We start from the raw sequence: 52,607 nt of genomic DNA, 5'->3' as shown, positions 1-52,607 counted from the left end.
AACACAAAACCCAGGTAAAGAAAAACCCGGCCGAGGCCGGGTTTTTCATGAAACATCAGGCCAATTACTTGGACTGAGCTTCTACCTGAGCTTCAACACGACGGTTGATAGCACGGCCTTCTTCGGTGGCGTTGTCAGCAACCGGACGGGTTTCGCCGTAGCCTACCGAGTCAACACGGCTGGATTCTACGCCGTACTGCTGGGTCAGCACTTGCTTGACAGCGTTGGCACGACGCTCGGACAGCTTCTGGTTGTAAGCGTCTGGACCCACGGAGTCAGTGTGACCTTCAACCACGGTGGTGGTTTGTGGGTACTGCTTCATGAAGTCAGCCAGGTTTTTGATGTCGCCGTAGCTGTTTGGCTTGACGACCGACTTGTCGAAGTCGAACTTCACGTCCAGCTCAACACGAACGACTTCGGCAACAGCCGGGCAGCCGTCGGCGTCAACGGTAACGTTGGCCGGGGTGTCTGGGCACTTGTCGACGTTGTCGCAAACGCCGTCGTTGTCGGAGTCGGAGCAGACTTCAGCAACTGGAGCCGGAGCGGCTGCGGCTTGCTTCGGGCTACCGCCGAAGTTCAGGCCAACACCAACGCTTGGAGCCCACTCGGTGTCGCCCTGGTCGATGTTGTACTGAGCTTCTACGCCGGCACGGGCGTAGAACATGTCGGTGATGTACCACTTGGCGCCAGCGCCAACGTTGGCGAAGGTGGAGTGGTCACGACCGCCACGGCCGGTCTGGCCCAGCGACTGGTGCGAGAAACCAGCGGAAACGTACGGACGGATAGCGTCGTACGGGTTGTTGAAGTGGTAAACGGCGTCCAGGGCGGTGTTCGAGCCCTTGATGTTCTTGCCGTCTTCGCCACGAGCGTTGTGTACTTCGTCGTAGCCCAGACGCAGTTCAACGTCGTCGGTCAGGAAGTAACCGATCGAGCCGCCGAACAGGTTGCCGTCGTTCTTGAAGTCGCGCTGGCTGTCGAAGAATTCTTTCTTGTAGAAAACTTCGGTCTCGACGGCGCCTTGACCTTGTGCCATAGCGCCAATCGAAGTGGCGGCTACGAGCGAACCAATGGCCAAGCCCAAGGTGTTTTTCAATTTCATCCGTTAAATCCCCATCTGGTGATAGTTAAGCAGTCCCACCACAAACACGGGGGACAACTCGACGGCAAGTCTAGCAGAACTCGCCGATTCGTTAGAGATATTTGCACGCCACTAAGTTTCATCGAGGCCGGCAAATTTCTCCCGAAGCTTGTCTAGCGCGCGCTTGTAGCGCATTTTCGTCGCGCTCAGGCCCATGTGCATGATGTCGGCAATTTCCTGAAATTCCAGCTCTGCGACAAAACGAAGCACCAGAATTTCCCGGTCAATCGGGTTCACATGCACCAGCCATTTGTCCAACCCGCCTTTTTCTTCCGGCTTCGGGGCCTTGTCTTCGGACGCCTCTTCGACAGGGTCCAGACTCAAGGCATCCATCAACCGGCGTTTACGGCGCTCCTTGCGGTACTGGGTAATGCACTCGTTGTAGGTGATGCTGTAGAGCCAGGTCTTGAACTTGGATTTACCTTCGAAGTTCTTCAGGCCGTACAGCACTTTCAGCATCACTTCCTGACAGACATCGTCCGCGTCCCGGTCGTTCCCCAGATAACGCGCACAGACGTTGAACAGGGTCCGTTGGTAGCGCCGCATGAGCTCTTCATAGGCGCGGGTAACGTGGTACAGCTCCTCATGCGAACGCGCCACCAACTCTTCGTCGGTGAGCTCGCGGGGGTCATAACGCATGGGCGGCGAATGAACTTTATTCAAAACGGATCTGGCCGACAGTCAGGTCAATGTCGCCGCGCGACCCCGTGGGTCGAATTTCGCGGCGGCATACATTAACAGCTTTTGTGCGGTTAGCGGCTATTGACACGCTGCTCGAGCAACTCGCGGTTGGACAGCGACACCAGGTCGCCATCATCGGTCAGCAGCGTTGTCTTGACCGTGCCGATTTCCTCGATGTGCCCTTCAACCTCTCCAATCCGCACCTGCTGGCCGACCTGATACAGCTCGCGCACGTAAATGCCGGCCAGGATCTGCCCGGCGATTTCGCGGCTGCCAAGGCCCATGGCCAAGGCAACGGCCAGACCAACGGTAATCAGCCCGATGACGATAACGTGGTTCAGCAGGTCGGTTTTCACCTCCAGCTGGCTGATGGCCACCGAGATGCTGATGATGATCACCAGGCCCTGGGTAATGCGCCCAAGCCCTGCCGAGTATTCCAGGCCGATGCCTTCGGCAGCGCCGCGCACCAGGCCATTGGCAACCTGTGCCAGCAGCACGCCGGCCAGCAGCACCAAGGCCGCGCCGAACACCTTGGGCAGGTACAGGGCAAGCATGTCGAGGGTGGCCGACACCCGCTCCAGGCCCAGCGACTCGGCGGCCGAGACCAGGAAGATGAGCAGCACGAACCAGTAGACGATCTTGCCGATCAGGGTCGAGATCGGCACCTGAATGCCGACCCGGCCAAGCATCTTGGTGAGGCCGGTGCCGGCCATCAGGCGGTCCAGGCCAAACTTGGCCAGCAGCTTGGACAGCAGTGTGTCGAGCAGCTTGGCCACCACGAAACCGAGCAGCACCACGACCAGCGCGCCGAACAGGTTGGGGATGAAGTTCGCTACCTTGGTCCAAAGGGCAGTCATTGCGGTGACCAGGCTCTGGGTCCAGAGATCGAGTTCCATATTCAATCGGCCTTATCTGCTTTGCTGCCGGTGGCAGCGTTGCGGGAAGAGTGTCGACGCACCGGCGCGACATGCGCCGAGCCATTATTGACGGCGATGAGCAGCGCCTGGCTCCAGCGGCCAAGCAGGCTGAACAGATCACCCGCGCCAACCTGGCGGTTGGCGGTTTTCAGTACGCGACCCAGGCAAGCGGCGTCGTCCCGGTCGTCCCGGTCATTGCCGGAGGGTGACGCCTTGAGCAGGTCGCGCAGGGATTCTTCAAACGGATCGTGCATGGGCACCTCGCGCAGTGTCAGCAAGAGACGAGATGGCCGGGCAATGGGTCACACATCCCATTGGTACGAATGTTTCAAAATGCACACCTAAACCCATCGCAACCGCCGGAACAGCCACCACTGCCCCACCGCCAGCCCCAGCACGACGATGCAGGCGAACAGAAAGCCCAACGGGTTATCCGCCCCCGGAATACCGCCGACATTGATGCCCAGCAGCCCGGTGATGAAGCTCATGGGCAAAAAGATGCAGGTGATGATGCCAAAACGGTACATGGTGCGGTTCATCCGCTCGCTGCGCCGCCGGTCTTCGCTTTCCAGCACCAGCGCAGCGCGCTCGCGGGTCAGCTCCAGCTCTTCGAGGTAGCGGATCAGGCTGTTATTGAGCTCGTTCCAGTAATCGGCGTCGACATTGGCGAACCAGCTCCATTTGCTGCGCGACAGCTGGGCGTAGATTTCCCGTTGCGGAGCAAGAAAACGGCGCAGGCCGGCGGCACGACGGCGGATCTGCTGCAGGCTGCCATGCTCAGGGGTATACCGCTCGTCGGTTTCGACCTTTTCTTCTTCCAAGTCGACCAGTTCGGCCAGGTCACTCACCAGGCCCTGAACCTTTTCAGTCAGCAGTTCGCCCATCAACAGCAACAGTTCGGAGGCCGATTTCGGCCCCCTGCCCTGTTCCAGTTGCTGGAGAATTTCGTCACTGGCACGCAACGGCCTGAGGCGCAACGAGATAACCCGCTGTGCCTCGGCGAAAATACGTACCGAAACCATGTCTTCAGGTTCGGCACCCGGGTTGAGGTTGACCCCGCGCAGGAACAGCAGCAGCTGTTCGTCTGCCATGGGCAGCAGGCGCGGCCGGGTGTTTTCCTCCAGCAGCAGCTCGCAGGCGAACTCGCTCAGGCCACTGTCGTGCAGCAGCCAGGTACGGGTTTGAGGATGGCTGCGGTCCCAGTGCAGCCACAGGCTCTGCTCCGGTTGCAGTTGCAAGCTGTCCAGTTCGGTACGGGCAATCGAGCGCGCGCCACCTTTACCATCGAGCACCAGGGCATGCACCAGCCCCCACTGCGCGTTGTCTTCCTCGAACATCAAAGCTCCATCAGCGCGTGGGGCGCATCACTCCGGCATTTTCAGCGGGCTTGGCGAAACCAGTACGCCATTGTTGTCGGCATACACGTACTCGCCCGGGCGGAAGGTAACGCCGGCGAAGGTCACCACCACATTGAGGTCACCGATACCACGCTTGTCGGTTTTCATCGGGTGGCTGGCCAGGGCCTGCACGCCGACGTCGGTCTGGATCAGCACATCGACGTCACGCACGCAGCCATAGATCACCAGGCCTTCCCAACCGTTTTTGGCGGCTTTTTCCGCAAGCATGTCGCCCAGCAGCGCACGGCGCAGCGAACCACCACCATCGACCACCAGGACCTTGCCCTTGCCGTCGAGTTCGACTTGCTCCTTGACCAGCGAGTTGTCCTCGAAGCACTTGATGGTGACGATCTGGCCGCCGAACGAATCGCGGCCACCAAAATTGCTGAACATGGGTTCCAGCACGTGTACCAAGTCGGGGTAGGCGTCACACAGGTCGGGCGTTACGTAATGCTGCATGGGAAGCTCCTGTCAGTCACAACGAAAGCGGGTATCGGCCAAGGCTACACCTTGGAGACGGTCGCAGTCACCAAGGACCAAGCGGTCATCTTTAGCCTGTACTGGCCTCTTCGCGGGCAAGCCCGCTCTCACAGCGGTATCACAAGGCTTAAGTGCTGTGAAATCCCTGTGGGAGCGGGCTTGCCCGCGAAGAGGCCGGCCCAGGCAATGCAAGATCAACTGACTGGCAAAGGTTCCTGAGACACTGTGGATTCATGCACCGGCAGCAATGGATCACGCAACCAGCGCTCCACCAACGGCCATACCTGCGCCTGCGCAGCCTTGCTCACCAGCATGTCGACATGCCCAAACGCATCAAAACCTTCCTCACGCCCCAGCCGCAGGAACTGCTTGCGCTCGCCCCCCAACTGCTCGAACAGCTTGCGGCAGGCCCACACCGGGTCCTGGAAGTCCCCCGCACCGGCCACCGCCAGCAGCGGCACATCCACCTCTGCCAGCCCCGCCCACCAGTCGTGCTGCTTGTCGCCAAAGCGCCCGAACAGGCCATGCCAGCGCATGCTTTCCAGCGCCAGGCCAATCGGCTCGTCTTCCGGCCCACGTTTGAAGCGTGGCCCGGAAATCTGCCCCCAGCGCTTGAGCACCAGCTTCGCCCCCCACACCAGCGGTGGCACCTTCAAAGGCCAGTAGACACGGCTGATCTGGGTGCCGAACAGCGCCACGCTGGCCACCTGTTCGGCAGCCAGGAAACCACCCCCAAGCGCCGCCACCAGCGTGGTGCCGCCCAAGGAATGGCCAACCCAGTGCGGCGCCTGGCCCGACTGCTCGCGTACGAACGCGGCAATCAGTGGCAGGTCATCACGGGCATAGGCTGCAACGGTGTTGTGCCGCCAGGCATGGTTGCGTGGCGACAGCCCGTGACCGCGCATTTCCGGGATCCACACATCGAAACCGGCACGGGCGAGGTAGGCGCCCAAGCCAATACCTTTGGGCGAATACCAGAAACGCCGGTTGGAAAAACTGCCGTGCAGGAGAATGACCGGCACGCCCTGGGCACGGCCATGGTCGGCCAGCCCCAGGCGGGTGATGGCCAGCTCGACGCTAGGGTCCGGGCCGTTGCCGGCCTTGATCCGGTACACGTCTTCGCTGAGGTCGCCGCGGCGCTCGGCACTGAGCAGGGCCACGGGGAATAGAGTGCTGCTGCTTTGCATAGGTTGCTTGGTGCACAAAAAAGGGCGGGATCCATTGCTGGAACTCGCCCTGGAAAAAACCAGGCGGGGGTACGCCAGACGTCCCCCCGCGTTTTACTGCATCAGGCCGCGCCTTGGCCTTCGGCCAGGAAGAACCAGGTTTCGAGTACCGAGTCCGGGTTCAGCGACACGCTTTCGATGCCCTGCTCCATCAGCCACTTGGCCAGGTCCGGGTGGTCCGATGGGCCCTGGCCGCAGATGCCGATGTACTTGCCGGCCTTGTTGCACGCGGCGATGGCATTGGCCAGCAGCTTCTTGACGGCAGGGTTACGCTCGTCGAACAGGTGGGCGATGATGCCCGAGTCGCGGTCCAGGCCCAGGGTCAGCTGGGTCAGGTCGTTGGAGCCGATCGAGAAGCCATCGAAGTACTCCAGGAACTCTTCGGCCAGAATGGCGTTGGACGGCAGCTCGCACATCATGATCACGCGCAGGCCGTTGTCGCCACGGGCCAGGCCGTTTTCGGCAAGCAGGTCGACCACTTGGCTGGCTTCGCCCAGGGTACGCACGAACGGCACCATGATCTCGACGTTGGTCAGGCCCATTTCGTTGCGCACGCGCTTGAGCGCACGGCACTCGAGCTCGAAGCAGTCACGGAACGATTCGCTGATGTAACGCGAAGCGCCACGGAAGCCCAGCATCGGGTTTTCTTCTTCCGGCTCGTACAGCTTGCCGCCGATCAGGTTGGCGTACTCGTTGGACTTGAAGTCCGACAGGCGCACGATGACCTTTTTCGGGTAGAAGGCTGCCGCCAGGGTGCTGATGCCTTCGACCAGTTTCTCGACGTAGAAGCCGACCGGGTCGTTGTAACCGGCAATGCGCTTGTCGACGCTCTCTTTCAGGTCGGCAGGCAGGCCGGCATAGTTCAGCAGCGCCTTGGGGTGCACACCGATCATGCGATTGATGATGAACTCCAGGCGCGCCAGGCCGACACCGGCGTTGGGCAGCTGGGCGAAGTCGAAGGCGCGGTCCGGGTTGCCGACGTTCATCATGATCTTGAACGGCAGCTCCGGCATGGCATCGACGGAGTTCTGCTTGACGTCAAAGCCCAGCTCGCCTTCGAAGATGAAGCCGGTATCGCCTTCGGCGCAGGACACAGTCACGCCCTGGCCGTCTTTGAGCACCTGGGTGGCATTGCCGCAACCGACCACGGCCGGGATACCCAGCTCGCGGGCGATGATCGCCGCGTGGCAGGTACGGCCGCCGCGGTTGGTCACGATGGCGCTCGCGCGCTTCATCACCGGTTCCCAGTCCGGGTCGGTCATGTCGGAAACCAGCACGTCACCCGGCTGGACCTTGTCCATTTCCGAAACGTCGTTGATCACGCGCACTTTGCCGGCGCCGATGCGCTGGCCTATGGCACGGCCTTCGACCAGTACGGTGCCTTTTTCTTTCAGCAGGTAGCGTTCCATGACGTTGGCGCTGGAACGGCTTTTCACGGTCTCAGGGCGGGCCTGGACAATGTACAGCTTGCCGTCGTCACCGTCCTTGGCCCACTCGATGTCCATCGGGCGCTGGTAGTGCTGCTCGATGATCATGGCCTGTTTGGCCAGCTCGCTGACCTCGGCATCACTCAGGCAGAAGCGTGCGCGCTCGGCGCGGTCCACTTCCACGGTCTTGACCGAACGGCCAGCCTTGGCTTCTTCGCCGTAGACCATCTTGATGGCCTTGCTGCCCAGGTTGCGGCGCAGGATGGCCGGGCGGCCGGCCTGCAGGGTGTTCTTGTGCACGTAGAATTCGTCAGGGTTGACCGCACCCTGCACCACGGTTTCGCCCAGGCCGTAGGCGCCCGTGATGAACACCACGTCGCGGAAGCCCGACTCGGTGTCGAGGGTGAACATGACGCCGGCGGTGCCGGTTTCGGAGCGGACCATGCGCTGCACGCCAGCCGACAGGGCCACCAGCTTGTGGTCAAAGCCCTGGTGCACGCGGTAGGCGATGGCGCGGTCGTTGAACAGCGAGGCGAACACTTCCTTGGCCGCGCGGATCACGTTGTCAACGCCGCGGATGTTGAGGAAGGTTTCCTGCTGGCCTGCGAACGAGGCGTCTGGCAGGTCTTCGGCAGTGGCTGAGGAGCGCACGGCAACCGCCATGTTGTCGTTGCCGGCAGCCATCGCGGCGAATGCGGTTCGGATTTCCGAATCCAGACGCGGCGGGAACTCGGCTTCCATGACCCACTGGCGAATCTGCGCGCCCGTCTTGGTCAGGGCATTGATGTCATCCACGTCCAGCGCGTCGAGCGCGGCATGGATCCGGTCGTTGAGACCACTCTGTTCGAGAAAATCGCGGTACGCCTGCGCCGTAGTGGCAAAGCCGCCCGGCACCGATACACCAGCACCGGCAAGGTTGCTGATCATCTCGCCCAGGGATGCGTTCTTGCCCCCCACATGCTCCACATCATGGACGCCGAGCTTATCGAGGGAAACTACGTACTCTACCAAGGTGATCTCTCCACTAACTGTGTTGGAAAAGCTCAAAAAGGCGCCCGCCTGTCTTCTGTGACTTGGCCGGGCGTTTGTGGCCTGTACCTGGAAAATAAGTGAGAATGCCGACAGCCGCATTCGGCAAACCGAACTTATCATATCCAAGAAACGTCATCAGCTTAAGGCCCAGATCGCAAATGAAACGAACCGCGTTCTTCATCTCCGACGGCACCGGTATCACTGCCGAAACCCTGGGCCAGAGTTTGCTCGCGCAATTCGAGAGCATTCCGTTCAACAAATTTACCCGCCCGTACATCGATTCGCCGGACAAAGCGCGGACCATGGTCCAGCAAATCAACGCTGCCGCCGAGCGTGACGGGGTGCGCCCGATCATCTTCGACACCATCGTCAATCAGGACATCCGTGAGATCCTGGCGACGTCGAATGGCTTCATGATCGACATCTTTTCCTCTTTTTTATCCCCGCTCGAGCAGGAATTGACCGCCCATTCGTCGTATTCCGTGGGTAAATCGCACTCGATTGGCGGTAATTCCAACTACATGGAACGCATCGAGGCTGTGAACTTCGCCCTGGACAACGACGACGGCGCGCGTACCCACTACTACGACAAGGCCGACCTGATTCTGGTTGGCGTGTCGCGTTGCGGCAAGACCCCGACCTGCCTGTACATGGCCATGCAGTTCGGCATCCGCGCCGCCAACTACCCGCTGACCGAGGACGACATGGAGCGCCTGCAGCTGCCGGCAGTGCTGAAAAAGCACCACAACAAGCTGTTCGGCCTGACCATCGACCCCGATCGCCTCACCGCCATCCGCCACGAGCGCAAGCCCAACAGCCGCTATTCCAGCTTTGCCCAGTGCGAGTTCGAAGTGCGTGAGGTGGAGAGCCTGTTCCGCAGGGAGAACATTCCCAACATCAATTCCACGCATTTTTCGGTGGAAGAGATTTCGGCGAAGATTCTGGTGGAGAAAGGCGTGGAGCGCAGGTTCAAGTAAGCCAGAACAGGTAATACAAAAAAGCCCCAGCATCACTGCCGGGGCTTTTTCATTTCAGCCTGATGATCAGGACGGCACCACCGCCGCCTGCCCGCTCATGGCCAGGTCGACCAGCTCGCGGTTGGCCACCGCGTACATCGCATAGTCGGTGCCCGTGGCATTGCGCAGGTCGTCCAGCATGGCGCGCCAGCGCTCCACCATCACCCGGTGCTGCTCGGCCCACAGCGCCACGCGGGCGTCCATGTCTTCCGGTGCATCGGCCATCTGCAATACCGAGATGGTGATTGCCCGTTGCTGCAGGTCAATGTCATCGCGGAACGCTTCGCGGGCCAAGGCCTGCCAGTTGTTTTCCACCGGCAGGTTGCTGATTTCCTGCAGGTACCAGGTCAGGTCCAGCGCGCTGCCCACGGCGAAGAACGCCTTGGCCACCTGCGCCGGTTCATGGCCGGTAACGTCGGCGGCTTCGATGATCGGCAACAGGGTGTACAAGTGGCTGGTACCGGCCACCATGCGCGCCAGCAACTCCGGGACACCGGCGTCGACAAAGCCCTGGTAACGCACCATCCAGCGTTCTCGGGTCGGGCCTTCCAGCAGCTCGTCCAGCTTGAGCCCCAACTGCGCAATCTTCGGCCCGAAGTGCGCGGTGTCGCGCCCGGCGTCCTGCTCGTTACGGCGGCTACGCAGGAACCAGCGGGTGGCACGGCGGCCCAGGCGCATCAGCTCGTCCATCAGGGTGAGCTGGATTTCCGCCGGCACCTGGTAGTCCAGAGCCTCGATCTGGCGGAACCAGTGCGGCAGGTGGAAGATGTCGCGCACGATCACATAGGCCCCGGCCACGTTGGCCGGGCTCATGCCGGTCGACTCCTTCAGGCGCTGGACGAAGGTGATGCCCATGTTGTTGACCAGGTCGTTGGCGATCTGGGTGCTGACGATTTCGCGCTTCAGGCGGTGGCGGCGCATGGCCTCGGCGAACTTGCTGACCAGCGACGGCGGGAAGGCGGTTTCCATGTCGCGGGTCAGGTAGTCGTCGTCCGGCACCAGCGACTTGAGCAGTTGCTCCTTGAGGTCGATCTTGCTGTACGAGATCAGCACCGACAGCTCGGCGCGGGTCAGGCCCTGGCCGGCAGCCAGGCGTTCAGCCAACTGCTCTTCGGACGGCAGGAACTCGATGGCGCGGTCCAGCTTGCCACGGCCTTCCAGGTCGGCCATCAGGCGCTTGTACTCGGCAATCCGCTCGCGGGCGCGGCGGGCGGCCAGCGACAGCGCCTGGGTCTGCTTGTAGTTGTTGCCCAGCACCAGGTTGCCGACTTCGTCGGTCATGCTGCCCAGCAGCTGGTTACGCTGCTTCTCGGTCATGTCGCCACCCTGCACCACTTCGTTGAGCAGGATCTTGATGTTGACCTCGTGGTCGGAGCAGTCCACGCCGCCGGCGTTGTCGATGAAGTCGGTGTTGGTGGCGCCGCCGTTCAGGCCGAACTCCACTCGGCCGAGCTGGGTCATGCCCAGGTTGCCGCCCTCGCCCACCACCTTGCAGCGCAGTTCGTTGCCGTTTACCCGCAGCGCGTCGTTGGCCTTGTCGCCGACATCGGCGTGGCTTTCGCTGCTGGCCTTCACGTAGGTGCCGATACCGCCGTTCCACAGCAGGTCGACCGGTGCCTTGAGCAACGCGTTCAGCAGCTCGGTCGGGGTCAGGCGGTCGGCCTCGATGGCAAAGCGCTCTTTCATCTGCGGGCTGATGGCGATGCTTTTGGCACTGCGCGGGAAGATACCGCCGCCTTCAGACATGATGCTGGTGTCGTAATCGCTCCAGGCCGAACGCGGCAGGTCGAACAGGCGCTTGCGCTCGGCAAAGCTGGACGCAGGCTCGGGGTTGGGATCGATGAAGATGTGCAGGTGGTTGAACGCCGCCACCAGTTGCAGCTTGTCGGACATCAGCAGGCCGTTGCCGAACACGTCGCCGGCCATGTCGCCCACGCCGATGACGGTGATCGGGTCTTCCTGCACGTTGATGCCGCGCTCGCGGAAGTGGCGCTGCACGCCCACCCAGGCTCCACGCGCGGTAATGCCCATCTTCTTGTGGTCGTAACCGGCCGAACCGCCCGAGGCAAAGGCATCGCCCAGCCAGAAGCCGTAGTCGATGGCAATGCCGTTGGCGATGTCGGAGAAGGTGGCGGTGCCTTTGTCGGCCGCCACCACTAGGTACGGGTCATCATCGTCGTGACGCACCACGTTGGCCGGCGGCACCACGCCACCGTCCTTGAGGTTGTCGGTGATGTCGAGCAGGCCGGAAATGAAGATGCGGTAGCACGCCACGCCTTCGGCGGCAATCTCGTCCCGGCTACCGCCCAGTGGCAGGCGGCGCGGCAGGAAACCGCCCTTGGCGCCGACCGGCACGATGACCGAGTTCTTCACCTGCTGGGCCTTGACCAGGCCCAGCACTTCGGTGCGGAAGTCTTCTTCACGGTCAGACCAGCGCAGGCCGCCACGGGCGACGTTACCAAAGCGCAGGTGCACGCCCTCGACCCGAGGCGAATAAACGAAGATTTCAAACTTGGGCACCGGCTTGGGCAGCTCGGGGATCAGCTTGGGGTTGAACTTGAAGCTAAAGTACGACTTGTTCTGGCCGTTGGCATCCGGCTGATAGAAGTTGGTGCGCAGGGTGGCCTTGATCAGGTCCAGGTAGCGCCGCAGGATGCGGTCTTCGTTGAGTACCTGCACGTCGTCGAGCGCGGTCAGGATGGCCTGCTCCAGGCGCTGCTGCTTGTCGTCGAGGTCATCCTGGGTGAGCTTGCGCGCCAGGTAGAAACGGGTCTTGAACAACCGGGTCAGCTCGCGGGCGATGTCGGTGTGGTTGTTCAGGGTGCTGGCGATGTAACCCAAGTCGAAGCCCAGGCGGATCTGCTTCAGGTAACGGGCGTAAGCGCGCAGCAGCGCCACGTCACGCCAAGGCAGGCCAGCGGTGAGTACCAGACGGTTGAAGGCATCGTTCTCGGCATCACCGCCCACGATGTGGATGAAGGCGTCCTGCAAGGTGTCGTTGAGCTGCTGGATATCCAAGCTCAGGCCTTCGCTGTAGGTGAAGGCGAAGTCGTGAATCCAGTACTCGCGGCCATTGGCGTGACGCAGGCGGTACGGGAACTCGCCCAGCACACGCAGGCCAAGGTTTTCCAGGATCGGCAACACGTCGGACAGCGCCAACGGGGTGTCGGCGTGGTAGAGCTTGCAGTGCAGGATGCGCTCACCCACCTGGGTCAGCGGCTGGTAGAAACTCATGGCCAGCGGCTTGCTTTCCGACAGGCTCAGCACATGCTGCAGGTCGACAACGGCCGAGTGCGCGGCAAAGCGTTCACGGTAGCCGGCCGGGAAGCCCTTGGGGAAATCAGCGAGGATGTTGGTGCCTTGGGCTTCGCCGAAGTTCTCCACGACCAGCGTCGAATAATCGTCATGCCACGAGCGGCAGGCCTGGATGACTTCGCGTTCCAGCTGCTGCGGGTCGATGTCGATGCGGTTTTTCGGGTCTACCCGCAGAATCAGTTGCACACGGGCCAGCACTGATTCGGAGAAGAAGGTCCAGAACTCGCAGTCGCTGGCCTTCAGGCGCTCCATCAGTACTTGCTGGATTTTCTGTCGTACTTCGGTGGAGTAGATCTCCCGCGGCACGTACGCCAGGCAGTAGCAGAAGCGGCCGTACGGGTCCTTGCGCAGGAACACGCGGATCTTGTTGCGCTCCTGGATCTGCACGATCGCCATGACGGTGGTGAACAGCTCGTCGATCGGCGTCTGGAACAGGTCGTCGCGCGGCAGCACCTCCAGCACCTGGGCCAGTTCCTTGCCCAGGTGGGCCTTGGGGTCGAAGCCCGAGCGGCGCTCGACTTCGGCTACCTTGACGCGGATGTAAGGAATGGCATGCACGCTTTCGCCATACACCGACGAGGTGTACAGGCCCATGAAGCGGTGTTCCTTGATGACCTTGCCGTCGGCGTCCAGCTGGCGGATCGACACGTAGTCCGGGTAGGCCGGGCGGTGCACGCGGCTAGGCAGCGCGGCCTTGGCGAACGACAGCAGCAGCGGTTCGTTGAGGTAGGCCACGGCGTAGTCTTCGATGCGCAGCTCTTCGGCCGTCAGGCCCACGCGCAGGCGGCGCGGCAGGCCGAGGAACGACTGCTCGTCGTAAACCATCTGGCCGCCATCGGCATCGCCCTTGACGGTGAACTCTTCATAGCCCAGGAAGGTGAAGTGGTTGTCCAGCAGCCACTCGAGGAAGGCCTTGACCTCGCCCTTTTCGTGTTGCGCCGGGCCGAAGGCGGTCTGTTCCACCTCGGCCACCACGTCACGCAGCTTGGCCTTCATCGGCTCGAAATCGGCGACTGCCACCCGCACCTCGGCCAGCACCTGCTCGATCTCGCGGGCCAGCACGGTCAGCTCTGCGGCATTGGCGCAGCGGTCGATCTCCAGGTACATCAGCGACTCGTGGCGCACGCCCTCGCCCTGGGTACCCTTGGGCAGCAGTTCCAGCAGCTCGCCCTTGGCGCCACGGCGCACGCTGAGCACGGTGGTTTGCAGGGTGTGGATGCTGTAGCCACGACGGTTGAGCTCGGTGCGCACCGAGTCGACCAAAAACGGCAGGTCGTGGTGCAGCACCTCGACCACGGTGTGGGTCGATTGCCAGCCGTTGCGCTCGTAATCAGGATTGTATACCCGCACTTGCGGGTATTCGGGGTCGAAACGTTCGATGATGCGCCAGGCTGACAGGGTGCAGCCGGCCAGGTCGGAAAGCCTGCGTTGGGTGAGTTCGTCCAGAGAGATGATGCCGAAGAACTGCTCGGCGAACAGCGCCACTTGTGGCAGGGACTGTTCGCTGATGTGCTGCGCCAGGGCCGCTTGCAGTTGATGCTGGAAGTCGGCTTTACTGGCTGCGGTGAAGAACGCCATCTGTGGTACTCCGCTTGGGCTTTGTAATAGTTGAAGCGTCGCTGCGTGCGCCGTGTACGGATCAACGATAGCCAACCCGTGGCAAGGCGGACGGTAAAACCAGGCGTTGAACGTGCGCGGGCACGCCCAGGGCTCGCCGAAGCTTAACGACTGATCGGTCATCAAGGCTTGCAGCGCTGCGACAATTTCGGTCAAGGGGCGGTAACTTTACGTTTATGCCTGTACGCAAGACTGTCAGAATTCCCTTCCATTCACTTTGATCCGAGCCCGCTCATGCAAATCAACACCGCCCTGCTCTTCGCCACCCCTTGCGATGACGAGGAAGACAACATGGCGACCCTGTGCTGCCACAGCGACAAGGGCCAGATGTTTCTGCTTACCCGCTACCCGGACGAAGACACCGTCGACCTGACCCTGGATGACGAACCATCGACGCTGGACGGGCTGAAAGTGACCCTCAGCGCCAAGCGCCTGCTGATTGAAGTGGCCGCCGGCGACCGCGATGCGCTGAAGGGGGATGAGGTGCTGGAAATCAACCTGACCAGCGACCTGAGCGACCTGGATGAAGTGAAAGAAACCCTGGAGAACATCCTGGCCGGGACCGGGACCTTCGTCTGCGAGCTGTGATTAACTGAACACCAGCGCGGTCTCTGTGGGAGCGGGCGTGCCCGCGAACACCGGCACAGCCGGTGCCATCCATCGCGTCGCCTGCTTCGCGGGCATGCCCGCTCCCACAAGGATCACGCCAACGCTTGCTGCATCTCTTTGGCCTGCACCCGCAGCGCCTCGCAAAACGGCTCCACCGCCGCCGAAGCCGGCCTGTGGTCTGGCCGTATCAGCATCACCTGGTACGGCACCGACACCCGCAACCTGCGGATCGGCAACCCGCCCTGCGCCGCCTCCAGCCCGCTCAACGGGTTGATGATCGCCACCCCCAACCCTTGCCTGACCATGGCACACACCGAGGCGGCACTGGTGGTCTCGATCACCGTGCGGCGGTTTACCCCCGCCGCGCGAAAGTACTGGTCCAGGCGCTGCCGGTAAGTGTCCAGGCTGGCCAGGTTGATGAAGTCCACCTCATGAAAGTCGGCAAGTTCCAGCTCGGCTTTTGCCTGTAGCGGGTGATGCGCGGGCAGCACGCACACCATGTTGGCGCTGAACAGCAGCTCGCCATAGGCACCGCGCGGTATCTGCTCGACCTCGGTCAGGCCAAGGTCATGCTGTTGGGCGATCAGAGACTCTTCCAGCAATGGCGATTCCTGCGCCAGGATACTCACGCTCACGCCCCGATGCTGCTGGTGGAAACGCTGGCAAGCCTTGGGCAGCAACGTCTGGGAGAACAGCGGCAGGCACGTGATGGCCAGCCTCCCCTGCTCGAAATTGCGAATGGCCTGGGCAAAACGGTCGATCCGCTCCAGCCCGACGTAGGCGCGCTCGACCTCTTCGATCAACAGCAACGCCTGGGCAGTCGCCACCAGGCGCCCACCCTCGCGCTCGAACAGGCTCAGCCCGGTCACCTGCTCCAGCCGCGCCAGCTCGCGGCTGACAGTGGGCTGCGAGGTAAACAGCAGGCGCGCAGCACCGGTCACACTGCCAGCGGCCATGATGGCACGGAACACTTCGATATGGCGGACGGAGAGTTTCACAGCAGTACCCGGCAAAGTCAGCAATGGGTATATCAGATATGAATGACTAGCAGAAAAATAGCTATTTTTCTGAATTCCTTGTTTGGCTCATCCTCGCGGTCATCCTTCTATGAGTAGCGCCACCATGACCGCACCTTTCTCCCTCCTGGCCGAAGCTGTCCGCCAGCACGGCTCGCCGCTGTGGGCGTACGACGCCAGCACCATCGCCGAACGTGTCGAGCAGTTGAAGGTGTTCGACACCGTACGCTTCGCCCAGAAAGCCAACCCTAACCTTCACGTGCTGCGCCTGATGCGCGCCCATGGTCTGGTGCTGGACGCCGTATCGCTGGGTGAGATGGAGCGGGCCTTCGCAGCGGGTGCCCGCGTGGACGGCGACCCTGCCGGCGTGGTGCTGACCTGCGACGCGCTGGACCGGCCGACCCTGGAGCGCGTGGTGGCCTCGAAGATCGAAGTGAACGCGGGTTCCATCGACATGCTGAGCCAACTGGGTGAACGCTCGCCCGGCCACCGCGTGTGGATCCGCATCAATCCGGGCTTTGGCCATGGCCACAGCCGCAAGACCAACACCGGCGGCGAGAACAGCAAGCACGGTATCTGGCACGAAGAGCTGGAGGAGGCACTGGCCTGCATCAAGGCCCATGGCTTGCACCTGGTGGGCGTGCACATGCACATTGGTTCCGGTGTGGACTACCAGCACCTGGAGCAGGTGGCTCGCTCGATGATCGAGCTGATTGGCCGCCTGGGCGTGGACATCGAGGCGTTTTCCATCGGCGGCGGGCTCTCCACCCCGTACCGCAGCACTGACAAACCGGTCGACCTGCAGCGCTACGCCCAGACCTGGGCGGTGGCGCGCAAGGAAATCGAAGCGATGCTCGGCCACCCGGTGCGCATGGAGATCGAGCCTGGGCGCTTCCTGGTGGCGGAATCCGGCTATCTGGTGGCCGAAGTGCGCGCCGTGAAGCAGGTGGGGCGCAATACCTTCGTGATGATCGACGCCGGCTTCAACGACCTAATGCGCCCGGCGATGTACGGTGCATACCACGGCATGACCCTGCTCGATGCCAACGGCCAGCCAGTGGACCGACCACGCCAGCCGACCGTGGTGGCCGGGCCGCTGTGCGAGTCGGGGGATGTGTTCACCCAGGACGACCAGGAGCTGACCCCACAGGACCTGCCCCAGGCGCAGGTGGGCGATTTGCTGGTGATTCACGATGCCGGGGCCTATGGGGCGTCGATGTCGTCGAACTACAACAGCCGGCCGCTGCTGCCGGAGTTCCTGATCGAGGAAGGGGCGCTGCGCATGATTCGCCGGCGGCAGACCGTGCAGGACCTGCTGGGCCTGGAGGCGGGGTTCTAATCTCAGTGCTTGGGGCTGCATCGCAGCCCCAATGGACAAACCTCCTTGCAATCACCTTGGCTCATCGCGACAATGCGATCAATTCCTATTCATATTCATATTGCGAATTTGACGCCATGTCGACGCTCGATCACCAGGCCCTCCACCAGCTCTACAGCGAAAACAACAGCTGGCTGAAAGGCTGGCTGCGCGCCCGCCTGGGAAACGCAGCCGATGCCTCCGACCTGGCGCACGATACGTTCCTGCGGGTGATGACGGCCCGCAGCCAGCTCCCCATTCGCGAACCGCGCAGCTACCTCAGCGCCATCGCCCGCTCCCTCCTGATCGACAAAGTGCGCCGCCGCGCTATCGAAAAAGCCTACCTGCAAGCCCTGGCCCTGCGACCGGAGCCGGTGGAGGTATCACCAGAGGTTCGCCTGTCGATCATCGAAATGCTGATGGCCGTGGACAGCCTGCTCGACGAACTCGGCCCCAAGACCCGTGCCATCTTTCTCGCCGTGCAACTGGAAGGCCTGACCTATGGGGCTGCGGCCGAGCGCTTTGGTGTGTCGGTCACCACGGTGAAGAATCACCTGATCAAGGCCATGACCCGCTGCCTGCTGGCAGTCGAAGGCTGAACGGCATGGACGTCAAAACCCTGGAAGCCGCTGCCACCTGGTACGTGCAGCTCAACGATGGCGACAGCAATGAAGCCCGCACCCACGCCTGGCGCCAGTGGCTAAAGGCCAGCCCTCAGCATGCCGCTGCCTGGGCGCGCGTTGAAAAACTTCAGCAACAATGGGCCATGGTGCCGCCACACGCGGCGCTGTCCAGCCTGGGCGCGGCGCAGACGCAGCGGCGCGATGTGCTGAAAGTGCTGAGCCTGCTGCTGGCCATGGGCGGCGGTGGCTGGCTGGCAACAGGGCAGGTGCCCTATCGCGCCTTGATGGCGCAACAACGTACCGGTACCGGCGAGCGGCGCGCTGTAGAGCTGGCGGATGGCTCGCAGCTGGAACTGAACGTGGGTACCGCGCTGGATGTGCGCTTTGACAGGAAAGTGCGGGCAATCCAGCTGTACCAGGGGGAGATCCTCGTGCGCCCGGCCAGCGACATTCAGCAGCGCCCGTTCATCGTGCACACCGACGACGGCAGCGTGCTGGCCCGCAGTACCGAGTTCAGCGTTCGCAAACTGGCACAGCAGACACGCGTGGGCGTGTTGCAGGCCAGCGTCGATGTACGCCCGCAGCGCCATCCTGATCGGGTGCTGCACGTGCAGGCCGGGCAGCAAACGCGCTTTGACCAGCAAGACTTCACCCTTGCCCATGCCCTGCCCGCCGACTCCACGGCCTGGCTACAGGGCATGCTGAGCGTGAACGACTGGCGCCTGGGCGACTTCATCGAAGAGCTGGGCCGCTATCGGCCGGGCGTGCTGCGCTGCGCCTCATCAATCCGGGCCATGAGCATTTCCGGCGCATTCCGTGTCGACAATACCGATATTGCGCTGGCCAACCTGCCGAAAACCCTGCCTGTAAGGGTGCGCTACCTCAGCCGCTACTGGGTGAATGTGGAGCCTGCCTGAACGGCTGGTGAAAAAACTTTCGCTCAAATCTTGCTGATTTTTATTCTCGTCCGTCCCTGACAAAAGCCGCGACGACAGCGACTTTCTGCCATGACACGGAAGGATCACCCAATGCCTCACCTGCACCCCACCCCTACCACGCTGAGCCAGGCCGTGCGCCTGGTGCTGTTCGGCATGTCCCTGGCCAGCGCGCCAGGCCTGCTGCTGATGCCTGCCCAGGCAATGGCCCAGAGTCAGACCGCCTACCATGTTGCCGCAGGCCCTCTGGGCAACGCCATCACCCAGTTTGGCGTGCAGGCGGGCGTCACCATTTCGTTCGACACCGAACAAACGCGCAACCTGAACAGCGCAGGCCTGGAAGGCAGCTACAGCATCGAGGAAGCGCTGGTGCGGCTGCTGAACAACAGTGGCTTGCAGGCACAACGCCAGGGTAATGGCGGCTATGTGCTGGTGCCTTCAGACAACGGTTCGGTGATGGAACTGGGGCCACTGAACATCGATGCCAACCGGCTGGATGCGACCAGCGAAGGCACTGAGTCTTACACCGCCCGCGCCGTGACCATCGGCAAGGGTGTGCACACGCTGAAGGAAACCCCGCAGTCGGTCACCGTGATGACCCGCAAGATGCTCGACGACCAGAACCTCAACACCCTGGAACAGGTGCTGGACAAGACCCCGGGCATCACCGTGTACGACTCGCCCATGGGCGGCAAGTATTTCTATTCCCGCGGCTTCAACCTGGACGGCCAGTACCAGTACGACGGCGTGCCGCTGGACGTGGGTGGCAACTACGTGCAGGCCAACAGCTTTTCCAGCGACATGGCGTTCTACGACCGTGTCGAAATCCTGAAGGGCGCAGCCGGCATGATGAAGGGCTCCGGCTCCTCCGCCGGCGGCGTCAACTTCGTGCGCAAGCGTGGCCAGGAAAAGGCCGCCACCACCGTCACCCTGTCTGCCGGCAGCTGGGACAACTACCGCGGCCAGGTGGATGTGGGCGGCCCGCTCAACGAGTCCGGCACGGTGCGTGGTCGGGCCGTGGCAGCGCTGCAGGACCGTCAGTACTTCTATGACATTGCCAAGCGCCAGGACCAGATTCTGTACGGCGCCATCGACTGGGATGTCAGCCCCGACACTACCCTGGGCTTCGGCCTGGCCTACGAGGATGTGGATGCCACCCCGTGCTACCACGGCCTGCCACGCTATGCCGATGGCAGCGACCTGAAGCTGTCTCGCTCCACCTGCCTGGGCGCTAGCTGGAACGACCTGCAAAGCCAGCGCATTACCGGCTTTGCCGACCTCAAGCACCGTTTCAACGATGACTGGACGCTGAACTTCGCCTCGGTCTACACCCACAACAACCAGAACATCGAATACGGCTATTCCGAAGGTTCGGTACCGGTCGGCGCCACCAGCGCCAGCATCGGCCGCTATGCCGGCCGTTTCGACTACGACCAGGACGACTATGGCTTCGATAGCTACGTCGATGGCAAGTTCGAAGCCTTCGGCCTGCAGCACGAGCTGATCATCGGTGCCAACGCCAGCCGGCAGAAAACCCATGACTACTTCGCGCTGATGGGGTTGAGCGGTAGCCAGAACCCGTTCGCCCCGTCGGCGGACTTCCCGCACCCGTCCAAGGACGACTATCTGGTCCTCCCCCTGCGAGGCGGTAGCATTCCCACCGACTCCACCACGACCCAATATGGCACCTACGCCAACCTGCGCCTGAAGCTGGCAGAACCACTGACCCTGGTACTGGGCACCCGCGTCAGCTGGTACCGCAACAAGAGCGATGCTTACACCCAGCGCTATGAGTACTGGGTAAACAATCGCAGCCAGGAAAACGGCCAGGTCACGCCGTTCGCCGCCGTGCTGTATGACCTGAACGACCAGTGGACCGCCTACGCCAGCTACGCCGACATCTTCCAGCCGCAAAGCGACAAGGTGAATGCCGAGCGGCAGTCGCTTCAGCCCAAGACCGGTGCCAACTACGAGGTTGGCATCAAAGGCGAGCTGCTCAATGGCGCGCTGAACACCTCGTTCAACCTGTTCCGCACTGTCGAGAAGCACCGCGCAGAAAGCGACTACAACGAAGCCTGCCCTTCAGGCGACGGCTACTGCTACACCGACAGCGGAAAGGTGCGTGCCCAGGGTTTCGAAGCAGAGATCAGCGGCTCGCCACTCGAGCGCTTGCAATTGCTGGCGGGCTACACCTACACCCAGACCAAGTACCTGAATACCATCGAAGACACCGACCCGACCGAGCTGACCTTCACCTCCAGCTTCATCCCGCGGCACATGCTCAAGGTGTGGGGTGACTACCAACTGGGCGGTGCACTGGAGCGTTTCACCGTCGGCGCCGGCCTGAACAGCCAGAGCGAAAACTTCCGCACTACAGGCACTACCCGTGTCGAGCAGGCCGGCTACACCGTGTGGAACGGCCGCGTGCAGTACCGCGTCGACCTGAACTGGACTGTTGCGCTCAACGGCAACAACCTGTTCGACAAGAAGTACTACGCCACCATCGGTGCGCCGGCCTGGGGCAACTTCTATGGCGAACCGCGCAACTTCATGGTGACCTTGCAAGGGGCGTTCTGAAGTACTTCACAACGTGCGGTCGGGCCGCTCTGCGGCCCGACCGCAGGGCGGTGAAACACCAGCCAAAATCAACATCACCGCATTTTCAGAAAGGCGTGAAATGCAGGCGAAGTTGGACATCCCCTCCCGCTTCATCATCCACGAAACCGTGCACTGGGTGCTGAACCACCGCATGAACAGCGCACTGCCCGGCTACCTGATACTCAGCGCACGGGCGCCGTTCAACTCACTGGCCGCCTTGCCCGTAGAGGCCCAAGCCGAGCTGGGCATTCTCATGGCGCGCACGCAGCAGGTGATGGAAGCGCAGCTGCAACCGGCGCGGTTGTACATGCACACCTCGACGAACTGCCTTACAAAGATTGCCACCCGGTCTTTCAGCGAGCCTTGGCTCACTTGTGCGAAACGCTCGAAAGCAACTTGCGCACCCACTGAACTGCTGCGCAACACCTCCAGCAGCATCAGAAAGCTCGGCACCGACAGGCATACCCGCCGCGCCCTGCCGATACGCGCCAGCGCTTCATCGCTGACACCGTGAAAGGCACCGCTGCCCAGCGAGACGATTGCGTGCGCCAGCGTACAGAAGGTGTCGAGGTCCAGGTACCCGGTGGCTGGGCGCCCAACGCGCATGGCGCAGACGTACTGCTCATCGTGCCCGGCACCACCGAGAACTTTGCCTCGAACAAAATCATCATCGCCGGCCTCACTGCCGAAGCCGTCTGGCAACAACTGGATGACACGCGGGCGTTGCCAACGTACTACCGCAATGCAGCGGACATCCGTTTTCATGATGGCTCCGGCCCGTACCTGAGCAACGGCGCACGCTTTCGCTTCACCACGTTCGGTTTCCCGGTCGAGGCGCAGGTTACCGAGCATATGCCACCTGTTCCAGGCCAACCCGCACGCGTGGCTTGGCATGGCTGGGGGCTGACTTGTCGGCCCGCACTACCCTGCCCTGCAGGGTGCGCAGCACCTTGCGCTTGGCGTTGGCTGGCAGCCCTCTGGTCTGGCTGATGCCAACCGTCACATCGCCTGCTGCCAGCAAATCCGGTATGCGCCAGTAATCCACATGCTGCACAACCACCACCACGTTCGGCGCCTCCACCCGCAGGGCCCGCAGCAGTGGCGGCAGCAAGCCCGACTCCACGTCATCGGACAAACCGATGCGGAACGTCATGTTGCTGGTTGCCGGGTCGAAGTCATGGGACAGACTGAGGGCGATGGACATCGCATCCAGCGCCGGGGTGAGGTACTTGATCACCTCTTCGGCCCTGGCCGACGGTTCCATGCGGTTACCCACACGGAGCAGCAACGGGTCGTTGAACATCGCCCGCAACCTGGCCAGCGCGGCGCTGACCGTGGGTTGGGCGATGAACAGTTTTTCTGCCGCACGGGTGAGGTTGCGCTCTTGCATCAGGGCTTCGAACACCACCATCAGGTTGATATCGGCTTTGCGCAGTTCGTTTCGGTTCATTGGCGCTCCCGGGGCCATGCTTGTTTTGCGGGTCAATTGCAGCATTGACAGTAATCCTGACCGAGTCAAAGGTGCAGACTTGTATCCCCGGTGCTGGCTCAGACAACCCAATCCGGGTACCCTCCTCACTTCCCTTCCGGCCTCCCCTGCCGTGCACCGCCCAGGCGTTGATTCGCGAAGCGGTCATTCATGATGCCGACCCTTGCATGGCCGCCAATCACCGGTGCGCCCACCCGCCATCAATCCACTCAGGATGACCTCATGATCATTCGCCAAGGAAATGCTGCCGACTACCCGCAGCTGCTCGACATCTGGCTGCGCGCCGTGCGCGCTACACACCGTTTTCTGCAACCCGCCGACATCGACGCGTTGCTGCCACAGCTGCGCGATATCTACTTCCCGGCCGTCGAGCTGTGGGTAGCAGTCGACACGGATGACCAGCCGCTGGGCTTCATCGGCTTCAACGAGCAGCATGTGGAAATGCTGTTCGTCGACCCCGACCTTCATGGGCAAGGCATTGGCCGCGCGCTGCTGGACTTCGGCCGCCAATCGCGCCATTCAATGAGTGTCGACGTCAACGAGCAAAACCCGCAGGCTGTGGGCTTCTACCGGCATTACGGTTTCATCCAGACAGGCCGTTCGCCGCTGGATGGCGAGGGCCGGCCATTTCCCTTGCTGCATATGAGCTTGCCCCTAGGGAGTGATTGAGAGGCATACATTGCAAGGGGCGGCCCCTTGTGTCGCAAAAGGGCCGCCATGCGGCCCCGGCAAGGTTGCGGCCATGAGAGAAGCCGTTTAGCGGGTCAGTTCTATTTCGTTCATCAATGCCCTGGCCAACGCTGTGAAGTATTCGGCGGCGCGTGCGCGATGCCGCCGCATCACATACGTCGGACTCGCTGATACGAAAACTCGCATCTCCCTACGCTTCAGCAATTTTATGTCTTATTTAACGCAAAAATAGCAACATAAGAACAATCTAATTCCAATGTGCGGCAACCCTTAGCAATCGAGCATCGCTCAACCACCGTATACTCGGATCCACTATCGAGGATGCCCACATGCAAGCACTGGGAATGGATTACCGGCACGGCGATGAAGTCGCCAGCCACTGCCACGCCGAAGACCAGCTGATCTACGCCGCCAGCGGTGTGATGCGGGTCAGCAGCGAGGGCGGTAGTTGGGTGATCCCCGGCGGGCACGCGTTATGGATGCCCGCCGGAGTCAGCCATGCCATTCGCATGGAGGGCGCGGTCAGCATGCGCACCTTGTTGCTTGAGGCACGCGTCGCGCATTGCCAGGTGATCGTTGTGTCCGGCCTGCTGCACGAGCTGATCCTGGCTGCAGCGCGCCTGCTCGACCTGCGAGACGGCGAACACGTGCGGGCGTTGATTCAGTGTGAGTTGGCCACTGCCAGGCGCATCGATGCCTTTGTGCCACTGCCGCACCAGGCGCGTTTGCGTGCCTGGTGCGAGCGCTTCTTGCAGGACCCGGCTCAGGACCTGACCCTGGAACAATGCGGCGCACAGCTGAACATGAGTGCCCGCAGCGTGGCGCGGCTGTTCCAGCGCGAGGTGGGCATGTCGTATGGCGAATGGCGCGCCCGGGCCCGGGTGATGCTCAGCCAGCAGTGCCTGGCCAACGGCCAGCCCATCCTGAATGTGGCACTGGAACATGGCTACCAGAGCGCCAGCGCCTTTGCCGCCATGTTCAAGCGCATCCTCGGCTACGCCCCCAGCGACTGGCAGAACGGCTGCGCGCGCGGGTACTGACTGACAGGTTGTCCCACTTACGCGCAGGGTTGTCCTGCTTGCGGCAGCGAGGCCTGGCTCGCCATCGTTAACCTCGCATCACCACCCCTGAAGCGACGTGTGTGATGCCTCTACTGCAATCATTCCCTTTTCCTGCCCGGCTTGGCGCCGCCATCGGCATGCTGAGCGTGCTGGCGGCTTGCGCCCGGCACCCCACACCGGCCGAGCCACCCACCGCACTGCAAGCGGACCCGCTGGCCAGCCTGCCGGCTGGCACCCGCAAGCAACCTCTGCCGGAGCGCTGGTGGGCACTGTTCCGGGACCCACAGCTCAACCACTGGGTGCAGCAAGCCCTGGCGCACAATCAGGACCTGAAGCAGGCCGAAGCGAATGTGCAGGCCATGCTGGCGGGCATAGGGGAATTCGATGCCAGGCGCTGGCCGTCCACCTCCGTGGGCCTTGCCGCGACGTACGGCAAGAGCGCCGATGACCAGACCCTGGCCGAAGCGACTGACAGCCACGCGCCATCACAATGGCAATTCAACCCGGGCATCGAGTTGGCGTACCAGGTGGACGTCTGGGGCCAGGTACGCGCCGCCATTGCGCGTGCACAGGTGCAGGCTGAAGCCACCCAGGCCGCGCTGGACCTGGTGCGCCTGCAGGTGGTGGCCCAGACCAGCCGGGCCTATATCGACCAGTGCATCTACACGGCTCGCCTGGACGAAGCCCGCCAGTCGCTGCAAACCCTCGACCACAGCGTGCACCTCAGCGAGCGCCAGCACCAGGCCGGCGTTGCCACGGCCCTGGACAGCGAACGCCTGCTGGGCCTGCGCGAACAGATGCGGGCGCGGTTGCCGATGCTGGAGGCCCGACGGCAGATGGCGCTGTACGAGCTGGGCATGCTCAGCGGCCAGGCCTCTTTGGCCGAGGCCAGCACCTGCACGTCCATCCCTTCGCTGTCGGCGCCCTTGCCGGTTGGCGACGGCTGGCAGTTACTCGCACGCCGCCCGGATGTACGCCAGGCCGAACGGGAACTGCAAGCTGCCACGCTCGAGACCGAAATCGTCCGGGCCGACCTGTACCCGAAGGTCAGCTTCGGCGCATCGCTGACGTCCTCGGACCACCACCTTGCCAACCTGGGCGACAGCCGTGCGGTGATGTTCGGCATCGGCCCGCTGATCCGCTGGGAGTTCCCCAACGTCAAAGCCAACCGCGCTCGGGTCGGCAAAGCCGAAGCATTGCAGCAAGCGCAGGTGGCCCATTACCAAGGTGTGGCGTTGCGGGCACTGAAAGACGTGCGCCAGACGCTGGCTCGTTACGACGGCGAGCGACAGCGGTTGCAGGCACTGGACGCGGCCCTGGCGCACAGCCAGCGCGGCTTTGCCCTGGCCCAAAGCAACTACCGGGCCGGCACCGTGGACGGGTTGGCGTTGCTCGACAGCGAGCGTGAACTGATCCGCTTGCGGGGTAGCCATGTCCAGGCCCAAGGGCGCCTGGCACAAGCACAGGTCAACCTGTTTCGCGCTTTGGGCGGGCGGTGGTAGTTCCAAACATCAAGAATGGATAGAGATCATGAATGTTGCTGTAGAACAAACCGCGTCAACCGCCGTTGAGCAAAAGGGCATGGCCGTATCTCGCCGTCTGGCATACATCGCAGGTGGCAGCCTGGCAGCCATCGCCCTGTTGGCCTTCACCAGCTACTGGCTCACCACCGGCCGCTACCTGGAAACCACCGACGACGCCTACATCCGTGCCGACTGGGTGGCCATGAGCCCTCGTGTGGCCGGCTACGTGGCCAAGGTCGAGGTCGATGACGACCAACCGGTAAAAGCCGGCGATGTACTGGTACGCCTGCAAGCCCGCGACTATCAGGCCCGCCTCGACCAGGCCCAGGCCGGCGTGGCCGAAGCCCAGGCGGCGCTGACCGCCACCCAGGCCAGCCAGCAGGTGGCGGCCGAGCGCATCAACCAACAGCAGCAAGCCATCCTGCAGGCAGAAGCCGCCGTGCAGGGCGCTGCAGCCGAACATCGGCGCAGCGAGCTGGACATGCAACGCTACCGTGGCCTGGTGCGTGACGATGCCGCAACGGTACAGCGCCTGGAAAGCGCCAGTGCCGCTGCCTCGCAGGCCCAGGCCGCACTGCAGGGCGCGCAGGCCGCATTGCGCGAACAGCGCGCGCAGTTGGCCATGGCCAAGGCACGATCCGCCCAGGCCGACGCCACGTTGAAACAGAAAGAAGCAGCGCTGGCCCACGCGCTGGCCCGCCAGCGACTGGCCGAACAGGATGAGCAGGACACCATGCTCCGCGCGCCCATCGACGGTGTGGTTGGCCAGCGCCGCGTGCGCGCCGGCCAGTATGTGGTGCCGGGCCAGCCACTGCTGGCCGTGGTGCCCCTGCAGCAGGCCTATGTGGTGGCCAACTACAAGGAAACCCAACTGGCCCACATGCGCGCTGGGCAACCGGTAGAAATACGCGTAGACACCTTCGCCAGCCAGCCACTGCACGGTCATGTGGCCAGTTTCTCGCCAGCCTCCGGCAATGTCTTCGCCCTCCTGCCGTCCGACAATGCCACCGGCAACTTCACCAAGATCGTCCAGCGCTTCCCGGTGCGCATCCTGCTCGACAAACCGCTGGATGGCCCACAAGTGCTGCCCGGCATGTCGGTGGTCACCACCGTCGACACCCGCCCCGCAGAGGTTATCGATGCGCACTGAGCAACCTGTATCGCTGCGTGCCTGGGTGGCAGTGCTGGGTGGCCTGTTCGGCTGCTTCATGGCCGGCATGAACGTGCACGTCACCAGCGCTGCCCTGCCGGAAATCCGCGGCTCGCTGGGCGCCAGCTTCGAGGAAGGCTCGTGGATTTCCACCGCCTACCTGGTGGCAGAAATCGTGATGATTCCGCTGACCGCCTGGCTGGTGGAGGTGTTCTCGCTGCGCCGGGTCATGTGGACCGGCTCGTTCATCTTCCTGGTGGCTTCGGTGGCCTGTTCCTGGGCTCCAAGCCTGGAGGCGATGATCGTGATCCGGGTAGTCCAGGGGGCTGCCGGTGCAGTGCTGATCCCGCTGTCGTTCCAGTTGATCATCACCGAACTGCCGGCCAGCAAGATGGCCATGGGCATGGCGCTGTTCAGCCTGGCCAACAGCGTGGCGCAAGCGGCCGGGCCGTCGATTGGTGGCTGGCTGACCGATGCGTATTCATGGCGCTGGATCTTTTACCTGCAACTGTTCCCCGGCATTGCGCTGCTGTGCGCCATCGCCTGGTCGATCGAGGCCAAGCCGATGAGGCTCGAACTGTTGCGCAAGGGTGACTGGCTGGGTATCGCGGCCATGGTGGTCGGCCTGGGCGGCCTGCAGATCGTGCTGGAAGAAGGCGGCCGGCTGGACTGGTTTGGCTCGCCATTCATTGTCGGCATGAGCGTGCTCGCCGGTATCGCACTGGTGGTGTTCGTGGTGACCCAACTGTTCGGCCAGCGTACGTTCATCAACCTGCGGCTGCTTGGCCGTTACAACTTCGGTGTCGCCAGCGTGGCGATGTTCATCTTTGGCGCCGCCACATTCGGCCTGGTGTTCCTGGTGCCCAACTACCTGTCGCAGTTGCAAGGTTTCAGTGCGCACGACGTAGGCGTGGCGCTGATTGCCTATGGTGTGGTGCAGCTGCTGCTGGCACCGTTGATACCACGCCTGATGGGCTGGACCAGCGCCAAGTTCATGGTCGCCAGTGGCTTTCTGATCATGGCGCTGGGTTGCTGGCTGGGGGCGAGCCTGAGCGCCGACAGTGCCGACAACGTGATCATCCCGTCCACGGTGGTGCGAGGCATTGGCCAGCCGTTCATCATGGTGGCGTTGTCGGTGCTGGCGGTGGCCGGGCTGGACAAGCGCGAGGCCGGCTCGGCCTCGGCGGTGTTCTCCATGCTGCGCAACCTGGGGGGCGCCATTGGCACGGCCGGGTTGACGCAACTGGTGGCGACCCGGGAGCGCTTTCACAGTGAGCGAATTCACGAACAGGTGACGGTGTTCGAGCCCGCGGTGCAGGAGCGTGTCAACCAGACAGTGCAAAGCTGGCTACCGCACCAGCAGCAGGTGCTGGAAGGGTTGGCAGCCACTGTTCGGCGAGAGGCGTACCTGATGGCCTACAGCGATGCGTTCTACCTTGCGTGCCTGGCATTGCTGGGCTGTGCGGTGGCGGCGTTGCTGCTGCGCGCCCAGCGGGCCGCGTGAGGGGGCTGGTACACTGTGCCTCCACACACTGTGCCCGACAGACCAACCGTATGAACCCGACGCGCTACACCACCGTGGCAAAGGACTTGATGGAAGGCATCGCCAGCGGCCGTTACCCGGTGGGCAGCCTGCTGCCGACCGAGTTCGAGCTGTGCGACCTTTACGATGTGAGCCGGCACACGGTGCGCGCGGCCATCAACCAGTTGCTCAACCAGGGGCTGGTATCGCGGCGCAAGCGCGTGGGTACCCGGGTGGAGGCCAGCAGCCCGCGCGGTGGCTACTCGCAATCGCTGGCCAGCGTGGCCGACCTTGCGCACCTGGCCGAAACCCAGCAGCGGGAAATTCAGGACGTGCGGCACTTCGTTGCCGATTTGAGCGAAGCGGCGCGGCTGGGGCTGGTACCGGGTGAGCACTACTTCTGCGTGTCCAGTATCCGCGTCGACCGCCTGCACAATGCGGCGCCCCTTTGCTGGACCGACGTGTATGCGCAGCGCGACTATGCCGAGGTCATCGAACTGGCCCGCGAACACCCCGACCAGCTGATTGCCGGGTTGATCGAACAGCACTATGGCCGGGCGATCGCGGTGGTCGACCAGCAAGTGCGGGCGGTGTTGCTGACAGCGGAAATGGCCCGGGCGCTGAAGGCCGAGGCGGGTTCACCGGGGTTGAAGATCATTCGCCATTACCGCGAGGAAAACGGCGATTTGATGGCGGTTTCCGAGACGGTGCATCCGGATGACCGCTTTACACTGGTCACCCAGATGCGCCGGGATCGCTCGCCTGTCTGATCTCAGGCACACAAGGCCGCTCCTAGAGGGGCCGCAATTGCTGTTCGGCCTCGATCAATTGCTTGCTGCGCACCGACACCACCCGATGATCCCGCGCCAGCCACCCATACACCGTCGGCAGCACGAACAACGTGAACAAGGTGCCCACCAGCATCCCGCACACAATCACCACCCCCAGCCCGAAGCGGCTGTTGGCCCCGGCACCACTGGCGAACAGCAGCGGAAGCACGCCAAATGTCATCGCCGCCGTGGTCATCAGCACAGGCCGCAAACGTATCTGCGCAGCACGGACGATAGCCGCCGCACGATCAAGGTTGTCGCGCACCTGGATCTCGTTGGCGAACTCCACCATCAGGATGCCGTGCTTGCTGATGAGGCCAATCAACGTCACCAGTCCGATCTGCGTGTAGATGTTCAACGTGGCCCAGCCCAGCGCCAGCGGCAGCAGTGCACCGCAGATCGACAGCGGCACGGTCACCAGGATGATCAGCGGATCCACCAGGCTTTCGTACTGCGCCGCCAGCACCAGATAGATCACCACCAACGCGGCAAGAAACGCCCACATCAGGGCAAAGCCCTCCTGCACGTACTGACGTGATTCCGATTGCCAGTCGTGGTTGAAGCCAGGCGGCAACTCACTGGCCAGTTGCTCAAGCAATGCCACGGCATTGCCCATCGACACACCCGGCGCCGGTATCGCCTGCAAGGTGCTGGCATTCTGCTGATCGAATTGTAGCAGGCGATTAGGCGCAACCTCGATATTCAGGTGCACCACCGTGGCCAGCGGCACCAGGCTGTTGTCCTCGGCGCGCACATACTGGCGGTTGAGCGCCGCAGGCGTCAGGCGCTGGTCCTGAATGCTCTGCGGAATCACGTCGTAGGAGCGCCCGAACAGGGCGAAGCGATTGAGGTACTGCTCGCCCACCAGCACACCCAGCGACTCGCCGATGGCCTGCATGCTGATGCCCAGGCTGGCTGCCTTGGCCCGGTCGATGCGCACCTTCACCACCGGGTTGTTGTAGTCCAGGTCACTGTCCACCACGGCGAACAAACCACTGTCGCGGGCACGCTGCTTGAGGGCTTCCATGGTCTGATAGAGCTCGGGGTAGTCATGGGCACTGCGCAGCACCATCTGCACCGGCAAGCCTCCGCTGGAACCCGGTAGCGAGGCCACCTGGAAGGCGAAAATGCTGCTGCCTTCGATGTCCGCAACTGCCTGTTGAAGCTGCGCCTGCACCTGTCCAGCAGAGCGCTCGCGAGCCTGCCAGGCACTGAGGTTGATGCCGCCGAAACTGGCGGCCGGGCCGTCGGTGCCGTTGATGATCCAGGTGTCGGTGGTTTCGGCAATGGACTTCATCACCTGGTCGAGCTTCAGCGCAAAGCGTTCCGCATACTCCAGGCTGGCATGCTGCGGCGACTTGATGGCCGTAAGCACCGCCGCCTGGTCCTCGGGGGGTGCCAGTTCGCGCTGTGGCAGCAGGTACAGCCAGGGCAGGCTCAGGCACACCAGCAGTGCCACGCCGCCACTGATCCAGCGATGAGACAGGGTGTAAGCCAGCACCCGCCCGTAAGCCCCGGTCAGCGCCCCGAACAACCGGTCCGCCAGGTTGGCCATTGCGCCGTGCTGCTGACCGGGTTGCAGCAGCAGCGAGCTCATCACCGGCGACAAGGTAAGCGCTACCACGCCAGACACGATCACCGCCCCCGCCAGGGTCAGGGCGAACTCGCGGAACAGCGTGCCGGTCAGCCCGCCCATCAGCCCGATGGGTGCATAAACCGCCGCCAGTGTGAGGGTCATGGCAATCACCGGCCCGGCAATTTCCCGTGCCCCGGCCAATGCCGCAGCAACCGGCGACTTGCCCTCCTCGATATGGCGGTGCACGTTCTCCACCACCACGATGGCATCATCCACCACCAGGCCGATGGCCAATACCATCGCCAGCAAGGTCAGCAGGTTGAGGCTGAAGCCGAACAGCAGCATCAGGCCCGCAGCGCCGAGCATCGACAACGGGATGGCCACCACCGCAATCAACACACTGCGCAGCGAACCCAGGCACAGCCAGATCACCAGCACCACGATCAGCATCGCTTCTACCAGGGTGCGCAGCACCTCGTGGATGGAGGCGTCGATGAAGCGTGCGGTCTCGTAGGCCAACGCCACATGCACACCCGGTGGCAGGGTCTGCTGAATCTGCGGCAGCAGCTGGCGAATGCCCTCGACAATCACCAGCGGGTTGCCGGTTGGCGTGGGGAACAAGCCCAGGTGCACGGCCGGTTTGCCATCCATGGTGGCACTGGTCTGGGTGGCCGCCGCACTCAGCTCGACGGTGCCGACATCGCGCAGGCGTACCAGGTCGGTGCCCGCGTTACGGATGATCAGCTCGCGAAAGTCCTCGACCCGGGTGAGGTCGGTGTCCACCTGGATGTCGGCCAGCACGTACTGGCCGCGCACCTGGCCGGGCGTTGCCTGGTAGTTGTTGGCACGCACTGCCTGCGCCACATCGGCTGCCGTCACCCCGCGCCCGGCCATGCGCTCGCTGTCCAGCCACAGGCGCATCGCCAGGCGCTGCCCGCCGAACGACTGCACCTTCGCCACGCCGTCGATGCCGGAGAACTGCGGTTCCACCACCCGCGACAGGTAATCGCTCAGCTCGGGTATCGACAAGGTATCGCTGGCAAAGCCTACGTAGGCGACGGCAGTGGAGTCACCTGCCGACAGCTCCACCACCGGGTCGTAGGCTTTTTCCGGCAGGCGATAGCGCACCTGGTTGACCTTGGCCATGGTCTCGGCCAGTGCCTGGGTCGAGTCGCGGTTCAGCACCATGCGCAGGGTAATCAGGCTGCGTCCCTGCTGCGAGGACGAGGACAGGTAGTCGATGCCCTCCACCGATGACACCGCCTGGGTAATCGGTTGGGTCACGAAGCCTTGCATCAGCTCGGCAGAGGCCCCGGGGTACTCGGTGCTGATGGTGATAGTCGAGCTTTCCAGCAACGGGTACTGGCGGATCGGCAGTTTGCCCATGGCAAACAGCCCCAGCAGGATGATCAGGCTGCTGACCACCAGCGCCAGCACCGGGCGGCGCACGAAGACGTCAGTGAACTTCACGATTGCCGCCCTCCCTGGCTGGCCTGCAGGCTGTCCTGGGCCACCGGCTCGACAGACATGCCATCGTTCAGTTTCAGCTGGCCAGAGACCACCACCTGATCACCCGGCGCAAGACCAGAGGTCACCTCCACCCGCCCCTGCCAGCGCTCACCGGTGGTGACCTGCACCCGTTTCACACGGGTGCCGTGTTCCGCGTCCCGGGTGGCGACGAACACCGTCTGCCCATAGGCGGTGTAGGTAATTGCGGTTTCCGGCACGGCCAGCACGGTCGATGGCTGCGCCGCGTCCAGGCGCACGCTGGCGTACATGCCCGGTTGCAACTGCCCGTCCGGGTTCGCCAAGGCGGCCTGCACCTGCACCAGGCGCGCCTTGCTGACAACCGGGTCGACCGCCACTACCTGGGCCTGAAAGCCTTGGCCGCGCACGGCATCCACACCCAGTGCCAGCACCTGCCCCACCTGCACCTCGGGCGCGGCCTGCTCGCCCAGGGAAAAGTTGACGTGCAACAGGCGGGTATCTGCCAGGCTGACGATGGTCTCGCCAGCGCCCAGGTATTGGCCCTGATGCACCCGGCGAATACCCAGCTTGCCGGCGAACGGCGCACGGATTGCCTTCTGCGCGATCAACGCCTCGACGTGCTGCAACTCGCCGCTGGCCACATCCACGGCAGTGGCGGCGTTATCGAACAGCTCCTGCGAAACGGCATGCATTGCCAGCAGTTTGCGGCTGCGCTGCAACACCACTTCGGCGTTGCGCAGTTTGGCCCGCAACTGCACGCGCTGTGCCTGCTCCGGGGCGTCATTGAGCTGCACCAGCACCTGCCCGGCCGTGACGGTCTGCCCCGACTCGAACGCGATACCGGTAATGCGCCCCGCCACCTCGGCCGCCACCTGCACCTGGTTGACCGCCTCCAGCTCCCCCGAGGCAAAGTTCTGCCGCGCCACCTGCACCTGCTCGGCCGTGGCCAGCGCCACCTTGGTTGCCGGCCATGCGGCGGCAGCGGGCTGCGTCGAGCTGTTGCCCACCAGCGCATAGGCGCCCGCCAGCACACCTGCCACAGCGCCGGCACAGGCCAGTAACGTCCTTTTGTTCATGCAGTGCTCCGATCAATCAGGAAAGCGGTTGCGGGGAAGATCGGGCAGGACTATAAGAGCTCAACTTAACTTGAGGTCAACAGGTATGGCAGTGGACAACACGCGGATGCTCACGGTAGGCGAAGTGGCCAAACGCAGCGGCGTGGCAGTCTCTGCGCTGCACTTCTACGAGTCCAAGGGGCTGATCGCCAGTGTCCGCACCGCCGGCAACCAGCGCCGCTTTCCCGCGCTGGTGCTGCGTACGCTGGCGATCATCAAGGTGGCGCAGCGCACCGGTATTCCGCTGGAGGAAATCAAGCAGGCGTTCAGCCGTTATGCGCCCAACAGCAAGCTCACGGCAGCGCAATGGGGCGAGATGTCCACGGCCTGGCGCGAAGACCTGAACGCCCGCATCCGCACGCTGGAGGCGCTGCGCGACAGCCTGGACAACTGCATTGGTTGCGGTTGCCTGTCGCTGGAAGACTGCCCGCTGCGTAACCCCGAGGATGTGCTGAGCAAGGAGGGTAGCGGGGCGCGGATTCTCGAAAAGAAGGCCCGCTAGCCGCTCCCGTGTCAGTCGGCCTTGCCCAGCACAAAACGATCAAAGTGCTCGATATGCTCATCCAGGTTGTCTTCGAGCATCATCCGGTACTGTTCGCAGAAGTACTTCAGAATCTCTTCCCGGGCGGCCGCCAGCTCCGCGCCGCTCTTGAAGCTGCGGGCACTCATCCAGGCGCTGAAACGGGTTGCGCCGAAGGTGAGCGAGGCGCTGACCTTGCCCAGGTCTTCGAATTTTTCGATCTGCTGGTTGGCCAGGTCGATGTGCGCATCGGCGCGGTCGTAAAAGGCCTGATCGGTAGCTTGGGTCATTGCGGTTCACCTGGTAACGGAAGCCCAAGCCTTGCATGGCGGCGCGCATACGTGCAAGGCTGAAAAAGGATCACCCGCAACGACAAAGGAAGCAAAACACCTTATGCCAGGAACCACACGTATCCATCGCTACTTGCGCCCACTGCCTGCAAACCGCACTGCAGCCAGTGGGCGTGACCTCACAGGCAAACGCGTCATCCGCCTCGCCTCCAAACTCGCAACACTGCTCTGCACGCCCCGCTCTGCACCGCCTTACCTCTGTGTCACGCCCGAGCGTGCACCTGCCAAACGCCTGCCCCCGACCTGACTGCCAACGCTGCAGCGCACAACGCCGTTCTCGCTTGCTACAGGCGGGATGTCTGACGCACTTACAGGGGCAACACGCAATGCTTTTATTTCAAGGCAAACAAATTCACAGCGCCATCTTCGACATGGATGGCACCCTCTTCGACACCGAGCGCTTGCGTTTCAGAACGCTCAAGCAAGCCTCGCTGGAAATCTTCGGCAAGGCACTGGGCGAACACACACTGATCGGCTCGCTGGGCCTGAGCGCGAAAAAAGCCGAAGCCCTCGCCAAGGCGCACAACGGTGAAGACTTCCCGTACGCCGAAATCCGCAAACGCGCGGATGAACTTGAGCTGGAGTACGTGCGCAATCACGGCGTACCGATCAAGGCCGGTCTGCTGGAAGTGCTAGAGCGCCTGCGCAAGTCGGGCCTGACCATGGCGGTAGCCACGTCCAGCCGCCGTGCCATCGCCGAGGAATACCTGATCAACGCCAACGTGCTGAAGTATTTCGATATCACCGTCTGCGGCGATGAAGTCAGCCAGGGTAAACCCCACCCCGAGATTTTCCTGAAAGCCGCCCGCGCGCTCAATTGCGAGCCGGACCAATGCTTCATGGTCGAGGACTCAGAGAACGGCATGCGCTCGGCAATGCGCGCTCAAGGGCAGGCGATTCTTATCGAAGACATCAAGCCGCCGGCCCCCGAGATCAAGGCAGGCGCGCTCAAGGCCTACCGCAGCATGACCGAGTTCCTGGCCGATTTGAGCGAGTGCGTTCCCGACCTGGGCATGCCCGAACTGTACGAAAACTTCCCGGCCTCCATGAACCAGTTCCGCGTGGGCATCCATGGTTTCGGCGCCATCGGGGGTGGCTACCTGACGCAGGTCTTTTCCCATTGGGATGGCTACACCCGGCCTTGTGAGATCATTGCCGCGACCCGCTCGCGCATGTTGCGTGAAAGCGTCAATGCCTTCGGCCGTTACAGCGTGCGCTACGGGGCCACTTCGTTCGACCAGACCATCGACAATGTGCGCATGATCGACATGGACGATGATGATGCACTGATCCAGATGTACACCGCTGCCGAAATTATCGGCCTCAGCCTGCCCGAGCAGGCCATCCGCAACCAGGCGCAGGTGATTGCCAAAGGCCTGTTGAAGCGCTTCGAACGCCGTGGCCGTGAGCTGACGTTGCTGATCGTGCTGAACAAGGTGGGCGGCGCTGCGTTTGTGCGCCGCCATGTGCAAGCGGAGCTGGCATTGCTGTGCCCGCCAGCAATCGGCGAGCAAGTGCTGGAAAAGACCCACTTCGCCGAAACGGTGGTCAGCCGCATCGTCTCCAAGCTCAGCAACGACGCACTGGTACGGCAACTGCGCATCAAGTCGCAGATGTTCCAGAACAGCCTGGAAGACGAGCCGGCAGTCGCCACAAAGGCATCGACGCCAGTGCCTGAATACGAACGGCTGATCGGGCGCTTCAGGCCCTTTGCCCAGCCCAGCAGTGCGATGAGCCAGTTGCACCTGATCCTGTTCAACAGCGAACCCGACATGCCGCTGTATGTAGAGCACGGCAGCGACCTGCTCGAACGCCTGCGCCAGGTAAAAACGGTGCCTGACATCACCCAGATCCAGGTCATCAAGAACCGCTTGTGGAATGGCCCGCATGCCATCGTTGCCTGGTACGCCAGCCTGCTGGGCCATGACTCGGTAGGCCAAGGTATGGGCGATGCACAGGTGAGCGAACTGGCCGAGCGCCTGATTCGCCAGGAAGTCGGCCCCGCACTGGTGGCGGAATACCCACAGATGGCGGAAGTGGTCAGCCGTTTTGCCGAGACCTTCCTGGAACGCTGCAAAACCTCGTTCAAAGACCCTTGTGCCCGGGTGGGGCGCGACCCGTTGCGCAAGCTTCAGCGCAACGAACGCATTTTCAGCAGCATCGAGCTGGCCCACAAGCATGGTATTGAAACCCCGGCCCTGGTGTTTGGCGCGGCACTGGCCATTCACCATGCCCTGCGCTGCACAGATGACAAAGCGCTGGAGGCCCAGGCCATCAGGCAGGCCTATCGTGAAAACGACGCCAGTGTCGAGGCCGTGCTTACCCTCGGGGTTGACGGTAATGGCAAGCGCTTTCCAGGGCTGGACCCGATCACGGATGCACAGCTGATCAGCGCCATTTCAGAGGCTTTCCGGCAGTACCCGCAAAGGGCTGTGGCAAACCGACCGGGCGTCCTTTGCATAGGCGCATGAACCATAGACGCAAGAACAGCGGTCTATCCCCTGTTCCGAGGGTAATCAGGTAAGAGTCGCGAATGGCCTCGGCCATGCACTCAAGGCATCAAGCTGCATCAGCGCCTGCAACAGCATCAGCTGGCGTGCGGCAGAGGGGGCTTCGGCTTCGGGCAGTTGTGCCAGCGCGTGCAAGTAGGCGGCCTCAAGCTTCCTGCGGCGGAAACGGTCGATCAACAGGCCCTTCGCCCTGCTCCTCAATCAGGCCCTGGGTTACTACAAGGTTTCATCGCCTTGCCTCAAGCGTGGCGCACGCAAGGGCGGCTCAGATGGAGCAAATTCGGATGACTTGTAGGACGCTTCTGATTCTCTGTGCCAAGCGCTTGAGGCCGCCCCGTGGGTGTTAGGTTTCTAACCCTATCCACCCACAGGGAGCTTGAGGATGCGCGTCAGTCTAGAGGGAAAAGGCCAGGCGGTAGATGGCGATGTGACCACCACGGGAGCTATCTGTATCGCGACGGGGGCCGGCTATCTCGACGAGGGCCGAATGGTGCTCCGTGAAGGCGACCAGACCACGCCATGCCCTCTTTGTGGGCAGGTGGGAATGGTCGCCGAAGGTGTGGACCACTTCATTTCCGATGGACAGCGCGTGGCCATGGATGGTGCGCTGGTTGTCTGTGGCTGTTCGCCGGGCAGCAATCGGGTGGTCGCACCGCTGTATCAAGCACCGCCACCCATGCAACCCGTAGCAGGGCTTGCCAATGCTCACTTTGCCGAGCCGTCAAACGCGGTCTACCCGGAGCGTTTCTCCCAGCCTGTAATAGGTGCACTGCCCGGTACGCTGGAGCCTGGCTTCTATGTGGTTCCCCGGCGCATGTCGTTCCCCGAGGTGCTGCTGCACTTGGCCGAGCATGATGCCACGTTACCGATTTCCCGATTGCAGCGGCTCAATCCAACGTTTGAACAAGGGTTCAAAGCAGGGGAAATTTTCGTCATCGGTGATCCTGACAACGGTGACGCCTGCACACGCGAAGAGGGAGAACTGATGGCCGCAGCGCAGCATGCGCGGCGTGCGCTGGCAGTGCTCGACTACGCCGAAGCGGATTTCATGATGGAGCACCAGGCCGAAATCGCAGGTTTGCTCAGCAACGCCAGCCTGTCCATGGGCGTGGGCAAGGACATGCTGGACCAAGGCTTGAAACAGGTCAGTCATACATTGACGAGTATCGAGCAACTGCACCAGCGGGAGTTCATGCGCCACGGCCACCTGAACAGCCCAGGCTTCTTCGCCGAACGGCGGCGCCTTCTGCAGCAACTGGATGGACAGCTGAAAACAGCATTTTTGAACAAGCAACTGAACCTTGGAAATTATGAGCGCTTGAGGAAGAGCTTGAATATTTCGACCAAGAGCCTGGTGCATCATTGGTCGAAAGCGGGTGGGCCGGGGCAGATTCCGGGGTATGCAACGCATCTGGATAAGGTGGCGAAGCTCGGCAGGTATCTTAAACATGGCGGGCATGTTGCGATTGGGCTCGGCGGTACTTCTTCCTATTTGAAAGTAAAGGAGGCATGTCAAGCAGGAGAAACCGAAGCTTGTAAGGTTGTGCGCCTCAAGGAAGCTGGAAGTTTCAGTGGCGGTGTTGTTGGTGGGGCTGCGGGTGGCTTTATCACAGGATTAGCAGCCACTTCAATTTGCGGTGTTTTCGCTATTGGAACCGCAGGAATTGGAGCACCAATATGTGGTATTGCCGTTGTTGGAACGGGCTCTCTGGCGGGAAGCGTGGCTGGCGAGGCTGTGGGGGAAATGGTGGGAGAAAAGATCTATGAGTCTATCGCTGATTGATATAAATACCTGGCCACTGAAAATTCAATTGATTTTTCTCGTTGCGCCATTTGCCTTAAGTTCAGCCGGCCTTGTAATTAGTGGTTTTGTGGCTTGGTCTCGTGAATTTGACGTTATCAACAGCTCCATACGAAGCAATGCCTATTTAGAGCAAATGAAGCGATTGCTGGGGACTACTACCTACCGGGCACGATGGATGCTGACTTGTGCTGCCTGCGGCCTACTCACTTTTCCTCGGCTTCACTCAAGAATAGGTCTGGTGAGCCCTGATGAGCTTAAGAATTTTCCGTCAAAGTTAAAGCTCAAGCTGGTTTCTTCGAGTTGGCTCATCATCATTGGCTCGGCCTGGCTATTGATTGCTTTTGCGATGGTAAGGCATTAGAAAATTGAGTGATAAGACCCGCAATTGCGGGTCTCCACCCTTCTGAACGGCCTTGTCGTCGAACCGAAACCTGTCCCGCCTGTAAACCCTCGACTGCCGCCTTCACCATCCGCATTTTGCCCCACGCCCCGAGCACCAACCCGAGCGTCACCACGCAGCAGGTTTTCGCGCATGCTTGTTTTTCCGAAAAGCGATGACACATCGCTTGCATATGACACTTTGTGTCATTAAGATCGCACTGTGTCCTGATGACAGTCACCTGTCCATCAGCAACCCATTGCCCTTTCCCATGCAGGTACCGCCCATGACGACCACCATGCAGGTTCCCAAGGACCAGTTGGTCAAACTCGCCCAGCAACAAATGCTGACCGCGCTGGCCGACAACACCTACACCGCCCGGCAAAAGCTCGCCCTCACCTGCCGCATCCTCTTCGACGGCGGCCACGACTCAGGCCTGGCCGGGCAGATCACCGCCCGCGCGCAGGAGCCCGGCACCTACTACACCCAACAACTGGGCCTGGGCTTCGACGAAATCGCCGCCTCCAACCTGCTGGTGGTGGACGAGGACCTCACCGTGCTGCAAGGCCGCGGCATGGCCAACCCGGCCAACCGCTTCCACAGCTGGCTGTACCGCGCCCGCCCCGACGTCAACTGCATCATCCACACCCACCCGCTGCACAGCGCCGCGCTGTCAATGCTGGAAGTGCCGCTGGCCATCTCGCACATGGACCTGTGCCCACTGTTCGACGACTGTGCCTTCCTCAAGGAGTGGCCCGGCGTGCCAGTAGGCAACGAAGAAGGCGAAATCATCGCGAAGGCGATTGGCGACAAACGCGCCATCCTGCTTTCCCACCACGGCCTGCTGATTGCCGGTGGCTCGATTGAAGAAGCCTGCGTGCTCGCCCTGCTGTTCGAACGCGCGGCAAAGATGCAACTGCTGGCCATGGGCGCCGGTGACATACGCCCCATCCCAGAAGCACTGGGCAAAGAGGCCCACGACTGGATCTCCACCCCCAAACGTCATGGCGCCGCGTTCAGCTACTACGCGCGCCGTGCCTTGCGTGCCCATGGCGACTGCCTGGGCTGATCGAAGCTGTACGCTTTCCTCAACAACGGCAAAGGTGCCTGGTCATGTCTACACCTGTAATTCGCGGCGTTATCGGCTACACCATCACTCCCTTCACGGCAGACGGCTCGCTCGATCTGGAGGCCCTGGGCACATCCATCGACAGCCTGATTGCAGGCGGCGTGCACGCCATCGCACCGCTGGGCAGCACCGGCGAAGGGGCCTACCTGTCCGACAGCGAATGGGAAACCGTGGTGCGCTTTAGCCAGGCACGCATCGCCGGGCGTGTGCCCAGCGTGGTCAGCGTCTCTGACCTGACCACTGCCCGCACCGTGCAGCGTGCCCGCCTGGCACAGGCCTGCGGCGCCACGGCAGTGATGGTGCTGCCCATCTCGTACTGGAAGCTCACCGAAGCCGAAGTGGTCGCCCACTACAAGGCGGTCGGCGCCGCCATCGACATCCCGATCATGCTGTACAACAACCCGGGCACCAGTGGCACCGACCTGTCGGTGGAGCTGATCCTGCGCATACTCGACGAGGTGCCCAATGTGACCATGGTCAAGGAAAGCACCGGTGACATTCAGCGCATGCACCGCCTGTTCACCACTACCGAAGGCCAAGTGGCGTTCTATAACGGTTGCAACCCGCTGACCCTGGAAGCCCTGGTGGCCGGCGCCACCGGCTGGTGCACCGCCGCCCCCAACCTGATCCCGGCACTGAACCTGGCGCTGTGGGACGCCGTGCAGCAAGGCCAGCTGGCCGAAGCCCGCACGCTGTTCTACCGCCAGTATGAGCTGCTGGAGTACATCACCCGCCGAGGCCTGCCCACCACCATCAAGGCCGGTTTGAAACTGCTCGGCCAGGATGTCGGCGCCCCGCGCCTGCCCCTGCAGCCGCTGGATGCGCAAGGCAACGCTTACCTGAAAAACCTGCTGGTAGCGTTGGCCAGCTGACCCTGAAACCTGCCCGTCAGCCTTCCGCTGGCGGGCAGCGCATTTCTATAGAAGCAGCCTTGCGCTGCTCTACCTGATCTTTACCAGAGGCAACCATGGACGCGCCTGTAGAAAGCTCTTCAACCCCTTTTCGGCTGGCAGACATCCTTCACCCCGTTGTGGCAGGGATCGTTTCGGTCATCGTCAACTACGGTGGCACCTTCATCCTGGTGTTCCAGGCGGCCAAGGTTGCCGGGCTGAGCCCCGAGCTGACGTCTTCGTGGGTATGGGCCGTGTCGATCGGCGTCGGCCTCAGCGGCGTTGCGCTGTCCTGGTACAGCCGCGCGCCGGTGATCACGGCCTGGTCCACGCCAGCCGCTGCGTTCCTGGTCACCGCCCTGGCCAATGTGCCCTACAGTGAAGCCATCGGTGCCTACCTGCTGTCGGCCGCCGGCTTCGTGGTGCTGGGGATTACCGGGTGCTTCGAGCGCCTGGTGCGGGTCGTCCCTGGCGGTATTGCAGCCGGGCTTCTGGCCGGCATCCTGTTGCAGTTCGGTATCGGTGCCTTTGCCAGCCTGTCGGTGGACCCGGCCCTGGCCGGGCTGCTGATTGCGGCCTATGTGGCATTCAAGCGTTTTACCGCCCGCTACGCCGTGGTCGGCATTCTGCTACTGGGCCTCGGCTACTTATTGCTGCAAGGGCAAGTGGGCCTGACCACACTCAAGCTGGAGTTCGCCTCTCCGGTATTCACCGCGCCCACCTTCTCCCTCAACGCTGCCCTCAGCGTGGCCCTGCCATTGTTCCTGATCACCCTCACCGGCCAGTACATGCCCGGCATGCTGGTACTGCGCAACGATGGCTTCACGACCAGCGCCAACCCGATCGTCGCGGTCACGGGCCTGGGGTCATTGCTGCTGGCGCCGTTCGGTTCGCATGCCTTCAACATCGCCGCCATCACCGCAGCCATCTGCACCGGCAAGGAAGCCCATGAAGACCCAGGCAAACGCTGGGTGGCAGGGATCGCCGCCGGTGTCTGCTACATCCTCGTGGGGGTGTTCGGGGTCACCCTGGCAAGTGTGTTCATGGCCCTCCCGGGCACGTTCATCACCACCCTGGCCGGCCTCGCCTTACTGGGCACCATCGGTGCCAGCCTGGCCAGCGCAATGGCCGATGCCCGCGCCCGCGAGGCGGCACTGATCACCTTTCTGGCGGCAGCCGCCAACATCAGCCTGTTCGGCATTGGCGGGGCCTTCTGGGGCCTGGTCATTGGTCTGCTGGCCCATGCCGCGCTGAACGGCCGCCTCCCCGCTTTCAGCGGCAACTCCCGCTGAGCGGGCTTCCTTTCACCTTGCCGTGCGCCAGCGGCGCACGCCGTACAACAGGTATCGACATGCCCCAAGCTGGCCCCAAGTTGCTTACCCAAGTGGCTGCCGTGCACTTCGTCAGCCATGTACACATCATGCTGATCCCGGCGTTATTGCCCGTGCTTCCCGGCCTGCTGGGGGTGGGCTTCGTCGAGCTCGGGGTGGCCTTGGCAGTATTCAACATCGTCTCCGCCCTGGTGCAGGCCCCGCTGGGTTACGCTGTCGACCACTATGGGGCGCGTAACGTGCTCAAGGCCGGGCTGTTGCTGGGCAGCCTCAGTTTCCTGCTGCTGGCGGCCAGCCCGGGGTATGCGGTATTGCTGGTGGCGATGGCCATGGCTGGCCTGGCCAATGGTGTGTACCACCCGGCCGACTACGCACTGCTGGCCAACGGCATCGAGCCCGCACGCCTGGGGCGGTCGTTCTCGATTCATACCTTTGCCGGATTTCTTGGCTCGGCGGTCACGCCGGCCGTATTCCTCGGTATCGCCGCTGTGTTCGGCACGCGGGCGGCCCTGACCGCAGGCGCCGTATTCGGAGTAGCGGCATTGCTGCTGATCTCGATACCAGGCAGCGGCGTGTACCGGGTCGCAGGGCCAGGCAAGCAAACAGGCGCTGGCCCGGTCGCAGCAACAGGCCGCGTGTGTTTGTTCACACCCATGATCGGCGTGCTGACGGTGTTGTTCATCCTGCTCAACCTGAGCACCAGCGCCATTGAAAAGTTTTCCGTCGCCGCACTCGTACAAGGCCAAGGCCTGACCCTGGCCTGGGCCAACACCGCGCTCACCGCCTTCCTGCTGTGCAGCGCAGCGGGCGTGCTGTGCGGTGGTGCCTTGGCCGACCGTACCCGGCGCCATGGCCTGGTGGCGGCACTGGCTTTCGCGGCAGCGGCCGCGTTGACCGCGCTGGTGGCCCTGGGGCTGCTGCACGGCTGGGCGCTGGTGATAGTGCTGGGTGCCATCGGCTTGCTGACCGGGATCATCGCCCCATCGCGGGACATGCTGGTCAAAGCGGCTGCACCGAAAGGCGCCGAGGGCAAAACGTTCGGGCTGGTGTCGACCGGGTTCAACATTGGTGGCGCCATCGGGCCGGTGGCGTTCGGCTGGATGCTCGACCAGCGCCTGCCAAACGGGATTTTCATTGCATCGGTCGTGTTCATGTTGCTGACGGTGCTGCTGACCCTGGCGCAAGAGGCGTACCTGGCCAGGGCCCGCAACGCAGAACGACTGGCGCGCGCCGTGTAGGTGCGGCCTTGGCCTGTCATTTGGGTCGTTCAGGATGCCGGGTTGGCATATACCACGCGCCCGCCTGCGCCCGGCCGATTGACGAACAACACATCCAGCACGCTGTTGCGCAAGCCCTTCAGCGCATTCCAGTTCGCCGAGGCATGCACGTACTTCTCGCACAGCAGCCGCTGTTCAGCCTCGCTCAACCCCGGCTGGTCCGTTTCACCCAAGGCAAACGCATGCAACTTGCGGCTGATCTCCAGCAAATCCTCCGGCAGCCTGTGCTCAGGCTGCTCGCCCAACGGCGCAAATGGCACGCCAGCCCGCACCGCCAGCGCTCGCATCACGCTCAAGTACACCCGGGACAACTGCCCCGCCACTTCCCGTTCACGGTACAACGCCGCATACACCTGCTTTTGCGCCTCATTTGGCCGGCCGCCGGCAAGGGGCGCCTCCCAGCTCACAACCTGCGGCCTGGGCTCGCGCCTGTCGGCATACGCCGACGCCAACAAGGCGCTTACCGTGGCATACACACGGCTTTGCTCGACACGCATGCCCACCGGTACACGCTGGGACTGCGGCTTGCACAGCAGCACCTGCTCCAGCATGGTTTCCGGATAACCGCCCCCGATATTCGAATGCACCCCCGGCAACACAATGTCGTGACCACTGCCCACCAGCGGAAAGTTATGCCGCTGCTCATCCCCCGCCACCAGCTGCACCACCTGCCGGGCAATGCCTGCCCCAAGGCCCAGGCGCAGGCCGCCCTGGCGGCTATCGGCAGGGTCGAAATCGCCCTGCAACGGCGCAATGATCGCTGCCACGGTGTCGAACAGGCCGATAAAGTTGATGGACGTGTCGCACGCTATCGGCAACAACCCACCCGCGCCATCCTGTAGCAGATTGGCCAGATGCCGTGCCGCCGCCGCCCCGCGGCTGAAACCGAACAGGTCGAACTCGACCCGCGTCACGGCTGCCTGCGGATGCGCCCGGCACCAGCCACGCAGTTGTTCGGCCATCCCCTGCAAAGTCTCGGCGACCCTCGCCTCAACACCCGTGCGCCCACGACCGGTGGCCGCGGCATAGGCATGGTCCGCCTCACCTGCCAGGGTACCCACGCCTTCCACGTAGCGTTTCAGAAACACCCGGGTGCCATCGGCATCAGCCTCACCCGCCGGATACAGGGCATGCAACAGGGCCACATTGCTCAGGGCATTGCCATAGCTGCCGCGCGGTTCATCCACGGCCATGGCATTGTGCCGATTGTTACCGGTGCCATCGAAAAACACGCCAAAACGCAGGGTGGCGGGTTTGGGGATTGGCGTGCTGCCGCTGCTCATTTTCATCATCGTGCCTTCTGCTTGCCTGAAAAGCACAAGCAGGCGCCAGCACGCCTTCACCGACCATCAGACAATGGCCAGCCCTACCTGGGACATTTCTGTACCGGCGAGCCCCCGTAACGATAAATTTACCCGCCGCCATTGGTCGCCGCCCCCCCGGATAGATTAAAGTATCAGCCCTTGCCAGGGCCGCTACCGTCAGCCGCCTCAGGCCCCACACCAGGAACCGTCGCCGATGGAACACCGTGAAGCGCTGATCGCGCTGCGCACCTTTCTTTCTTCCCAGATCCTAGGCCAGGAAAAACTGGTCGAGCGGCTGTTGATCGTGCTGCTGGCCGACGGCCACATGCTGGTGGAAGGCGCACCGGGCCTGGCCAAGACCAAGGCCATCAAAGAACTCGCCGAAGGCATCGAAGCACAGTTCCATCGCATCCAGTTCACCCCCGACCTGCTCCCTGCCGACATCACCGGCACCGAAATCTATCGCCCGGAAACCGGCAGCTTCGTGTTCCAGCAGGGGCCGATCTTCCATAACCTGGTACTGGCCGACGAAATCAACCGCGCCCCGGCCAAGGTGCAATCGGCACTGCTCGAAGCCATGGCCGAGCGCCAGGTCAGCGTGGGCCGCAGCACCTACGACCTGTCGCCGCTGTTCCTGGTCATGGCCACGCAGAACCCCATCGAGCAGGAAGGCACCTACCCGCTGCCCGAAGCCCAGCTCGACCGGTTTCTGATGCATGTAAAAATCGGCTTCCCCGACGCTGCGGTGGAGCGGCGCATCCTGGCGCAAGCCCGTGGCGAAGCCCTGGGCGGCGAGACCAAGCCCGAGCGCCGGGTCAGCCAGCAGGCCATCTTCGCCGCGCGCAAGGAAATCCTCGGCCTGTACATGGCCGACGCGGTGGAGGAATACCTGGTGCAGCTGGTCATGGCCACCCGCACCCCGGCCAAGTTCGACGCCGAGCTGGCCGACTGGATCGCCTACGGCGCCAGCCCGCGCGGTTCCATCTCGCTGGACCGCTGCGCGCGTGCCCATGCCTGGCTGGCCGGGCGCGACTTTGTCAGCCCTGAAGACATCCAGGCGGTGCTGTTCGACGTGCTGCGCCACCGCATCATCCTTTCGTTCGAGGCCGAGGCGGCAGGGATCGACCAGGACCGCGTGGTCCAGCGCATCCTCGACGTCGTCGCCGTTGCCTGAGCCCATGCCCACCGCGCAGCTGGCCGAGCCCGGCATCCGCATCGGCCTTGCCGAGCTGATCGACATGCGTCACCGCGTGCGCGAAATCCAGCTGTTTTCCAAGCCCGGCCAGCGCAGCCCGCTGGTGGGCCTGCACCATTCCAAGCTGCGCGGGCGCGGGGTGGACTTCGACCAGGTGCGCGTGTACCAGGCCGGCGACGATGTGCGCAACATCGACTGGCGGGTGACCGCGCGCACCCAGGAGCCGCACACCAAGCTGTTCCACGAAGAGCGCGAGCGGCCGATCTTCATCCTCGTCGAGCAAAGCCAGCGGCTGTTTTTCGGCTCGGGGCTGATGTTCAAGTCGGTATTGGCGGCACAGGCCGCTGCCCTGTTCGGTTGGGCCGCGCTCGGCCACAACGACCGCATCGGCGGGTTGGTGTTCGGCGACAACGAACACCACGAAATCAAACCTCGGCGCAGCAAGCAAAGCCTGCTGCAACTGCTCAACCGCCTGGCCAAGGTCAACCAGGCACTGCACACCGAAGCCACGCCCGGGGCCGACAGCCTCGGCCTGGCCCTGCGCCGCGCCCGCGAAGTGCTGCGCCCCGGCAGCCTGGCCATCGTGATTTGCGATGAACGCTCGCTTAGCGCCCAGGTGGAGCAGCACCTGGCCATGCTCTCGCGCCATTGCGACCTGCTGTTGCTACCGGTGTCCGATCCACTCGACCATGCCCTGCCGGCCGCCGGCCTGCTGCGCTTCGCCCAGCGTAGCGCCCAGCTGGAGCTCGACACCCTCGACGCCAACCTCCGCCAGGCCTACCGCCAGCAGGCCGAAGCACGCATCGAGCGCTGGGAGCTGATGGCGCAGAAGCTGCGTGTGGTCCTGATGCCACTGAGCACGCAAAGCGAAATGATCGAGCAACTGCGCGAGTACCTGAACGCTCAGCGGCCACGGAGCGCGTCATGAACCCTCTCGACCAGTTGCACCCACTGATCGACCCGGCACCTATCGGTTTATGGCCACCGGCACCGGGCTGGTGGCTGTTGCTGGCCCTACTGCCGCTACTGGGCTGGGGCCTGTGGCGGCTGCGCCGCTGGCGCCCGGGCAAACGCCGCATCGTGCGTGCCGAGCAACCGCTCGACCCGGTGCGCGTGGCCGCCCTGGCCGAACTGGCCCTCCTGCCACGCCCCTACGATGGCGCACCGGCCGGCGCCTGGCTGCAACAGATCAACGCCCTGCTCAAGCGCCTGTGCCGCAACCACTATCCCGGTGCCAACAGCCACACCCTCAATGGCCGCCAATGGCTGGCGTTTCTCGACAACCGCTGCCCGGCCGCCGGCCTGACCCGCTGGATGGTGCTGGTCGAAGGCGCCTACAAACCCGAGTGCAAGCTCGACGACAAAGCCATCGCCGGGCTCAGCCAGGCCGTGGAAACCTGGATCCGCAAGCATGTTTGAACTGGCCTGGCCGTGGGTCTTCGCGCTGCTACCGCTGCCATGGCTGGCACGCCTGCTGCTGCCTGCAGCCGACAGCGGCGAGCCGGTGCTCAAGGTGGGCTTCCTCAACGAACTGGAAGGCCTGGCCGGGCGCCGCGCACGGCTCAACCTGCCAACCTGGCGCCAGCAGGCACCGTTCGTGGTCATCTGGCTGTTGCTGCTGTGCGCGGCTGCCCGCCCGCAGTGGCTGGGCGATCCGGTGCCGGTGGCCGCCAGCGGCCGCGACCTGCTGGTGGCGGTGGACGTGTCCGGGTCGATGGACTTCCCCGACATGCAGTGGAAGAACGAAGACATCAGCCGCCTCGACCTGGTCAAGGCGCTGATGGGCGACTTTCTGCAGGACCGCGAAGGTGACCGCGTGGGCCTGATCCTGTTCGGCAGCCAGGCCTACCTGCAGGCGCCGCTCACCTTCGACCGACGCACCGTGCGCACCTTCCTCGACGAAGCACAAATCGGCATCGCCGGTAAAAACACCGCCATCGGCGACGCCATCGGCCTTGCGGTCAAACGCCTGCGCCAGCGGCCGGCACAAAGCCGGGTGCTGATACTGATTACGGACGGTGCCAACAACGGCGGGCAAATCCACCCGCTGACCGCCGCCCGCCTGGCAGCCCAGGAAGGCGTGCGCATCTATACCATCGGCATCGGTGCCAACCCCGAAGCCAGTGGCACCCCCGGCCTGCTCGGCCTCAACCCAAGCCTGGACCTGGACGAAGCCTCGCTCAAGGAAATCGCCGACATCAGCCACGGTGCCTATTTCCGTGCCCACGACGGCGCCGAACTGGACGCCATCGGCGACACACTCGACCAGTTGGAACCGGTCGCCCAGCAACCCACCCAGGCACGTACGGCCCAGGCGCTGTACGCCTGGCCATTGGCCCTGGCGCTGTTGCTCAGCGTGCTGCTGGTGGTGGCCGTGCAATGGCCCGACAACCTGCTGCAACGCCTGCTGCGCAAACCGCGCTTCCTGCAGCCGCACCCGGAATGGCGCCAACGCCTGAAGCGCTTGCGCCTGAGGAGGCGGCGATGATCGAACTGTGGCCCCAATGGCTGCGCCCACTCTGGCTGCTGGCCTTGCCCCTGCTCGGCTGGCTGCTGTTCAAGCTGTGGCACCGGCGTAAGCGCGCCGGGCGCTGGCAGATGATTCTGCCGCCAGCATTCCATGGCGTATTGCTGGGCGGCGGCAACGGTAGCACCAGCAAACTGCCATGGGTGGCGCTGGGGCTGGCGTGGGCACTGGTGATCCTGGCCCTGCTCGGGCCCAGCTGGCAGCGCGTGGAAGAAAACCGCCAACGCCCGGCAGACCCACTGGTGATCCTGCTGGAACTTACCCCGCAAATGCTGGCCGAGGACAGCCCGCCCAACCGCCTGGAGCAGGCCCGGCGCAAAATACTCGACCTGCTTGAACACCGCCGCGACAGCCAGACCGCGCTGGTGGTGTATGCCGGTTCCGCACACACACTGGTGCCGCTGTCCGATGACCTGGCCACCACCCGCAACCTGCTGGAGGCCATCGACCCGTCGATCATGCCGCAAGCTGGCCAACGCGCCGACCTGGCCGTGCAAAAAGGCCTGGCGCTACTGGCCCAGAGCGGCCTGGGCCAAGGCCGTTTGCTGCTGATCGGCTCGTCGCTCAGTGCCCCGGAGCGCCAAGGCATCAGCCAGGCCCTCGGCCGCCAGGGCCCCAGCCTGTTGATGCTGGGCATCGGCAGCCGCGAAGGCGCCCCGGTGCGCCAGGCCAATGGCGAATACCTCAAGGATGAGCAAGGCGGCATCCTGCTGCCGCGCCTGGACAGTGCCGGCCTCAAGGGCTTTATCAGCGGCACCGGGGGGCGCTACCGGCATGCCCGCGTCGACGACCTGGACCTGCGCGGCCTGGGCTTGTTCGATAACCCGCGCACTGCGCGCAATGACGGCCAGACCCTGCAACTGGACAGTTGGGCTGACCAGGGTTACTGGCTGCTGATCCCGCTGTTGCTGCTGGCTGCCTGCGCAGGCCGGCGGGGCTGGCTGTTCTGCCTGCCGCTGCTGCTGGCCCTGCCACAGCCCAGCCAGGCCTTCGAGTTCAACGACCTGTGGCTGCGTCCCGACCAGCAAGGCCAGCGCCTGCTGGAACAGAACCGCCCGGCCAGCGCCGCACGTCACTTCCAAAACCCGCAGTGGCGCGGCATGGCCCTGTACCAGGCCGGCGACTATGCCGGTGCCGCCGAGGCGTTTTCCCATGGCGACACGGCAGCTGCCCACTACAATCGAGGCAATGCCCTGGCCCGCAGCGGCGAACTGGAGGCCGCCCTGGACGCCTACGAGCAAGCCCTGGAGCGCCAACCCGACCTGCAAGCGGCGCTGGACAACCAGGCGCTGGTGCAGCAACTGTTGCAACAGCGCGAGGCCAAGGCCGAAGAACAGCCAGCCAGCAGCGACGCCCAAGGCACACCCGGCAGCGAAACCGAGGGCAACAGTAGCTCGGCCAGCAGCCCCACCCAGGGCACACCCGGCAACGACGAACAAGCCAGCGCCGAACAACCCGGCGAAGACAGCAACAACAGCCAGGCAGCGCCCGGTAACCAGGCGGGCGCCGATGACAGCGTGATCCAGCCGCCGCAGCGCCCGGTATCGACCAATCTCGATGCCGAACAACGCCAGGCCCTGGAACAATGGCTGCGGGAGATCCCCGACAACCCGGCGGAGCTGCTGCGGCGCAAATTCTGGTATGAACAGCAATTGCATCAGGAAACCCCACGATGAGTCGCTTCGGCGTCTTGCTTCTCACCCTGCTGTGGGCCGTGCTGGCCCAGGCTGAACCGCTGCTGCAAGCCAGCGTAGACCGTACCCGCCTGGAAGCTGGCGAAAGCCTGGAACTGACCCTGGAAAGCCAGGACGTGACCCAGTTCGGCAAGCCCGACCTGCGCGCCCTGGAAGGTGACTTCGAGGTACGCGGCACGCGCCAGCTGAACAGCCTGCACACCCTCGATGGCGAAACCCGCGCCAGCACCCGCTGGATCATTACCCTGCTGCCGCGGCGCAGCGGCAGCCTGCGCATTCCTGAGCTGCAACTGGGCCAGTCGCACAGCCAGGCCATCGAGCTGCAAGTGCTGCAGGCCGATGCCAGCCGGCCAGACAGCGCCTCTCAGGTATTCATCGAGGCAACCCTCGACAGTACCGACGTCTACGTCCAGGCCCAGGCCATGCTGACCCTGCGCATCTACCACTCGGTAGCGCTGTACGACGACAGCAGCCTGAGCCCGTTGCAACTGGATAACGCCAAGGTCGAGCCGCTGGGCGAATCGCGCACCTATGAAAAGGAAATCAACGGCGTACGCCACGGCGTGATCGAAACCCGCTATGCCGTGTATGCCCAGCAAAGCGGCACCCTCGACATCCCGCCGTTGACCTTCACCGCCACAGCCGCCGCCAGCAGCGACGAAAACGCGCAGGCCAATGCCACGGCCCGCGCCGGCCACCAGGTGCAGGTGAGTTCACTGCCGCTGCGCCTGACCGTGCGCCCCATTCCGGCCACATGGCCCGCAGGCGTACCTTGGTTGCCGGCGCGCAGCCTGACGCTGGAGGAACACTGGAACCCCGACCCCGGCAACCAGCAAGTGCAGATTGGCGACTCGCTGACCCGCAACATCACCCTGCGTGCCGAAGGTTTGTCCAGCACCCAGCTGCCGCCACTGCCGGCCACCGAAATCACCGGTTTGCGCCGCTACCCCGACCAGCCACTGCTACGCAACGAAATCAGCGACCGTGGCATGACCGCCAACCGCGAAGAGCGCGAAGCCTTGGTGCCCACCCACGCCGGCACGCTGGCCCTGCCGGCGCTGGAAGTGGCCTGGTGGAACACCCGCGAAGACCACCTGGAGCACACCAGCCTGCCAGCGCGCACCCTGAACGTGCAGGACAACCCGGCATTGAGCGCCGACACCCCGGTAGGTGACAACAGCAGCGCCAGTACCCTGCTGTGGCCCTGGCAGCTGGCCACCTTGGTGTTCGCCCTCACCACCGTGCTGGGCTTCGCCCTGTGGTGGCGCGCCCGCTCACAACCGGCGGTGCTGCGCGCCGCGCAGAACGGGCCAAGCCCACGCACCCTGCTGGACGACCTCAAGCGCGCCTGCCAGGCCAACGACCCTCAGGCCACCCGCCAGGCGCTGGACGCCTGGGCCCGGCAACAGCCGGAAACCCTGGCCGAGATGGCGGCGCGGTTCGTGCCATTGTCGAATGCGCTGGATGGGTTGAACGGGGCGCTGTACAGCGAGAGTGGCCAGTATTGGCAGGGTGAGGAATTGTGGCGGGCGATTGGTACCATTCCGCCGGCTGAGCAGGTGTTGCTGCCGGCCGGGGAGAATGGCGGGCTGCCGCCGCTTTATCCCAAGTAATTGGCGACCTGAGCCGGCCTCTTCGCAGGTAAACCCGCGCCTACAAATGCGCGCCTATCTTGAACAACGTCTCCAGCACCTCTCAGTCGTGCAGTCGTTTGAACAGGCGGGGCCGGATTCCGTACTCCATCAACGTTATCAACAGATTCCAACATTGGCGGGAAGGGATCAGCAGGATTCTGGAGTGCATCGATCATTGGCGTCTCAGGTACACGCAGATTTCCCAACGCTATCTTTTGTCTTTTAGGTAGGTGCT

43 protein-coding genes and 1 pseudogene (1 of these 44 cut by a window edge) are annotated in these 52,607 nt (G+C 63.3%); 26 read left to right on the top strand and 18 right to left on the bottom strand.

What is annotated here, in order from left to right; translation table 11 throughout:
• Positions 1-64 precede the first annotated feature (64 nt).
• From ACF8R4_RS20215 to ppsA, 8 genes are all read right to left on the bottom strand, one after another.
• Positions 65-1,099 carry an OmpA family protein gene (locus ACF8R4_RS20215; protein ID WP_016714850.1) on the bottom strand — a complete coding sequence of 345 codons (1,035 nt, stop codon included), beginning with the start codon at positions 1,097-1,099 and terminating at the stop codon, positions 65-67.
• A gap of 111 nt (positions 1,100-1,210) precedes the next feature.
• Entirely contained in the window at positions 1,211-1,777 is a 567-nt protein-coding gene (gene sigX, locus ACF8R4_RS20210; RefSeq protein ID WP_003248665.1) for an RNA polymerase sigma factor SigX, read from the bottom strand.
• Between the two features lie 113 nt (positions 1,778-1,890).
• Positions 1,891-2,715 (bottom strand): mechanosensitive ion channel domain-containing protein, encoded by an 825-nt coding sequence (locus ACF8R4_RS20205; RefSeq protein WP_060498837.1) that lies wholly within the window; start codon positions 2,713-2,715, stop codon positions 1,891-1,893.
• Between the two features lie 2 nt (positions 2,716-2,717).
• Positions 2,718-2,990, bottom strand: a complete 273-nt coding sequence (locus tag ACF8R4_RS20200; protein WP_014591816.1) for a hypothetical protein — start codon at positions 2,988-2,990, stop codon at positions 2,718-2,720.
• An 87-nt stretch (positions 2,991-3,077) separates the two neighbouring features.
• On the bottom strand, positions 3,078-4,073 hold the full coding sequence (locus ACF8R4_RS20195; protein ID WP_104835263.1) for a zinc transporter ZntB: 996 nt from the start codon (positions 4,071-4,073) through the stop codon (positions 3,078-3,080).
• Positions 4,074-4,100: 27 nt separating this feature from the next.
• A complete protein-coding gene (gene rraA / locus ACF8R4_RS20190) occupies positions 4,101-4,592 on the bottom strand; it encodes a ribonuclease E activity regulator RraA (RefSeq protein WP_016714847.1) in 492 nt (163 codons plus the stop codon).
• Positions 4,593-4,807: 215 nt separating this feature from the next.
• Positions 4,808-5,800 (bottom strand): alpha/beta fold hydrolase, encoded by a 993-nt coding sequence (locus ACF8R4_RS20185; protein WP_104835264.1) that lies wholly within the window; start codon positions 5,798-5,800, stop codon positions 4,808-4,810.
• 101 nt (positions 5,801-5,901) lie between these two features.
• Positions 5,902-8,277, bottom strand: a complete 2,376-nt coding sequence (gene ppsA / locus ACF8R4_RS20180; RefSeq protein WP_104835265.1) for a phosphoenolpyruvate synthase — start codon at positions 8,275-8,277, stop codon at positions 5,902-5,904.
• Between the two features lie 179 nt (positions 8,278-8,456).
• Between ppsA and ACF8R4_RS20175 the strand changes: the two genes are divergently transcribed.
• Entirely contained in the window at positions 8,457-9,275 is an 819-nt protein-coding gene (locus tag ACF8R4_RS20175; RefSeq protein WP_012271263.1) for a pyruvate, water dikinase regulatory protein, read from the top strand.
• A gap of 66 nt (positions 9,276-9,341) precedes the next feature.
• Here the strand turns inward: ACF8R4_RS20175 and ACF8R4_RS20170 are convergent, their stop codons facing one another.
• Positions 9,342-14,207, bottom strand: coding sequence for an NAD-glutamate dehydrogenase (locus tag ACF8R4_RS20170; protein ID WP_060498832.1), 4,866 nt, complete (start codon positions 14,205-14,207; stop codon positions 9,342-9,344).
• A gap of 273 nt (positions 14,208-14,480) precedes the next feature.
• On the opposite strand from ACF8R4_RS20170, the gene ACF8R4_RS20165 reads away from it, so the two are divergent.
• Positions 14,481-14,834, top strand: coding sequence for a hypothetical protein (locus tag ACF8R4_RS20165; RefSeq protein WP_009684028.1), 354 nt, complete (start codon positions 14,481-14,483; stop codon positions 14,832-14,834).
• Between the two features lie 113 nt (positions 14,835-14,947).
• Here the strand turns inward: ACF8R4_RS20165 and ACF8R4_RS20160 are convergent, their stop codons facing one another.
• Complete coding sequence (locus tag ACF8R4_RS20160) at positions 14,948-15,853, bottom strand: LysR family transcriptional regulator (RefSeq protein ID WP_164524259.1); 906 nt, start codon at positions 15,851-15,853, stop codon at positions 14,948-14,950.
• 124 nt (positions 15,854-15,977) lie between these two features.
• Between ACF8R4_RS20160 and lysA the strand changes: the two genes are divergently transcribed.
• The 4 genes from lysA to ACF8R4_RS20140 all read left to right on the top strand — a co-directional run bounded on the left by lysA (position 15,978) and on the right by ACF8R4_RS20140 (position 21,363).
• A complete protein-coding gene (lysA, locus tag ACF8R4_RS20155; protein ID WP_200929204.1) occupies positions 15,978-17,210 on the top strand; it encodes a diaminopimelate decarboxylase in 1,233 nt (410 codons plus the stop codon).
• A gap of 116 nt (positions 17,211-17,326) precedes the next feature.
• On the top strand, positions 17,327-17,827 hold the full coding sequence (locus tag ACF8R4_RS20150) for a sigma-70 family RNA polymerase sigma factor (RefSeq protein WP_060498830.1): 501 nt from the start codon (positions 17,327-17,329) through the stop codon (positions 17,825-17,827).
• A 5-nt stretch (positions 17,828-17,832) separates the two neighbouring features.
• Positions 17,833-18,768 (top strand): FecR domain-containing protein, encoded by a 936-nt coding sequence (locus tag ACF8R4_RS20145; protein ID WP_200929203.1) that lies wholly within the window; start codon positions 17,833-17,835, stop codon positions 18,766-18,768.
• 111 nt (positions 18,769-18,879) lie between these two features.
• Complete coding sequence (locus tag ACF8R4_RS20140; RefSeq protein ID WP_392493307.1) at positions 18,880-21,363, top strand: TonB-dependent siderophore receptor; 2,484 nt, start codon at positions 18,880-18,882, stop codon at positions 21,361-21,363.
• A 192-nt stretch (positions 21,364-21,555) separates the two neighbouring features.
• Here the strand turns inward: ACF8R4_RS20140 and ACF8R4_RS20135 are convergent, their stop codons facing one another.
• Together ACF8R4_RS20135 and ACF8R4_RS20130 are read right to left on the bottom strand one after the other, a co-directional pair.
• Positions 21,556-22,149, bottom strand: coding sequence for a hypothetical protein (locus ACF8R4_RS20135; protein ID WP_156867068.1), 594 nt, complete (start codon positions 22,147-22,149; stop codon positions 21,556-21,558).
• Between the two features lie 139 nt (positions 22,150-22,288).
• Positions 22,289-22,834, bottom strand: a pseudogene (locus ACF8R4_RS20130) (LysR family transcriptional regulator); the annotation flags it as partial.
• A 261-nt stretch (positions 22,835-23,095) separates the two neighbouring features.
• On the opposite strand from ACF8R4_RS20130, the gene ACF8R4_RS20125 reads away from it, so the two are divergent.
• The 6 genes from ACF8R4_RS20125 to ACF8R4_RS20100 all read left to right on the top strand — a co-directional run bounded on the left by ACF8R4_RS20125 (position 23,096) and on the right by ACF8R4_RS20100 (position 29,589).
• On the top strand, positions 23,096-23,542 hold the full coding sequence (locus tag ACF8R4_RS20125; RefSeq protein WP_156867067.1) for an acetyltransferase: 447 nt from the start codon (positions 23,096-23,098) through the stop codon (positions 23,540-23,542).
• A 350-nt stretch (positions 23,543-23,892) separates the two neighbouring features.
• Positions 23,893-24,603 carry a helix-turn-helix transcriptional regulator gene (locus tag ACF8R4_RS20120; RefSeq protein WP_060498825.1) on the top strand — a complete coding sequence of 237 codons (711 nt, stop codon included), beginning with the start codon at positions 23,893-23,895 and terminating at the stop codon, positions 24,601-24,603.
• Positions 24,604-24,707: 104 nt separating this feature from the next.
• Positions 24,708-26,126, top strand: a complete 1,419-nt coding sequence (locus ACF8R4_RS20115) for an efflux transporter outer membrane subunit (protein WP_200929202.1) — start codon at positions 24,708-24,710, stop codon at positions 26,124-26,126.
• Between the two features lie 28 nt (positions 26,127-26,154).
• Complete coding sequence (locus ACF8R4_RS20110; protein WP_156867065.1) at positions 26,155-27,297, top strand: HlyD family secretion protein; 1,143 nt, start codon at positions 26,155-26,157, stop codon at positions 27,295-27,297.
• Positions 27,287-28,801, top strand: a complete 1,515-nt coding sequence (locus ACF8R4_RS20105) for a DHA2 family efflux MFS transporter permease subunit (protein WP_200929200.1) — start codon at positions 27,287-27,289, stop codon at positions 28,799-28,801. The genes ACF8R4_RS20110 and ACF8R4_RS20105 overlap by 11 nt, the downstream gene beginning before the upstream one ends.
• 50 nt (positions 28,802-28,851) lie before the next feature.
• Positions 28,852-29,589 carry a GntR family transcriptional regulator gene (locus ACF8R4_RS20100; protein WP_060498822.1) on the top strand — a complete coding sequence of 246 codons (738 nt, stop codon included), beginning with the start codon at positions 28,852-28,854 and terminating at the stop codon, positions 29,587-29,589.
• 22 nt (positions 29,590-29,611) lie between these two features.
• Here ACF8R4_RS20100 and ACF8R4_RS20095 read toward each other — a convergent pair whose 3' ends face one another.
• Together ACF8R4_RS20095 and ACF8R4_RS20090 are read right to left on the bottom strand one after the other, a co-directional pair.
• Complete coding sequence (locus ACF8R4_RS20095) at positions 29,612-32,695, bottom strand: MexW/MexI family multidrug efflux RND transporter permease subunit (protein ID WP_200929199.1); 3,084 nt, start codon at positions 32,693-32,695, stop codon at positions 29,612-29,614.
• On the bottom strand, positions 32,692-33,789 hold the full coding sequence (locus tag ACF8R4_RS20090; RefSeq protein ID WP_060498820.1) for an efflux RND transporter periplasmic adaptor subunit: 1,098 nt from the start codon (positions 33,787-33,789) through the stop codon (positions 32,692-32,694). Before ACF8R4_RS20090 ends, ACF8R4_RS20095 begins: the two co-directional genes overlap by 4 nt.
• A gap of 85 nt (positions 33,790-33,874) precedes the next feature.
• Here ACF8R4_RS20090 and soxR point away from each other — a divergent pair, with 85 nt between their 5' ends.
• Complete coding sequence (soxR, locus tag ACF8R4_RS20085; protein ID WP_060498819.1) at positions 33,875-34,330, top strand: redox-sensitive transcriptional activator SoxR; 456 nt, start codon at positions 33,875-33,877, stop codon at positions 34,328-34,330.
• Positions 34,331-34,341: 11 nt separating this feature from the next.
• Here soxR and ACF8R4_RS20080 read toward each other — a convergent pair whose 3' ends face one another.
• A complete protein-coding gene (locus ACF8R4_RS20080) occupies positions 34,342-34,638 on the bottom strand; it encodes a DUF3144 domain-containing protein (RefSeq protein WP_060498818.1) in 297 nt (98 codons plus the stop codon).
• A 386-nt stretch (positions 34,639-35,024) separates the two neighbouring features.
• On the opposite strand from ACF8R4_RS20080, the gene mtlD reads away from it, so the two are divergent.
• Positions 35,025-37,169, top strand: coding sequence for a bifunctional mannitol-1-phosphate dehydrogenase/phosphatase (mtlD, locus tag ACF8R4_RS20075; RefSeq protein WP_156867061.1), 2,145 nt, complete (start codon positions 35,025-35,027; stop codon positions 37,167-37,169).
• A gap of 45 nt (positions 37,170-37,214) precedes the next feature.
• Here the strand turns inward: mtlD and ACF8R4_RS20070 are convergent, their stop codons facing one another.
• Positions 37,215-37,385 (bottom strand): hypothetical protein, encoded by a 171-nt coding sequence (locus tag ACF8R4_RS20070; RefSeq protein ID WP_156342128.1) that lies wholly within the window; start codon positions 37,383-37,385, stop codon positions 37,215-37,217.
• A 205-nt stretch (positions 37,386-37,590) separates the two neighbouring features.
• On the opposite strand from ACF8R4_RS20070, the gene ACF8R4_RS20065 reads away from it, so the two are divergent.
• From ACF8R4_RS20065 to ACF8R4_RS20040, 6 genes are all read left to right on the top strand, one after another.
• Positions 37,591-38,991 (top strand): PAAR domain-containing protein, encoded by a 1,401-nt coding sequence (locus ACF8R4_RS20065; protein WP_156867060.1) that lies wholly within the window; start codon positions 37,591-37,593, stop codon positions 38,989-38,991.
• Entirely contained in the window at positions 38,972-39,373 is a 402-nt protein-coding gene (locus tag ACF8R4_RS20060; protein ID WP_164524253.1) for a hypothetical protein, read from the top strand. Before ACF8R4_RS20065 ends, ACF8R4_RS20060 begins: the two co-directional genes overlap by 20 nt.
• A gap of 304 nt (positions 39,374-39,677) precedes the next feature.
• Entirely contained in the window at positions 39,678-40,460 is a 783-nt protein-coding gene (locus ACF8R4_RS20055) for an aldolase (protein WP_060498816.1), read from the top strand.
• Between the two features lie 44 nt (positions 40,461-40,504).
• The gene (locus ACF8R4_RS20050; protein ID WP_200929197.1) at positions 40,505-41,392 is read left to right on the top strand and encodes a dihydrodipicolinate synthase family protein; all 888 of its coding nucleotides are present in this window, start codon (positions 40,505-40,507) and stop codon (positions 41,390-41,392) included.
• Between the two features lie 95 nt (positions 41,393-41,487).
• Positions 41,488-42,702, top strand: coding sequence for a benzoate/H(+) symporter BenE family transporter (locus ACF8R4_RS20045; protein WP_060498814.1), 1,215 nt, complete (start codon positions 41,488-41,490; stop codon positions 42,700-42,702).
• Positions 42,703-42,761: 59 nt separating this feature from the next.
• Entirely contained in the window at positions 42,762-43,979 is a 1,218-nt protein-coding gene (locus ACF8R4_RS20040) for an MFS transporter (protein ID WP_200929196.1), read from the top strand.
• A gap of 29 nt (positions 43,980-44,008) precedes the next feature.
• On the opposite strand, the gene ACF8R4_RS20035 is transcribed toward ACF8R4_RS20040, so the two are convergent.
• Entirely contained in the window at positions 44,009-45,310 is a 1,302-nt protein-coding gene (locus tag ACF8R4_RS20035) for a DUF2235 domain-containing protein (protein ID WP_200929195.1), read from the bottom strand.
• 226 nt (positions 45,311-45,536) lie between these two features.
• Here ACF8R4_RS20035 and ACF8R4_RS20030 point away from each other — a divergent pair, with 226 nt between their 5' ends.
• From ACF8R4_RS20030 to ACF8R4_RS20005, 6 genes are read left to right on the top strand one after another with little or no spacing between them, the layout of a single operon-like run.
• The gene (locus tag ACF8R4_RS20030) at positions 45,537-46,496 is read left to right on the top strand and encodes a MoxR family ATPase (RefSeq protein WP_016714824.1); all 960 of its coding nucleotides are present in this window, start codon (positions 45,537-45,539) and stop codon (positions 46,494-46,496) included.
• A 4-nt stretch (positions 46,497-46,500) separates the two neighbouring features.
• Entirely contained in the window at positions 46,501-47,445 is a 945-nt protein-coding gene (locus tag ACF8R4_RS20025; RefSeq protein ID WP_016714823.1) for a DUF58 domain-containing protein, read from the top strand.
• Positions 47,442-47,936, top strand: a complete 495-nt coding sequence (locus ACF8R4_RS20020) for a DUF4381 domain-containing protein (RefSeq protein WP_016714822.1) — start codon at positions 47,442-47,444, stop codon at positions 47,934-47,936. The genes ACF8R4_RS20025 and ACF8R4_RS20020 overlap by 4 nt, the downstream gene beginning before the upstream one ends.
• The gene (locus ACF8R4_RS20015) at positions 47,929-49,005 is read left to right on the top strand and encodes a VWA domain-containing protein (protein WP_200929194.1); all 1,077 of its coding nucleotides are present in this window, start codon (positions 47,929-47,931) and stop codon (positions 49,003-49,005) included. Before ACF8R4_RS20020 ends, ACF8R4_RS20015 begins: the two co-directional genes overlap by 8 nt.
• Entirely contained in the window at positions 49,002-50,720 is a 1,719-nt protein-coding gene (locus ACF8R4_RS20010; RefSeq protein ID WP_060498810.1) for a tetratricopeptide repeat protein, read from the top strand. Before ACF8R4_RS20015 ends, ACF8R4_RS20010 begins: the two co-directional genes overlap by 4 nt.
• On the top strand, positions 50,717-52,351 hold the full coding sequence (locus ACF8R4_RS20005) for a BatD family protein (RefSeq protein ID WP_060498809.1): 1,635 nt from the start codon (positions 50,717-50,719) through the stop codon (positions 52,349-52,351). The genes ACF8R4_RS20010 and ACF8R4_RS20005 overlap by 4 nt, the downstream gene beginning before the upstream one ends.
• On the opposite strand, the gene ACF8R4_RS20000 is transcribed toward ACF8R4_RS20005, so the two are convergent.
• A protein-coding gene (locus ACF8R4_RS20000) for an RHS repeat-associated core domain-containing protein (RefSeq protein WP_200929192.1) crosses the window boundary here: on the bottom strand, positions 52,339-52,607 show its final stretch. Its footprint extends 466 nt past the window's final position; 269 of the gene's 735 nt are visible here — the last part of the coding sequence; its start codon lies beyond the right edge, outside the window; its stop codon occupies positions 52,339-52,341. The genes ACF8R4_RS20005 and ACF8R4_RS20000 overlap by 13 nt on opposite strands.

The organism is Pseudomonas sp. FYR_2 (assembly GCF_043106425.1).
Taxonomy (GTDB): Bacteria; Pseudomonadota; Gammaproteobacteria; order Pseudomonadales; family Pseudomonadaceae; genus Aquipseudomonas; species Aquipseudomonas monteilii.
Note: the sequence above shows the minus strand (reverse complement) of the source record. Positions and strands in the feature narration are given on the sequence as shown.

Bases quoted from the DNA above. Each gene is read 5' to 3' on its own strand.
- ACF8R4_RS20215 (WP_016714850.1), bottom strand. From the start codon at position 1,099: ATGAAATTGAAAAACACCTTGGGCTTGGCCATTGGTTCGCTCGTAGCC.
- mtlD (WP_156867061.1), top strand. From the start codon at position 35,025: ATGCTTTTATTTCAAGGCAAACAAATTCACAGCGCCATCTTCGACATG.
- ACF8R4_RS20165 (WP_009684028.1), top strand. From the start codon at position 14,481: ATGCAAATCAACACCGCCCTGCTCTTCGCCACCCCTTGCGATGACGAG.
- ACF8R4_RS20025 (WP_016714823.1), top strand. From the start codon at position 46,501: ATGCCCACCGCGCAGCTGGCCGAGCCCGGCATCCGCATCGGCCTTGCC.
- ACF8R4_RS20030 (WP_016714824.1), top strand. From the start codon at position 45,537: ATGGAACACCGTGAAGCGCTGATCGCGCTGCGCACCTTTCTTTCTTCC.
- ACF8R4_RS20135 (WP_156867068.1), bottom strand. From the start codon at position 22,149: ATGAAAACGGATGTCCGCTGCATTGCGGTAGTACGTTGGCAACGCCCG.
- ACF8R4_RS20205 (WP_060498837.1), bottom strand. From the start codon at position 2,715: ATGGAACTCGATCTCTGGACCCAGAGCCTGGTCACCGCAATGACTGCC.
- ACF8R4_RS20060 (WP_164524253.1), top strand. From the start codon at position 38,972: ATGAGTCTATCGCTGATTGATATAAATACCTGGCCACTGAAAATTCAA.
- ACF8R4_RS20040 (WP_200929196.1), top strand. From the start codon at position 42,762: ATGCCCCAAGCTGGCCCCAAGTTGCTTACCCAAGTGGCTGCCGTGCAC.
- lysA (WP_200929204.1), top strand. From the start codon at position 15,978: ATGACCGCACCTTTCTCCCTCCTGGCCGAAGCTGTCCGCCAGCACGGC.
- ACF8R4_RS20045 (WP_060498814.1), top strand. From the start codon at position 41,488: ATGGACGCGCCTGTAGAAAGCTCTTCAACCCCTTTTCGGCTGGCAGAC.
- ACF8R4_RS20080 (WP_060498818.1), bottom strand. From the start codon at position 34,638: ATGACCCAAGCTACCGATCAGGCCTTTTACGACCGCGCCGATGCGCAC.
- ACF8R4_RS20150 (WP_060498830.1), top strand. From the start codon at position 17,327: ATGTCGACGCTCGATCACCAGGCCCTCCACCAGCTCTACAGCGAAAAC.
- ACF8R4_RS20100 (WP_060498822.1), top strand. From the start codon at position 28,852: ATGAACCCGACGCGCTACACCACCGTGGCAAAGGACTTGATGGAAGGC.
- ACF8R4_RS20020 (WP_016714822.1), top strand. From the start codon at position 47,442: ATGAACCCTCTCGACCAGTTGCACCCACTGATCGACCCGGCACCTATC.
- ACF8R4_RS20185 (WP_104835264.1), bottom strand. From the start codon at position 5,800: ATGCAAAGCAGCAGCACTCTATTCCCCGTGGCCCTGCTCAGTGCCGAG.
- ACF8R4_RS20010 (WP_060498810.1), top strand. From the start codon at position 49,002: ATGATCGAACTGTGGCCCCAATGGCTGCGCCCACTCTGGCTGCTGGCC.
- ACF8R4_RS20090 (WP_060498820.1), bottom strand. From the start codon at position 33,789: ATGAACAAAAGGACGTTACTGGCCTGTGCCGGCGCTGTGGCAGGTGTG.
- ACF8R4_RS20175 (WP_012271263.1), top strand. From the start codon at position 8,457: ATGAAACGAACCGCGTTCTTCATCTCCGACGGCACCGGTATCACTGCC.
- ACF8R4_RS20050 (WP_200929197.1), top strand. From the start codon at position 40,505: ATGTCTACACCTGTAATTCGCGGCGTTATCGGCTACACCATCACTCCC.
- ACF8R4_RS20195 (WP_104835263.1), bottom strand. From the start codon at position 4,073: ATGTTCGAGGAAGACAACGCGCAGTGGGGGCTGGTGCATGCCCTGGTG.
- ACF8R4_RS20005 (WP_060498809.1), top strand. From the start codon at position 50,717: ATGAGTCGCTTCGGCGTCTTGCTTCTCACCCTGCTGTGGGCCGTGCTG.
- sigX (WP_003248665.1), bottom strand. From the start codon at position 1,777: ATGCGTTATGACCCCCGCGAGCTCACCGACGAAGAGTTGGTGGCGCGT.
- ACF8R4_RS20140 (WP_392493307.1), top strand. From the start codon at position 18,880: ATGCCTCACCTGCACCCCACCCCTACCACGCTGAGCCAGGCCGTGCGC.
- ACF8R4_RS20115 (WP_200929202.1), top strand. From the start codon at position 24,708: ATGCCTCTACTGCAATCATTCCCTTTTCCTGCCCGGCTTGGCGCCGCC.
- ACF8R4_RS20110 (WP_156867065.1), top strand. From the start codon at position 26,155: ATGAATGTTGCTGTAGAACAAACCGCGTCAACCGCCGTTGAGCAAAAG.
- ACF8R4_RS20200 (WP_014591816.1), bottom strand. From the start codon at position 2,990: ATGCACGATCCGTTTGAAGAATCCCTGCGCGACCTGCTCAAGGCGTCA.
- ACF8R4_RS20105 (WP_200929200.1), top strand. From the start codon at position 27,287: ATGCGCACTGAGCAACCTGTATCGCTGCGTGCCTGGGTGGCAGTGCTG.
- ACF8R4_RS20015 (WP_200929194.1), top strand. From the start codon at position 47,929: ATGTTTGAACTGGCCTGGCCGTGGGTCTTCGCGCTGCTACCGCTGCCA.
- rraA (WP_016714847.1), bottom strand. From the start codon at position 4,592: ATGCAGCATTACGTAACGCCCGACCTGTGTGACGCCTACCCCGACTTG.
- ACF8R4_RS20120 (WP_060498825.1), top strand. From the start codon at position 23,893: ATGCAAGCACTGGGAATGGATTACCGGCACGGCGATGAAGTCGCCAGC.
- ACF8R4_RS20170 (WP_060498832.1), bottom strand. From the start codon at position 14,207: ATGGCGTTCTTCACCGCAGCCAGTAAAGCCGACTTCCAGCATCAACTG.
- soxR (WP_060498819.1), top strand. From the start codon at position 33,875: ATGGCAGTGGACAACACGCGGATGCTCACGGTAGGCGAAGTGGCCAAA.
- ACF8R4_RS20055 (WP_060498816.1), top strand. From the start codon at position 39,678: ATGACGACCACCATGCAGGTTCCCAAGGACCAGTTGGTCAAACTCGCC.
- ACF8R4_RS20125 (WP_156867067.1), top strand. From the start codon at position 23,096: ATGATCATTCGCCAAGGAAATGCTGCCGACTACCCGCAGCTGCTCGAC.
- ACF8R4_RS20065 (WP_156867060.1), top strand. From the start codon at position 37,591: ATGCGCGTCAGTCTAGAGGGAAAAGGCCAGGCGGTAGATGGCGATGTG.
- ACF8R4_RS20035 (WP_200929195.1), bottom strand. From the start codon at position 45,310: ATGATGAAAATGAGCAGCGGCAGCACGCCAATCCCCAAACCCGCCACC.
- ACF8R4_RS20145 (WP_200929203.1), top strand. From the start codon at position 17,833: ATGGACGTCAAAACCCTGGAAGCCGCTGCCACCTGGTACGTGCAGCTC.